The following is a 47367-nucleotide window of genomic DNA, read 5'->3' as shown; positions in this document are numbered from 1 at the left end:
CGGGCATGCTCGATGGAATCCTTGGCGACCTGGACCGGGTCACCGACGCCGTTGCCCGGCTCCGGCGCGTACACCGCCACACCGGCACGGTCCGCGACAACACTGAGCTGGTTGACCGCGTTGGGACGCTGAAGGTCACAGGCGACCAGCAGCGGCGAGTGCCCCTGGCCCTTGAGCCAGAGACCGAGCTTTCCGGCCAGGGTCGTCTTACCGGCACCCTGGAGACCCGCAAGCATGATCACCGTGGGCGCGGTCTTCGCGAACCGCAACCGCCGCGTCTCACCACCCAGAATACCCACGAGCTCGTCATTGACGATCTTGACGACCTGCTGCGCCGGATTCAGCGCCTGGGACACCTCCGCCCCACGCGCCCGCTCCTTGACATTCGCGATGAAGGCACGCACGACCGGCAGCGCGACATCCGCTTCGAGCAGGGCGATACGGATCTCACGAGCCGTGGCATCGATGTCCGCCTCGGACAAGCGGCCCTTGCCCCGAAGGTTCTTGAAAGTCGCGGCAAGGCGGTCGGAGAGAGTATCGAACACGGCGCTCGTCGGTCCTCAGGGTCGGGGGCGGGGCAGGTCGGTCGTCCCCAAGGGTATCCGGCCCCCCGGAAACGCGAAGCCCTCGCCCGCTTCTCATGGGCGGGCGAGGGTCTGTGGGCGCGGCGGCGGTACTCGGTGCGAAGGCCGGTGGGCGCGCGGCGGCGGTGCTCAGCGCCGAGGGCCGGTGGGCGCGGCGGCGGTGCTCAGCGCCGAGGGCCGGTGGGCGCGGCGGCGGTGCTCAGCCCAGCGCCTTCTCGACCTCCCGGGCCACCTCCGCCGCCCTCGCCCCGGGCAGCGGCTCCCCGTCCGGGCCTGTGACGTAGAAGGCATCCACCGCGTTCGCCCCCAGCGTCGACACATGGGCGCTGCGCACCCGTACCTCGCACTGTTCCAGCGCCCGGCCGATCCGGTGCAGCAGCCCCGGGGCGTCCTGGGCCCGTACCTCGATGACCGTCGCCAGCCGTGAGCCGGCCGCCGCGACCGTCACCCTCGGCGGCGGGGCCTTCACCCCGCGCCGCCTCGGGTAGGCCGCTTCGCGTTCGGCGAGGCGGGCGCGGATGTCGAGGGAGCCGTCCAGAGCGCGTACGAGGTCGGCGCGGAGGCGGGTGGCCTGCGGCAGGGAGCCGTACTCGGCCGCGACCCGCCAGCTGAGCAGCAGCAGGTCGGCGGATTCGCCCTCGCCGAGTTCGGCGGGGAGTTCCACGGCGCGCAGATCGGCTGCCCGCACGGTGAGCCGGTGCAGGGCGAGGACACCGGCCGCGGCGGGCAGCACGCCGGGGCGGTCGGGCAGGGCGATGAGGAGCTCGACTCCGACGGGCTCCGGTTCGCCGTTCTCGTTCGGGGTCTCGGCCTGGGTGTGCAGGGCGAGGACAGGGCCGCCGGTCCGCAGGGCCTCGATGGCGAGGCGTTCCTGTTCGGCGCTGGGCGCGGCGGGTTCCGGTTCTCCCGGGACCTGCCCGTCGAACACGGCGGCGACCCGTCCGACGAGGTCGGAGACGAGGGAGGCGCGCCAGGTGGACCACGCGGCGGGCCCGGTGGCGAGTGCGTCGGCCTCGGTGAGGGCGTGCAGCAGCTCCAGCGTGGAGGTGGTGGAGACGGCGGCGGCGACGGAGCGGACGGTCGCCGGGTCGTCGAGGTCGCGGCGGGTGGCGGTCTCGACGAGCAGCAGGTGGTGGCGTACGAGGGTGGCGATGACGCCCACGTCGTGCTGGTCGAAGCCGATCCGGGCGGCTGTGTCGCGGGCGATGACCTCACCGGCGACGGAGTGGTCGCCGGGCCAGCCCTTGCCGATGTCGTGCAGGAGCGCGGCGACGAGGAGGAGGTCGGGGCGGCCGACGCGACGGGTGAGGGAGGAGGCGTGCACGGCCGTTTCGACGAGGTGGCGGTCGACGGTCCAGGTGTGGACGGGGTTGCGCTGGGGGCGGCAGTGGACGCGTTCCCAGTCGGGGAGCAGCCGGGTGATCAGCCCTTCGGCTTCGAGGGCCTCCCAGACGGGGACGGTCGCCTCGCCCGCGCCGAGGAGGGTGACGAGTTCCTCACGGGCCTCGGCGGGCCAGGGCACCGGCAGCGGGCGGGCGGTCGCGGCGAGGTGGCGTACGACGTGGCGGGAGAGCGGGAGTTCGGACTGGGCCGCCGCGGCGGCGGCGCGCAGGACGAGGACGGGGTCGCGTTCGGGGCGGGCGGTACGGGCGAGGACGACTTCGCCCTCGGCCTCGACGACACCCTCGGCGAGCGGGGTGCGTTCCGGGGTCGCTGCCCTGCCGCCGCCCAGCATGGCGCGCAGCCGGGGGCGCACGGACCGGGCGCGGAGCACACGGTTGACTTCGCGCCAGGTGACGTCGGTGGCGTACGAGACGGTGCGGGCGGCCTCGTACACCTGGCGGAGCAGGGCGTCCGCGTCGAGGAGGCCGAGGGCGGCGGCGACCTGGTCCTGGTCCTGGAGGCCGAGGCGGTCGGTGGCGCGGCCGGTGGTGAGGTGGAGGGCGTCGCGGGCGTCGAGGAGGGTGCGGCGGGCTTCGGCGAGGCCCTCGCGGGGGGCGTCGGCGACCCAGGAGGCGGCGACCGCGCGCAGGGCGGTGGCGTCGCGCAGCCCGCCGCGGGCCTCCTTGAGGTCGGGTTCGAGGAGGAACTGGAGCTCGCCCTGCCGGTCGGCGCGTTCGCGGCAGAGTTCGTGGAGGGCGGGGAGGCGTTTGGGGGCCTGGTTGCGCCAGTCGGCGAGGACCGCGGTGCGCAGGGCGGCGACGAGGCCGAGGTCCCCGGCGACGGGGCGGGCGTCGAGCAGCCCGAGGTGGACCTTGAGGTCCTCGACGGCCGTTCTGCGGGCTTCGGCGGCGGTGCGCACGGAGTGGTCGAGGGCGAGACCGAGGTCCCAGACGGGGTACCAGATGCGATCGGCGAGGGAGGCGACGGCACCGGCGTCGATGCTGCCGTCGTGCAGGAGCAGGAGGTCGAGGTCGCTGCGCGGGGAGAGCTCGCCCCGTCCGTAGCCGCCGACGGCGACGAGCGCGGCGCCGCGGACGCCGGTCTGTTCGGTGGCGGTGGTGAACAGCGCGGTGAGCCAGTCGTCGGTGAGCGCTGCGAGGGCCGCGCGGCGCGGCGGCCCGGACCGCGCCTTCTCCTGGAGGAGGCGCAGCCGGGCCGCCGCGTAGCCGCTGGGTTCCGAGTCGTCGGATTCGGTGGTCACTTCGGTGCTCGTCACCCGGCTGCCTTTCGTTTCGGGACCGTCGGTCCTCGGCCGGTGGTCCGCGGGAGCGTCGGCCTTCGGCCGGTGGTCCTCGCGGCCGTCGGTCTTCCGTCGGCGGTCTTCGGGACCGTCGGTCAGAGGGCGTCCGGGCCGCGTTCGCCCGTCCGCACGCGAACCGCGGTGTCGACCGGCACGCTCCAGACCTTGCCGTCACCGATCTTGCCGGTTCGGGCGGCCTTCACGAGTACGTCGATGAGCTGTTCGGAGTCCTCGTCCTCGACGAGGACCTCGATGCGGATCTTGGGGACGAGGTCGACGGTGTATTCGGCACCCCGGTAGACCTCGGTGTGACCGCGCTGGCGCCCGTACCCGCTGGCTTCCGTGACCGTGAGGCCCTGGATGCCGAAGGCCTGGAGGGCTTCCTTGATCTCGTCGAGCCGGTGAGGCTTCACGACTGCGGTGATGAGCTTCATGCGTCCACCTTCTTCGTCTGCGATGCTGCCGTCGCGGAGGCCGTGGTACGCGGGGCCGTGCCGCCGCCCGCTCCGCTGAAGTCGTAGGCGGTCTCCGCGTGTTCGACCTGGTCGATGCCGGAGATCTCGTCGTCCTCGGCGACCCGCATCCCGATCGTCCGGTCGAGGAGGAGGGCGAGGAGCGCGGAGACGACGAGAGAGTACGCGAGGACCGCGAAGACTCCGACGGCCTGCTTGCCGAGCTGGTCGAGGCCACCACCGTAGAAGAGGCCCTTGGCGTCGGACTGGACGCCGCCGGTGGCGAACAGGCCGACGAGGAGGGACCCGGCGACACCGCCGACGAGGTGGACGCCGACGACGTCCAGGGAGTCGTCGTAGCCGAACCTGTACTTCAGGCCGACGGCCAGGGCGCAGAGGACACCGGCGACGGCGCCGACCCCGATGGCGCCGAGCGGGCTGACCGCGCCGCCGGACGGTGTGATGGCGACGAGGCCCGCGACCGCGCCGGAGGCCGCGCCGAGGGTGGTGAAGGAGCCGTGCCGGAGCTTCTCGTAACCGAGCCAGGCGAGCATCGCGGCGGCGGTGGCGACCTGGGTGTTGACGAACATGACCGCGCCGACGCCGTCGTCGTTACCGAGCCACGAGCCGGCGTTGAAGCCGAACCAGCCGAACCAGAGCAGTCCGGCGCCGAGCATCACGAGCGGCAGGCTGTGCGGTCGCATCGGGTCCTTCTTGAAGCCGACACGCTTGCCGATGACGAGGATCACGCCGAGCGCCGCGGCTCCCGCGTTGATGTGGACGGCCGTACCACCGGCGAAGTCGATCACGCCGAGTTCGAAGAGCCAGCCGCCCGCGCCCCAGACCCAGTGGGCCACGGGGAAGTAGACGACGGTGACCCAGAGCGTGATGAACAGGGCCCAGGAGGTGAATTTCACCCGGTCGGCGAGGGCACCGCTGATCAGAGCGGGGGTGATGACGGCGAACATCAGCTGGAAGACGGCGAAGACGTAGACGGGGATCGTGTAGCCGCCCCAGAGCTGGGTGATGCCGATTCCGCTGAGGCCGACGTAGTCCGAGCTCCAGCCGAAGACGGATCCGATGTCGGTGCCGAAGGCGAGGCTGAATCCGTAGAGCACCCACAGGATCGTGACGATCCCGAGGCTGATGAAGCTCATCATCAGCATGTTGAGGGTGCTCTTGACGCGGACCATGCCTCCGTAGAAGAAGGCCAGGGCCGGGGTCATGAGCATCACCAGGGCGGAGCAGATGAGCATGAACCCGGTGTTGGCGGCAGACAGTGTCGGGGCGTCTGCGGCAAGCGTCGTGATGCCTGGGGGCATCGGCGTCTCCTCGTCGTCGGTGCGGCCGCGTGCGGGCGGATGAGCGGCACCACGTGCGGGACCACTGGGGAAAAGGTGCGGGCCGGTTATGCGCCACGAGATTCGCCCAGCACGGTTTCCGCCGATGCCGCACGGTGTTTCGCGGCAGTGACGAAGGGGTCCGGTGTGTTACGACGCCATGAACCGGCGGTGGCGCGCCCGGGGCCGGGTCTACTCTGCGGCCGCGGCCGCATACGGTGCGCTGACGACTCTTCCGTACGGAAGCGGCAATGCGAACCGGCCACGCCGACCACCCGCTGACCTGGCGATGGGGGAGCCGAAGTCGGTCTGTTCGGGGTGATCGTCGTGGCCGGGGCCGGGGGTGCCGTTCAGACCGCTTCGGCGGTTTCGGGCAGCTGCTCGGTGAGGAGATCGGTGAGCCTGGCGACCTCGGGAATGTCCCCGAAGTCGCGGGCGGCGGTGTCGACGGTCTTGCGGAGCCGGGTGTTGACCCGCTCGGAGCGGATCTTCTTGGCGACGCGCAGCGCCTTCTCGGCCAGCACCGTGGACTGTTCGGGCTCGCGCTGGAGGAGGTGGACGGTGGCGAGGCCGATCAGGTTGAGTGCGTAGGACCGCTGGTGCTCGTCGTCCTCGCCGAAGAGCTGGACGGCTTTCGTCATCAGGGGTTCGGCGAGCGTGGCGTATGTGGGGCTGCGGCCCGCGACGTAGGCGAGGTCACGGAACGAGTGGGAGTTCTCGCCGTTGAGCTCGGCCTCCGAGAAGAAACGGATCCAGTCGGGCTCGGGCTCGCTGTCGATCCCGATGTCGTCGAAGGTGTCCTCGGCCATCCGGACGGCTCGTTTGCACTTGCTGGGCTGGCCCATGTTGGCGTACGCGCGGGCCTCCATCGCATACAGCATGGCCTGGGTGCGCGGGGTGGCGCAGTCCCGGCTGCCGTACTGCGCGAGATGGATCAGTTCGAGGGCGTCGTCGGGGCGTCCGAGGTGGATCATCTGGCGGCTCATGCTGGAAAGAACATACGAACCGAGCGGTTTGTCGCCGGCCTCTTTCGACGCGTGGAGCGCCAGAACGAAGTACTTCTGGGCGGTGGGCTGGAGGCCGACGTCGTAGCTCATCCAGCCGGCCAGCTCCGCGAGTTCGGCCGCGCAGCGGAAGAGCCGCTTGGCGGTGGCCGCCGGCTGCGGCTCCTGGAGCAGGTCGGTGACCTCGTGGAGTTGTCCGACGACGGCCTTGCGGCGCAGACCGCCGCCGCACTGCGCGTCCCACTGACGGAACATCGCGGTGGTGGACTCCAGCAGGTCGAGCTCGGGGTCGGAGAGCCGCGAGGGACGGCGGGCCGTGGCAGCCGGTTCCGGTTCCGCCTCTCCGCCGGCGGCGACGGGCACCAGCCAGCGCTGCATGGGCTCGATGAGGGCGGGGCCCGCGGCCAGGGCGAGCGAGGAGCCGAGGAAGCCGCGGCGGGCGAGCATGAGATCGCTGCGGGAGAACTCGCTCAGCAGGGCGACGGTCTGCGGCCCCGCCCAGGGCAGGTCGACGCCGGCCACGGACGGTGACTGGTGCGCGGAACGCAGTCCGAGGTCCTCGACGGCGACGACGGAGCCGAAGCGCTCCGAGAAGAGCTCGGAGAGGATGCGCGGGATCGGCTCGCGCGGCTGCTCGCCGTCGAGCCAGCGCCGCACCCGGGAGGTGTCGGTGCTGATGTGGTGGGCGCCCATCTGGCGCGCCCGGCGGTTCACCTGCCGCGCCAGCTCACCCTTCGACCAGCCGCTGCGCACGAACCACGAGCTCAATTGCCCGTTGGGGCGCTTACCGGCATTCGAATCGCCTGCGCCGCTGCCACTCACTGGAAGGCCCCCATCCCGCTGAATACTGTCGCGCGAACCATTACCAGAATGCCCTGAACCGATGCTGCCCATACGGGGGTTGCGCACGATCGAACAGGAAATCGGGTTGCCTCGGGCATACCCATGGGCGCACATACTTCCACGGTTCGCGTACCGACGGTAATCCTACGATCACCAGCCCGGCGAGGGCGATGACAGAAACGCCACCATTCGCCACCCCTTCGGATGAACACCGTCACCGTCCGGCGCGATTCACTTGACACACGGCGATCAACAGTTGGCGCAGTGATGTGCGACGGGGCGCGTGGACCATCTTGCACAACCCCGAGTGCGCCGGGCGCACCACCGATCGACGACGGCGACGGGCGTCACGGCTCTGCTCCTTGTCGTAACCACCGGTGAGTCGGACCCGTTGGAGGGGGCATGGGCTTCACGATCGGCGGCATCCGCGAGATGCGCACCGGCTCACGGCGCCGCGGCCGCGCGGCCGAGTGCACCGCAGTGGCCGAGTACACGGGACTGTGGGGCTGGGCCGTCGCGCCGGGAGCGCGAACAGCGGCCGGCCGCTGTTCGTGCGGGAAGGCGCGGTGCCCCTCCCCCGGCGCCCATCCGCTGGACTTCGCCCCCGAGGTCCCCGCGGGGGCGAAGCTCGACACGGCGGCGGACGCCTGGGCCCAGGTGCCGGGCGCCTCGATGCTGCTGCCGGTGGGCCGCACCTTCGACATCCTCGATGTCGCCGAGGCGGCCGGGCGCCGGGCCCTGGTGCGCCTGGAGCGGATGGGGCTGCCGCTCGGCCCGGTCGCGGTGACACCGGCCGGGCGGGCGCAGTTCTTCGTCGCCCCGGGGGCCGCCGCCGAGCTCCCACAACTGCTGTACCGCATGGGCTGGGACGACGCGGGCCTGGATCTGCGGGCGCTGGGGCCCGGCTGCCACATCACCGCCCCGCCGTCCGACGAGGGTGGCCTCGGCCCGGTCCGGTGGCTGCGCCCACCGGTGCTGGACACCGCGGCCGCCCCTCCTCAGGCACGTCTGCTGCTGGGCACACTGGCGTACAGCTGCCATCGCGCGCCCCTCTGCAGCTGAGGACTCGCGGCTGAGAAAGCCGAGAGAGCCGATAGAGCCGAGAAAAGAGCCCGACCGCAGTGGCATCGTGCGGTCGGGCTCTTCTGCGTACGCGTGGGGTGGTTCAGTCTCCGATCAGGGCGTCCACGAACGCCTCGGGCTCGAACGGGGCCAGATCGTCGGGGCCCTCCCCCAGGCCGATCAGCTTCACCGGTACGCCCAGTTCGCGCTGGACGGCGACGACGATGCCGCCCTTGGCGGTGCCGTCCAGCTTGGTGAGCACGATGCCGGTGATGTCGACGACCTCGGCGAACACCCGGGCCTGCACCAGGCCGTTCTGTCCGGTCGTGGCGTCGAGGACGAGCAGGATCTCGTCGAGCGGCCCGTGCTTCTCGACGACCCGCTTGACCTTGCCGAGCTCGTCCATGAGCCCGGTCTTGGTGTGCAGCCGTCCCGCGGTGTCGATGAGGACGACATCGGCGCCCTCGGCGATGCCCTCCTTCACCGCGTCGAAGGCGATCGACGCGGGGTCGCCGCCCTCGGGTCCACGCACGGTCCGGGCGCCGACACGCTCGCCCCAGGTCTGGAGCTGGTCGGCGGCGGCGGCCCGGAAGGTGTCGGCCGCGCCGAGCACGACGCTGCGGCCGTCGGCGACGAGCACGCGGGCCAGCTTGCCGGTGGTGGTGGTCTTGCCGGTTCCGTTGACGCCGACGACCATCACGACGCCGGGGGTGTCGACACCGCTCTCCGTCTTGACCGCGCGGTCGAAGTCGGTGCCGAGCAGGGTGAGGAGCTCCTCGCGCAGCAGCGTGCGAAGCCCTTCGGGGGTACGGGTGCCGAGGACGCGGACGCGTTCGCGCAGCCGCTCCACCAGCTCCTGGGTGGGCGCGACGCCGACATCGGCGGTGAGGAGGGTGTCCTCGATCTCCTCCCAGGTGTCCTCGTCGAGGTTGTCGCGGGACAGGAGCGTGAGCAGCCCCTTGCCGAGGGAGTTCTGCGAGCGGGCGAGCCGGGCGCGCAGCCGCACCAGCCGGCCGGCGGTGGGCTCGGGCACTTCGACGGCGGGGGCGGCGGGCGCCTCCGGCTCGACGGCTTCGGGCGCTTCCCCGGCGGGAGCCTCGGCCGAAGGAGCGCCGACCTCCTCGATGGTGCGGCGCGGTTCCTCGCGCGGCGTTTCGGCTTCCTCGCCGACATGGGGCTCGGCGGGAGGAGTGATGGTCGGCGTGCTCGACGGTGCCGGGGGCAGCTGCTTCTTCTTGCGGCTGCTGACCACGAGCCCGCTGATCACGCCGACCGCGACCAGGGCGATGACTACAGCAAGGATGACGAATTCCATAACCCACCCAGTATCAGTCACGGCCGCCCGCGTGGGCCGCCCCGAAGGATCGCCCCCGCATCCCTCGGGTGTTATGCACCCTTTGGAGGTAAAGGTACGATTTCGCCCGTGGAGACCCGCGGTCTGGACCCCGTCCCCGACAACGAGCGCACCGGCCGGGTCCGGACCCTCTTCCCCACCTGGGTCGGCGCGAACCTGACCGTGCTGCTGCTCACCATGGGTGCGGGGCTGATCGCCCTCGACGGACTGAACTTCTGGCAGGTACTGGCCGTCGCGATCGTCGGCCCCGTCGTCAGTTTCGGACTGGTCGGCGCGGTCTCGATCGCGGGCAGCCGGGGCGGGGCTCCCGGCATGGCGCTCTCCCGGGCCGTCTTCGGCCAGCGCGGCAACCTGCTGCCCGGCGCACTGATCTGGATCGCCCGCTGGGGCTGGGAGACGGTGAACGCGGTCACCGGCACCTACGCCGTGCTGGCCGTTCTGGAACTGCTCTTCGGTGTCGCGAGCAGCACCACCCTGATCATGGCGACCCTGCTCGCCTTCGTGGGAAGCAGCTTCCTGGTGTCGGGGCTGGGCGTACGCGCACTGCGGGTGTGCTGCACCTGGTCGACGTACCTCTTCGGGGGCTTCAGCGTCCTCGTACTGATCCACCTGATCGGCGGGACCCCCTGGCACACCGTCCTGAGCAGGCCCGCCGGGCCGACGGCACTGATGATCTCCGGGGTCGGCACCCTGGTGGGCGGCGGGATCAGCTGGGTTCCGGCGGGGCCCGACTTCGCCCGCTATCTGCCGCGCACCGCGTCCGGCCCGGCCATGGTCGGGGCGACCGTGGGCGGCGCCGGGGTCGTCTGCGTCCCGCTCGTACTGATGGGCGCCGTGATGGCGGTCGCCACGCCGGGACTGGCCGTCACGCGTGACCCCGTCTCGTTCATCGGCGCCCTGCTGCCGGGCTGGCTCTCGGTGCCTTATCTGCTGATGACCGTGGTCGGCATGGTGCTGATCAACGCGATGTCGTTGTATTCGGGCGGTTTCACCGCACAGACGCTGGGATTCGCGATTCCCCGCACGTGGGCGGTCGGGGCGAATGCCGCCATCAGCCTGTTCCTGGGCTCGCTGCTGATGATGACGGCGGCGGGCTTCATGGATTCCTTCGTCTCCTTCCTGACGCTGCTCGCGGTGACATTCTCCGCCTGGGCCGGAGTCTTCTGCGTGGATCAATTGCGGGGGCGTACGTACGATCCGGCGGCGCTCCTGGACACCACGCCGTCCAGCGCCTACTGGTACACGGGGGGCTTCGCCGTGCCGGCCGTGGCCGCGTGGGCGACGGGCCTGGTGGTGGGGCTGCTCTTCACCCGCGTGCAATGGCTCTCCGGCCCGTTCGCGGCCACCTGGGTCGGGCGCCACGGGCTGGGCTGGGCGGCCACGGTCGCGGTCTCGGCCGCGCTGTACGCGTCCCTGCCGCGGCCCGCCGGACGGGGTGGCGGCGATGGGCCCGGGGCCGACACCCCCCTACACTTCTGACGCCACGTCAGCTAATGTCCGGCCTCGCCGAGCCCGCCCGACGAAGGGGACAAGTGCCATGGCCTTCACAGTGGTCCGGTTCAATCTCGTCGATCCCGACGCCACCCCCGAGTCGCTCTCGGCCCGTTACCGCGCCGCGCTGGAGATGGCCGCCTACGCCGACGAGCACGGCGTCGACACCGTGCAGACCGAGGAGCACCACGGCGCCGCCGACTCCTGGCTGCCCTCCCCCTTCGTCTTCGCGGGCGCGGTCCTCGGCGCCACCCGCCGGATCGCGGTCACCGTCTCGGCGATCATCGGCCCGCTGCACGACCCGCTGCGGCTGGCCGAGGACATCGCGGTCCTGGATCTGCTGAGCGCGGGCCGGCTGGTCACGGTGGCGGGAATCGGCTACCGGCCCGAGGAGTACGAACGGGCGGGCGTCGAATGGGGCAGGCGCGGCAGGCTCCAGGACGAGCTCCTGGAGACGCTGCTCCAGGCGTGGACCGGGGAGCCTTTCTCGTACCGGGGCCGTACGGTCCGGGTCACGCCGCGCCCGTACACCCGGCCGCATCCGCCGCTGCTGGTGGGCGGCAGTTCGCGGGCGGCGGCGCGGCGTGCGGCCCGGTTGGGGCTGCCGTTCTTCCCGAGCGCGTATCTGCCGGAGCTGGAGGCGTATTACCACGAGCGGCGGGCGGAGTTCGGGACGGACGGCTTCTGCATGATGCCGTCCGCCGCGACGCCCCTGCTGCATGTGTCCGAGGACCCCGGCCGAACGTGGGCGGAGTACGGCGAGCACTTCCTGCACGAGGCGCGCACGTACGCCTCCTGGCAGTCCAAGGACATCCGCTCGGCCGTGCGGTCGGCGGCGGCGACAGTGGCGGAGCTGCGGGCCGAAGGGGTCTACCGGGTCGTCACGCCGAAGGAGTGCGCCCGGGCCGCCGGGGAACTGGACAGCCTGGTCCTGCATCCGCTGTGCGGCGGGCTCCCCGTCGAGGAGGGGTGGCGCAGCCTGCGGCTGTTCTGCGAGGCGGTCGCCCGCTGACCCCGGACACCGCAGCGCCCCGGCTCGCGGGCCGGGGCGCCGGGTGGCCGAGGAGCCGGGGCGGCGGGGATCAGCCCATCTCCTCCAACGCCTTGCCCTTGGTCTCCTTCACGAACTTGAGGACGAAGGGGATCGAGAGCGTGGCGAAGCACGCGTAGATGATGTACGTGCCCGACAGGTTCCAGTCGGACAGGCTCGGGAAGCTCGCGGTGATCGCCCAGTTGGCGATCCACTGCGCGGAGGCGGCGACGCCGAGCGCGGCGGCGCGGATCCTGTTCGGGAACATCTCGCCGAGGAAGACCCAGACCACGACACCCCAGGACAGGGCGAAGAAGAGCACGAACACATGGGCCGCGACGAGCGCCACGGTGCCCTGGGGGTGGGGCAGTCTGCCGTCGACCAGAGGGGCCGAGAAGGCCCACGCCTCGAAGGCCAGGGCGATGGCCATACCGGTGGAGCCGACCAGCGCGAGCGGCTTGCGGCCCACCCGGTCCACCAGCACCATCGCGATGACGGTACCGATGATGTTGATGATCGACGTGGTGAACGAGTACAGGAACGAGGCGGACGGGTCGATGCCGACGGACTGCCAGAGCGTCGCCGAGTAGTAGAACGCCACGTTGATGCCGACGAGTTGCTGAAAGACCGACAGGCCGATGCCGATCCAGACGATCGGCAGAAAACCGAAGCGGCCGCCGAGCAGGTCCTTGAACGTGGACTTGTGCTCACGGTGCATGGCCGTCTCGATCTCGGTCACCCGGGCGTCGAGGTCGATGTTCTTGCCCTCGACCTCCTCCAGGATCCGCCGGGCCCGGTCCTTCTTGCCGACCGAGATCAGGAACCGCGGCGACTCGGGGATCGCGAACGAGAGGAGCCCGTACAGAGCGGCGGGGACGACCATCACGCCGAGCATCCACTGCCATGCCTCGATGCCGCCGATCCTGCCGCGCTGGTCTCCGTCGGCGAGTTGCAGAATGCCGTAGTTGACGAGCTGGGAGATGGCGATGCCGATGACGATCGCGGCCTGCTGGAAGGAGCCGAGCCGGCCGCGGTAGGCGGGTGGCGAGACCTCGGCGATGTACGCCGGGCCGATCACGGAGGCCATGCCGATGGCGAATCCGCCGATGATGCGCCACATCGCGAGGTCCCAGAGCGCGAACGGGAGCGCGGAGCCGACGGCGCTGATGGTGAAGAGCACGGAGGCGATCTGCATGCAGCGGATGCGGCCGATGCGGTCGGCGATGCGCCCCGCCGTCGCCGCGCCGATCGCGCAGCCGATCAGCGCGATGGCGATGACCTGGGCGAGCGTTCCCGAGCCGATGTCGTACCGGCTGCGGATCGCCTCGACGGCGCCGTTGATGACGGAGCTGTCGTAGCCGAACAGGAAGCCGCCCATCGCCGCGGCCGCCGTGATGAAGATGACATGGCCGAGGTGATCCGGGTGGGCCCCTCGGGCTCCGGACGCCGGTCCCTGCGCTGTGCTGGTCAATTGAACTCCTGATGCCTGGCCGCGTCGTCAGGTGTGGGGTGAGCTCCTGTTGAGGGGGGAGAGCTCCTCCAAGTGGCGCATAAGTTCACGCCTGCCACCACTTGAAGATAAAGACGACGCCGCAGAGACTATGCGTTCAACTCCCGAAGTCAATAATGCGCTATTGGGCTATAGCGACCAAAGGACGCCAAAAGGTAAGTCGAAGTATTGAAGATTGAGTAAAGCCTCAGCGCAGCCGCTGGCTGATGACCTTGGAGACCCCGTCGCCCTGCATCGCTACGCCGTACAGCGCGTCCGCGACCTCCATCGTCCGCTTCTGGTGCGTGATCACGATCAGCTGCGAGCTCTCCTGGAGCTCCTCCATGATCCGGATCAGCCGCTGCAGATTGGTGTCGTCGAGCGCCGCCTCGACCTCGTCCATCACATAGAACGGGCTCGGACGGGCCTTGAAGATCGATACCAGCAACGCCACCGCCGTGAGCGAGCGTTCCCCGCCGGACAGCAGGGAGAGCCGCTTGACCTTCTTGCCGGGCGGCCGGGCCTCGACGTCCACACCGGTGGCGAGCATATTGTCCGGGTCGGTCAGGACGAGCCGCCCCTCGCCACCCGGGAAGAGCCGCGAGAAGACACCCTCGAACTCACGGGCGGTGTCCCGGTACGCGTCGGTGAACACCTGCTCGACCCGCTCGTCGACCTCCTTGACGACCTGCATCAGGTCGGCCCGCGTCTTCTTCAGGTCTTCGAGCTGCTCGGAGAGGAACTTGTGCCGCTCCTCCAGTGCCGAGAACTCCTCCAGCGCGAGCGGATTCACCTTTCCGAGTTGCTGATACGCCCGTTCGGCCGACTTCAGCCGCTTCTCCTGTTCGGCTCTGACGAACGGCTTCGGCTGGTTGCGCGGGTGCTCCGGATCCTCCGGCAGCTCCTCGCCCTCGGCGGCCGGTGACGGCGGTACGAGCTGGTCCGGGCCGTACTCCGCGGCCAGACCGGCCGGCTCGACGCCCAGCTCCTCCAGCGCCTTCGCCTCCAGCTGCTCTATCCGCAGCCGCTTCTCGGCACCGAGGACCTCGCCCCGGTGGACGGAATCGGTGAGCTTGTCCAGCTCGCCCTTGAGCTCGCGGCCCTGGTCGCGCTCGGCCGCCAGCTCCCGCTCCCGCTCCGTCTTCGCCGCCTCGGCCGCGACCCGCTCCTGCCCGGCCCGTACGACGGACACCTCGACATGGGCCAGCAGCTGACGGGCGCCGGAGGCCACGGCCGAGGCCACCGCCACCTCGTGCCGCAGTTGGGCGCGGCGCCGCTCGGCGCGGGCGCGGGCCTCGCGTTCGGCACGGGCGCCCCGGTCGAGGGAGTCGGCCCGGCCCGCGAGTGCCTTGACCCGCTCCTCGTGGGTACGTACCTGGAGCCGGGCCTCCATCTCGGTCTGGCGGGCGTTGGCCCCGTCGGCGGCGAGCCGGTCGCGCACGGAGGTGTCCGGTTCCTCCTCGACGGGCATCTCCTCGGCGGCGAGCAGCCGCTCGGCCAGTTCCTCGGCCTCCTCCGTCGCGCGCTCCAGCGCCTCCTGGGCACGGGCGGCGGACGCGGTCGTCCGCTCGGCCTCGCCCGCCGCACCGCGAGCCTGCCCGGCGAGCCGGCCCAATTGCTGGGCCACTGCGGACTTCTCCCGCTCGGCGGCCCGGCGCCGCTCCCCCAGCTCCTCGACCAGCCCGGCACACACGCCGCGCCGCTCCCCGGCGAGCCGCTGGGCCTCGGTCAACTCCGCACACCGCACGCCCAGTTCCTCCAGCTGGACGGCGGCCTCGTCGACCGATGCCTGCACTTCGAGGAGGCTCGGCGCACCGGCGGAACCGCCGTGCGCGAAGTGGGCCGAGAGGATGTCCCCCTCGGCGGTGACGGCGGTCAGCTCCGGGCGTACGGAGACGAGGTCCTCGGCGTCCTCCAGCGTGCCGACGACCACCATGTCCCGCACCAGCCTCCGTACGGCGCGCACCAGTTCGGCCGGCCCGTGGACGAGGCCGGCGACGGCGGGCGGACTTCCGGCGGGCACGGCGGCCACATCGCCCCCATCAACATCAGCGGCACCTGAGGCATCAGAGGCAACAAGGGCAGCTGTGGCACCCACAGCACCCACAGCACCATCGACCTCACCAGCCCCACCGGCATCGGGCACCCCGCCCAGCAGCAGCGCCGCCCGCCCCGCGTCCTGCTTGCGCAGCAGCCGGATCGCTTCCGCCGCCGTGGCCGGGTCCGCCACCGCGACCGCGTCCGCCGCCGCGCCCAGGGCCGCCGCCACCGCCACCTCGTGGCCCGGCTCCACCGTCAGGAGTTCCGCGGCCGGACCGAGCAGTCCCGAAAGGCGGTCCCGCGCGCCGAGCAGGACGCCCGTGCCGTCCTTGCGGCGCAGGCCGAGGGCCAGCGCCTCATGGCGGGCGGCGACCGCCGCCCGCTTCCGTTCGGCGCCGGTGGCGGCCTCCCGGGCCGCGGTGAGCGCCGCTTCCGCCTCCGCGAGTTCCCGCTTGGCGGCGTCGTGCCGCTCGCCCAGTTCCGCGTCGCCCGCGTCCAGGCCCTCGACCTCCGCCTTGAGCTGCTCGTACTCCTCCTGGGCGGCGACCGCCCGCTCCTGCGCCTCGTCTCGGGAAGCGGCCAGCCGGTCGATCTCGGCCTGCGCCGAACCGGCCCGGCTGCGGGCCGCGTTGACCTGCCCGTTCAGCCGGGCGAGCCCTTCGCGACGGTCCGCGATGGCGCGGGCGGCGTCCTTGAGCCTGCGCTCCTCGGCCGCCAACTCCCGTTCCAGATCGGCACGATGGGCGGCGGTGTCCTCCAACGCGTGCTCCGCCGCCTCCAGCGCGGCCGCCAGCTCCGCCTCCTGCTCGCGGATGCGGGCGGCTTCCCGTTCCATGTCCTGCGGGTCACGACCGCGCCGCTCCTCGTCGGGGACGGCGGAAGCGCTCTTCACCCGGGCATCGGCCAGCGAGATCGTGCCACGCACCCGCTCAGCCAGTTGCGACAGCTCGTACCAGGTCTGCTGAGTCCGCTGGAGCCGGGGCGCCAGCCGCCGTACCTCGTCCTCCAGCTCCGCCTCGCGCGCCAGCGCCGCCTTGAGCTCCGCCTCCGCCGCCTCCCGGCGCTGCTTGAGCGCCGCTTCGTCCGCGATCTCGCTGCGCAGCGCGGTCCGCAGCCGCACCAGGTCGTCGGCGAGCAGCCGCAGCCTGGCATCGCGCAGATCGGCCTGGATGACGGCGGCCCGGCGCGCCACGGCCGCCTGCCGGCCCAGCGGTTTCAGCTGTCGCCGCAGCTCGTCGGTCAGGTCCTGGACGCGGGCCAGATTGGCGCCCATCGCGTCCAGTTTCCGCAGGGCCTTCTCTTTCCGCTTGCGATGTTTGAGCACGCCCGCGGCTTCCTCGATGAATGCGCGCCGCCCCATCGGATCGGCGTGGAGTACCGAGTCCAGCTGGCCCTGGCCGACGATGACATGCATCTCCCGGCCGATACCGGAGTCCGAGAGCAGTTCCTGGATGTCCAGGAGCCGGCAGGTGTCGCCATTGATCTGGTATTCGCTGCCGCCGTTGCGGAACATGATCCGAGTGATCGTCACTTCGGCGTACTCGATCGGCAGTGCGCCGTCGGAATTGTCGATGGTCAGCGAAACCTCCGCCCGCCCGAGCGGCGGCCGCCCGGTGGTACCGGCGAAGATCACGTCTTCCATCTTTCCGCCGCGCAGGGATTTGGCACCCTGCTCCCCCATGACCCAGGAGAGCGCGTCCACCACATTGGACTTGCCGGACCCATTGGGACCGACGACGCACGTGATACCGGGTTCGAACCGCAGCGTCGTGGCGGAGGCGAACGATTTGAAACCACGCAGGGTCAGGGCCTTGAGATGCACGCCGCCGGACTCTACCTTTCGCTCTCGGTTTCGCTGATGAAGGTGCAGGGCACATCAGACGGTAAGGGAAGGGGTGTACGTCCGGGGCGGGTCCCGCGCAGGTCCGAGCGGAGAAGTGCGATCGGAAAGAGTGCGGGCACGGAAGAGGGACGCAAAAGAAAAAAGGGACGCCGAAGCGCCCCTTGTAAATCTTGTGCGGTGTTACGTGCCGTGTTGCTGGTGCAGCTGTGCACGACGGATCAAGGACATGTCACAACGGTGACAGATCAAGAGCAGTGATCTTCAATGATCCGGCGACGATCCGGGTGATGATCTCGGACGGCTGACGCGTACGGCCCGACCGGCCTCCAGGGCCATCGGTCAGGTCAGCGCCGGCTCCGCCTGAGGTACGTCGATGTCGATGCTGTCGAGCAGCGACTCTTGGTGCTGGGCGGCGGCGTTGAGCGCGTCGTTCTCGTCCTGAATCCGTACGAGCTCGGATTCGAGGTCCTGGACACGCTGCTGGAGCCGTCGCATCTCGGCGAGGAGTCGCGGGTCGGAACCGCCGACGTAACCGAGAAGCGCCTTTGCCATGATGGATGGTCCTCCACACTGAGTGACCGACCGATGCGGTGTGGGTCGTGAGGGAATCGCACCCGCGGTGCTCGGCAGTGCTCTGTATTCACTGCTGTTCTGCTGCCAAACAGCTCTGCCGAACAGCTGCGGTGCGCGGGGATTTCAGCGTCTCACCAAAAAGTTTGACGGTCAACACGATCACGCCCTGTAGAGGCGGGCAGCCCTGGGGCGCGCGGCCTGGCGATCATGCGGCGCGACTCTCCTGCGGGACCCTCGGGGGCGCGGAGATCATCCTTACTGCCGCAGCCTGGCACGCCAACCGAATCTTGGCAACCACCCGGCCATTCCGCAGGTCATTTCATGTGTACGCGGACGACCGCCCCGCCTCGTCACCCCGTGCCGCCCATCGAACACCGTCCGAACACAACCTCCGGGGCGGCCCGGGACCGGACCCGGATCAGCGGATCGCGAAGCCGTCGTAGCCGCCGCGCGGGGTGTCCCAGATCTCAGTGACTCCGTCAACGCGCCCGGGTGTGTCGTCCGAGCGCAGCCACTCCAGCAGACGGTGGCAATTCTCACGCCGCCCCTCGGCGACGACCTGCACCCTGCCGTCGTCGAGATTGAGGGCGAAGCCGGTGAGGCCACCGATCTCCAGAGCGTTCGCCCTGGTGAACCAGCGAAAACCTACTTGCTGCACTCGGCCGCGCACCCAGGCGGTGAGCCGTACCTCTTCGTTCATGCCCGAACGCTAACCGGCCAATTGCCCTCGGAGCACTTCCCGTCCAGAGGGCATGGCGTACAGTCCCGTCGCAATAACCTCACCCCATCGGGTGAATCATGTCGACGCCGAGAGCGGCGTCCAGACCGTCAGAAGGGCTCAGCAGATGGGACGTCATGGACGCTCCGCCGCAGCTCCTGCCGTTCAGGACCGCGCGGCGGAGAACCCGGGCCGGCACCGGGGGGCGCGCCACGGGAAGCGGTCCGGGGCCCCGGTGCGTACCGGAATGATCGGCGTCTCCGCCGCCCTGGCCGTGGGGGCCGTCGCGGTCGCCTCGGGGCTGCTGCCCGGCGGCTCCACCCACACGGTCGGCGGTGGCGTGGCCGCCGACCAGGTGCGTACCGAGGGAGTCCCGGACCTGCTGAGCCGGGGCGGCTCGGACACCGCATCCGCCGACCGCGGTGCCGGGCGGGCCGGCGGCCCGAAGGGGGCGAAGGCCCCCACCGGTTCCGCGTCGTCCGCCTCCCCGTCGAAGACATCCGAGCCGGCCGGGCGAGCGGGGCAGGCCTCATCGCCGGCATCGTCGAAGGCCGCCGCGGCGGAAGCCGGGGAGAGCGCCGCCCCGGCTGCGGTCGGGAAGTCGTCGGCCGCGCCAAAGGCCCCCGCCTCCTCCGCTCCGGCCGCCCGCAGGTCCGCGGCGTCGGCCCCGGCCGCCTCCGTCCAGGGCGCCGTGCTCGCCCTGGTCAACCAGGAGCGCGCGAAGGCCGGCTGCAGCCCGGTGACGGCCAGTGCCTCACTGGCCTCGCTCGCCCAGGACTTCAGCGACGACATGGCTGCCCGGGGCTTCTTCGACCACACCGACCCCGATGGCCGAACCCCGTGGGACCGCGCCGCCAAGGCCGGTGTGCAGGGGCTCGGCGGCGAGAACATCGCCCGCGGCCAGGCCGACGCGCAGGCCGTGATGGACGCCTGGATGAACAGCGCGGGCCACCGGGCGAACATACTCAACTGCGACTACAAGACGCTCGGCGTCGGCGTGCACTTCGGCGCGGGCGGCCCCTGGTGGACCCAGGACTTCGGCTTCTGAGCGGTGGCCGGCCAACCGCTCACCCGGGGAAAGCGCACCCCCGCAGTGAGCGCTGTGCGGGCGTACGCTGTCGTCATGGACGAGAAGAACCGTCTGGACGCGCTCGCCTTCGATGTGTTCTCCAGGCAGTGCCCCTCACGCGGAACCCTGGAGCATGTCACGGGGCGCTGGGGCAGTCTGACGCTGGGAGCCCTGTACGACGGCAGCTTCCGCTTCAACGAGCTCCGTCGCCGGGTCGACGGGGTGAGCGAGAAGATGCTCTCGCAGACGCTCCACGCCCTGGAGCGGGACGGCCTGGTCCACCGAGAGGCCCAGCCGACCAACCCGCCGCGCGTCGACTACGAGCTGACGCCCCTGGGCCGGCAGGTCGCCGAGCGGCTGCTCGCGCTGATCGGGCTCGTCGAGGGCCGGATGCCGGAGGTGCTCCGGGCCCGTGACCGATACGACGGAGCCCACCCGGGGCCGGAGGTCCGGGCCTAAGGGCTGTCCCGTAATCCCTGGTGGAACAGCGTGCGGCGTCGGGTGCGATGCGTCGCAAGGCGGAGGCCGAATACCTCCAGTATTCGGGCGTTCCAACAACGCGGCGAGGTGCCGCATCCGACTCCGCACGCCCGCCCGGGATTACGGGACAGCCCTCAGGGCGTGCGCGGCGGCCGCTGGCAGCGCGGGCAGAAATAGCTGGACCGGTTCATCCACGCCCGGCGGCGCATCGGCGTACCGCAGCGGTGGCAGGGCTCTCCCTCTCGCCCGTACGCGTCGAGGGAGCGGTCGAAGTAGCCGGACTCGCCGTTCACATTGACGTAGAGGCTGTCGAAGCTGGTGCCGCCCTGGTCGAGGGCGGCGTTCATCACGTCGCGGGCGTGGCCCAGCAGCTCGGCCGACTTGGGGCGGGTCAGCGTCGCGGTCGGGCGGTCGTAGTGCAGCTTGGCGCGCCAGAGCGCCTCGTCCGCGTAGATGTTGCCGACCCCGCTGATCAGCGACTGGTCGAGCAGGGCGCGCTTGATCGTCGTACGGCGCAGTCGCAGGGCCGCGTGGAACGCCGCGTCGTCGAAAGCCGAGTCCAGGGGATCGCGGGCGATGTGCGCGATGGTGTCGGGCAGCCCGTCCGTGCTGTCGGCGGCGCATTCATGGAGCGAGAGCCCGCCGAAGGTCCGCTGGTCGACGAAGCGCAGCTCGGTCCCGAGGGAGTCCTCGAAGCGGATCCGGATGCGCAAGTGCTTCTCGTCGGGGACGTCCTGCGGCTGCACGAGCAGCTGGCCGCTCATGCCGAGATGGCCCAGCAGCGAACTGGACGCGTCGTTCAGCGGCACCCAGAGGTACTTGCCACGGCGCATGGCCGGGCCGAAACGGGCACCGCCGAGCCGGGCCGCGAAGTCCACGCCGCCCGCGAGATGGCGGCGGACCGCACGCGGGTGCAGCACCTCGACGTCCGCGACGGTCCGGCCGGTGACCCAGCGTTCAAGTCCCCGCCGTACGACTTCGACCTCGGGCAGCTCGGGCACGGTGTGGCTCCTCAGGGACTTCCAGGGTATCCGGGCAGAGAAATCCCCCCGGTGCGCAGGGCACCGAGGGGATTCCGGGTCAGGCCGGAGCGACGTCCGTGGACGACGGCGGGTCGGCAGGGGTGTCGGCGGCCCCTCCGTCGGCAGCGGCCTTCGCCGCGGCCACCCGCGCCTCCGCGGCGGCGCTGATCTCGCGCCAGGCGGACTCCGCCGCCTGCTGCTCCGCCTCCTTCTTGCTACGGCCGGTGCCGGTGCCGTACGAGACACCACCGACGCGAGCAGCAGCAGTAAAGGTCTTCTCGTGGTCCGGGCCGGTCTCCGTGACGAGGTACTCGGGGACGCCGAGGCTCTCGCTCGCGGTGAGTTCCTGGAGGCTGGTCTTCCAGTCCAGGCCGGCACCGAGGTTGGAGGACCTGTCGATCAGCGGGTCGAAGAGCCGGTGGATCAGCTCCGAGGCCGCGCCTAGGCCCTGGTCGAGATAGACCGCGCCGATCACCGCTTCAAGGGTGTCGGCGAGGATGGATGCCTTGTCCCTGCCACCCGTGCCCTCTTCACCGCGGCCGAGCCGGATGAAGGAGCCGAGTTCGAGGCCGCGGCCCACTTCCGCAAGCGCACGCGAGTTGACCACCGCGGCCCGCAATTTGGCCAGATGGCCTTCGGGCAGGTCGGGGTGGGTGCGGTACAGCGTGTCCGTGACCACCAGGCCGAGCACCGAATCCCCGAGGAATTCGAGCCGCTCGTTGGTCGGCAGACCGCCGTTCTCGTACGCGTACGAGCGATGGGTCAGCGCACGCACCAGAAGGGCGGACTCGAGGTGATACCCGAGCCGCCCTTCCAGAAGCGTGTGGGACGAGGCTGTGTTGACGTTGTCTGCCTGCTTCTTGGCGCTGGACAACTCAGACATCGGGCCTCTCACCAGCCGCTCAGACCTCGAGAACCTGGCGCTTGTTGTACGTGCCGCAGCTGGGGCACGCGATGTGCTGCAGCTTCGGCTCCTGGCAACGCTCACACGAAACCAGGGTGGGGACCGCAGCCTTCCACTGCGACCGGCGGTGGCGCGTGTTGCTGCGCGACATCTTCCGCTTCGGAACAGCCACGGCTACTTCTCCTGCTTCTCGTCGACGCCCGCTTCGGCGCCGCCCATGTTGTCCTTCTCGCCGTCCTGAACGGTGTCGGCGAGTCCCTGCAATGCCGCCCAACGGATGTCGACGGCATCGTGGTGATGACCGGGATTCTCGTCCAGCCTGATTCCGCATTCGGAACACAGACCGGCGCAGGACTCCCGGCACACCGGCTGCATCGGCAGTGCGAGCACCACCGCATCGCGCAGCACTGGTTCGAGGTCGAACAGGCCGTCCTCGATGAAGAGCCTGTCCTCGTCGTCCTCGGCGTCGTCGGCCGGCTCCGCCTTGTGGCTGCGGCCCCGGTCATCGGCGTCAGGGTACGAGAACATCTCCTGGAAGTCCGCCACGACCTCTTGGCGCAGCGGCTCCAGACACCTTACGCACTCCCCCTCGGCCGACGCACGGGCGGTGCCTGTGACAAGCACCCCTTCCATGACCGACTCAAGACGGAGGTCCAGCTCCACGGGTGCGCCCTCCGGCACACCGATCACCCCGTCGATGCCGAGGACGGACGGCGCACCAGGTGCGTCCACCGAGCGGGTCAGCCGCTGGAGGGCACCGGGACGCCGACCCAGCTCGTGCGTGTCGAACACGAGGGGGTTTCGGTGGTCGAGGTGGCCGTTCAGGGCTTTTCCTGCTTTCGAAATCATGTGCATCGCACATCGTGGGGAGGGTTGCCCGGATTCGGATTCGAAACGGGCAGCCGGGATCGCGGACCTACGCGCGACCGAAGAGCCAGGATACTGGACGCACCGCCCAGCTCCCAATCCGGTCCGCCGCACCCCGGTTCGACTCCGGTCGGGCGCAGGGGCCGGGCCGCCGCCCCGGCCGGTCAGTGCTCCTGCTCGTACCGGCGGAGCTGGTCCAGGTCGATCATGCTGGTGTCGAACAGGCTGGTCTCGTCGAGGGCGCCCTCACCCTGCGGCTGGTGCGCCTGCTGGGGCTGCTGCACGGGCTGCTGCTGCCAGCCGTCGTACCCCTGGACCGGGATCTGGCCCTGTGCCTGGCCCTGGTCGTATCCCTGCTGCTGATAGGCGGCGTAGGGGTCGGGCTGCTGCTGGTACCCGTAGACGTCCTGCTGCGGCTGCTCCTGGTACGCGTAGGTCTCCGCGTAGCTCGGCTGGGCCTGTGCGGGGAAGTGCGGCTGGGCCTGCTGGTGCACCGGCTGCGGCTCCGGGGTGGCGAGCTCGGCGAGGCCGGCCCAGTGGTCCTCGTCGCTCATGTGCCCCTGATTGCCCGCCGCGTCCTGGGCGGCCATGTGCGCACCGAGTTCGTCGGTGGCGACCCGGCCGTGCAGCTTCTGCCGGCCGCGGCCGACCGCCTCCAGGGTCTTGGCGAGCACGGCCTCGAAGGCGCCGAGCTTGGTGTCCACGTACTCGTCGGCCCGGCGCTGGAGCGTGGCCGGGTCGGTGCTGCGCTCGGGGGCCTCGGCGAAGTCCGGGTCCTCGTATCCCTGCTCGTCGAAGGCCTGGCCTCGGCCGAGGAGCTTCTCGCGGCCCCGGTCGACGGAGCCGATGGTCTTGGTGAGGACGACCTCGAAGTTGGCGAGCTTGCTGTCGACGTACTCGTCGGCCTCGGCGCGGACCTCATCGGCCTCCCGGCGGGCCTCGGAGAGGATGCGGTCGGCCTCGCTGCGGGACTGTCTGGCGACCTCGGTCCCGGCGATCAGCGAGGTGCGTTCGGCGTGCGCGGACTCGATGATCCGCTCGGCCTCCTGACGGGCCTGCTCGGCCAGCTGCTCGTGCCCGCCGATGAGCTCCTGGGCGTGGGCGAGCGAGCCGGGCAGGGCCTCGCGCACCTCTTCGAGCATCGCGAGCAGTTCGGCGCGGTTGACCACGCACGAAGCCGACATGGGCATGGACCGGGCGCTCCCGACCGCCTCGACGATCTCGTCGAGCTTCTTCTGCACGTCCACCGTGTGCTCGCCACTCTCTACAGCCGATTGGAGACGGACGGGACGACTGTACGGCCAGTCGGCGCCCGCCCGACACCTGGTGACGGTCCGTCAGGAATTCAGCGCTCGGCGAGACGCTCGGCGAGGGCCCGGTGGACCACCGGGGGCAGCAGGTGGGAGACGTCGCCGCCCCAGGTGGCAACCTCCTTGACCAGGGAGGACGACAGGAAGCTGTAGGTGGGATTGGTCGGCACGAAGAGCGTTTCGACGCCGGAGAGGCCGTTGTTCATCTGAGCCATCTGGAGCTCGTAGTCGAAGTCGCTGACGGCCCGCAGGCCCTTGACGATCGCCGGGATGTCGCGCTGCTTGCAGAAGTCGACCAGAAGACCGTGGAAGGACTCGACCTGGACGTTGCCGAAGTCCGCGGTGACCTGACGGATCAGGTCGATGCGCTCGTCGACCGTGAAGAGGCCCTTCTTGGACTGGTTGATCATCACCGCGACATGTACGACGTCGTACAGCTTCGAGGCGCGGCCAATGATGTCGAGGTGTCCATTGGTGATGGGGTCGAATGACCCCGGACAGACGGCGCGGCGCAACTTCATTCCCTCGCTCTCCGGTCCGGTCATCGTGCGTCTTCGCACGTAGAGGCGGCGCGACCGTACCAAAGCGTTCCCTCGCCGTAGCGACGGGCCCGCAGTGGCTCGAATCCCTCGGGCCAGCTGAATTCTCCGCCTCTGGTGCTGCGTTCCACGGTGACGAGTGCATCGGCTGTGAGCCACCCCTGGGTGCGGAGTGTGAGCAGCATCTCGCCAAGATCGCCGTCGGTCACGGCGTACGGCGGGTCCAGGAACACCACGTCGTACGGCTCCGCGGGCGCCGGTCCTGTCACGATCTGTTCGGCTTTGCCGGTACGGACCTCGGCACCGGGCAGGCCGAGCGTGCGGACGTTGTCCCGGACGGTGCGGACGGCCCCGGGGTCGGTCTCGACGAGCAGGGCGTGGGCGGCACCGCGCGAGAGCGCTTCCAGGCCGACGGCGCCGGAACCCGCGTACAGGTCCGCGACACGGGTGCCGTGGAGGCTGCCCAGGAGGGCTTCCCAGGTGGAGAAGAGGCCCTCGCGCGCACGGTCGGAGGTGGGGCGGGTGCCGGTGCCGGGCGGGACTGCCAGGCGGCGTCCGCCGGCCGAGCCGGCGATCACGCGGGTCATGGGTGTCTGGTCCTCGGTTCGTGGGTGGCCCGCAGGGTGCTGCGGCGCCGTGGCATCCACGATATGGGGTCGCGGCGGATCGGGCCCGTGCACCCGTCCACCCTCGTCATCCCTTGTCCAGATACTGTTCGCGCTCCTTGTCGAGCAACGCGTCCAGGGCGATCCGCAGCTCGGGCAGGTGCTCCAGCTCCGGGTCGGCGGCGACGACCGCCACGGCCTCTTCGCGGGCGGCGGCGATGACCTCCTCGTCGTCGATGACGGTGAGCATCCGCAGCGAGGAGCGGACCCCGGACTGGGCCTGGCCGAGAACATCGCCCTCGCGGCGCTGTTCGAGGTCGATCCGGGACAGCTCGAAGCCGTCGAGGGTGGCGGCGACGGCGGACAGGCGGGCACGGGCCGGACTCGCCTCGTGGGCCTCACTGACCAGCAGGCAGAGTCCGGGGGCGGAGCCGCGCCCGACCCGGCCGCGCAGCTGGTGCAGCTGGGAGACGCCGAAGCGGTCGGCGTCCATGATCACCATGGCGGTGGCGTTGGGGACGTTGACCCCGACCTCGATGACGGTGGTGGCGACGAGGACGTCGACACCGCCCGCGGCGAAGCGGCGCATCACGTCGTCCTTGTCGTCGGGATTCATCCTGCCGTGCAGCACCTCGATGCGCAGGCCGGAGAGCGGGCCCTTGGCGAGCTGTTCGGCGATCTCCAGGACGGCGAGCGGCGGGCGCTTCTCGCCGTCGTCCTCGGGCGCCTTCTTCTTCTCCTTCCGGCCCGCCGCCTCGTCCTCGGCGTCGTCGCCGATGCGGGGGCAGACCACATACGCCTGGTGCCCGCTCTCCACTTCTTCCCGGACCCGTTCCCAGGCACGGGCGAGGAAGTGCGGTTTGTCCTTGGCGGGTACGACATGGCTGGCGATCGGCGAGCGGCCGGCCGGGAGCTGGTCCAGTACGGAGGTCTCCAGATCGCCGAAGACGGTCATGGCGACCGTACGGGGAATGGGCGTCGCGGTCATGACCAGCAGATGCGGCGGCTGCTTCCCCTTGGAGCGCAGGGCGTCGCGCTGCTCCACACCGAAGCGGTGCTGTTCGTCGACGACGACCAGGCCCAGGTCGTGGAACTGCACCTTGTCCTCGATCAGCGCGTGCGTGCCGATCACGATTCCGGCCTCACCGGTGACGAGGTCGAGCAGCGCCTGCCGGCGGGCCGCGACGCCCATGGAGCCGGTGAGCAGCACCACCTTCGTGCCCTGCTCAGAACCGCCCAGCATGCCTCCCTCGGCCAGCTCGCCCATCATCTCGGTGATGGAGCGGTGGTGCTGCTGGGCGAGCACTTCGGTGGGCGCGAGCATGGCGGCCTGACCGCCCGCGTCGACGACGCCGAGCATCGCGCGCAGCGCGACCATCGTCTTCCCGGAACCGACCTCGCCCTGGAGGAGCCGGTGCATGGGGTGCTCGGTCGCCAGGTCGTCGAAGATCTCCTTGGAGACCTTCCGCTGCCCTTCGGTGAGGGTGAACGGCAGCTTGGCGTCGAAGGCGTCGAGCAGTCCGCCGGGCCGGGGGCGGCGGGCCACCGCCGGGAGCTGGGTGTCCGCGTACCTGCGGCGGGCCAGGGCGACCTGGAGGACGAAGGCCTCGTCCCATTTCAGCCGGTCCCTGGCCTGGGCGATGTCCGCCTTGGTCTGCGGGCGGTGGACCTTCAGCAGCGCCTCCGGGAGCGGGGTGAACCCGCGGCCCTCGCGCAGACTCGGCGGCAACGGGTCGACGGCCTCCCGCGCGCTGGGCAGCACGGTGTCGACGGCCTTGGCGATCCGCCACGAGTCCAGCTGCTTGCAGGCCGGGTAGATCGGCAGCAGCCGCCCGGCGAAGGCGTCCACCGCTTCCGTGGCCTCTGCCCCGTCGATGGACTCGGCGTCCAGCAGCTGGTACGTGGGGTGGGCCAGCTGCATCTTCCGGTTGAAGACGGAGACCTTGCCCGCGAACATCGCCCGCCGGCCCGGCAGCAGCTCCTTGTGCGGCTTGTGGACGCCATGGCCGAAGAAGACGAGCTGGAGCCGGCCGCTGCCGTCGGTGAGGGTCACTTCGAGGCGCTTGCCGCGGCCGTTGTTGAACATCATGATGCGGGCGTCGGCGACCTGGGCGACCACCGTCACGTGCTCGTCCAGCGGGAGGTCGGTCAACGCCGTCAGCCGGCCGCGCTCCTCGTACCGCCGCGGGTAGTGGTGGAGCAGATCACCGACCGTGTGCAGGTCGAGGTGGTCGGCCATCACCTTCGCGGTGGCTCCGCCGAGCAGCTTCTTGAGTGGTTCGTCGAACGCAGACACGCGATCCATTGCACACCACACCACTGACAGATGTCCGGCGGGCACCACCCGGAACACCGGAATCCCCCGGTCGGAACCGTCGCCGCGCGCGCGTACCGAGTTCCTCGGCCGGTTCGGTAACGGGCGGCCGGCGTGCTTCGCCGTCGCGGCCGGGATCCGGGGGGCGGCCGGTCGGCGCGTACGCCCGGTGCGCCGCCCGTGGAGTGGTGCGCCCGTGACTTCGGCTCGCTCCCGCCGTACGACGTGCGGGTGCGGCCGTGCCGCCCTACTCCACCCCGATGAGCAGCGGAGCACGCTGGTGGCCGCCCCGGTACACCACTGTGTCGACCGCCAGATAGCCCTCGCGTACGTGCTCCTCCAGCGCGTCCGCGAGGCTGTCGGGGATGTCCTCGCCGAGGACCAGGGTGACCAGTTCGCCGCCCGCCGCGAGCATGCGGTCCAGCACGTTGCGGGCCGTTCCCGGCACGTCCTCGCCGATGACCGCGACGTCGCCGTCGATCAGGCCGAGGATGTCGCCGGCCTGGCAGATGCCCGCCATGGTCCAGGACTGCCGCTCGGCGACGGCCAGTTCGGCGTAGCGGGTGGCGCCGGCCGCCGCGGTCATCGCCACCACGTCCTCGTCGAAGCTGCGGTCGGGTTCGTGGACGGCGAGGGCCGCGATGCCCTGGACCGCGGCCCGGGTCGGGATCAGCGCGACCCTGACCCCCTCCGCGCGGGCCTGTTCGGCAGCGGCGGCCGCGGTGTGGCGCAACTCGGCGTCGTTGGGCAGCAGTACCACCTCGCGGGCGTGTGCCCGGCGGATCGCGTCGACGAGTTCGCCGCTGGCGGGCGGCTCCCCGGGACGTGCCAGCACCGTTGTCGCACCGGCCTCCTTGCACAGGCCGCGGAGCCCGTCGCCGGGGACCACCACGACGACCGCACGCTGCACGGGCTCGGTGGGGGGGTGCACCCGGTCGGCGCCGAAGTGGGTGATTCGGATGCGGTACGGCCGTCCCGCCTCGACACCGGCCTCCACCGCCGCACCCGCGTCGTCGACATGCACGTGGATGTTCCACAGCCCGTCGCCGCCCACCACCACCAGGGAGTCGCCGAGTCCGTCGAGCCGGGTCCGCAGCCGGTCCACGGCGTCGTCCGCTGCCTCCAGCAGGTAGATGACCTCGAAGGCCGGTCCGCCCGCCGCGCAGTCCTCCGGCGCAGGGACCAGGAACGCGGGCGCGGGCCCGGCCGCGTACACATGCTCGGGGGCCCGCCCGGAGACCGCTTCGACGAGCGCCCCGAGCACCGTGACCAGGCCCCGTCCCCCGGCGTCCACGACGCCCGCCCGCCCGAGGACGGCGAGTTGTCCGGGGGTCGCTTCCAGGGCCGTCCGCGCCCCCTCGTACGCCGCCTGTGCGACCGCCGCGGTTCCGGCCGAGGCCGCCGTGCGCCCGGCGGCCTCGGCGGCCGCGGCGGCCACCGTGAGGACGGTGCCCTCGACAGGGTGGGCCACGGCCTGCCGGGCAACCACGGCGGCTCGGGTGAGCGCCCGGCGCAGGTGGTCCGCGTCGTGCCCGTCGGCCAGTACCCCGGCCATTCCGCGCAGCAACTGGGCCAGGATCGTGCCGGAGTTCCCGCGGGCACCGATCAGCGCGCCATGCGCCATGGCCCGCACCGCGTCGGCGGCGACGGGCACGGTCGTGCCGGTCTCATGGGCGGCGAAGACGGCTTCGACGGCCTGGGTCGCGGACTCGACGGTCAGGTAGAGGTTCGTACCGGTATCCCCGTCGGCGACGGGGTACACGTTGATCGCGTCGATCGCCTCGCGCTCCCGGCCCAGTGCCTCCAGGGCCAGTGAGCACCAGGTACGCACCGCGACGGCGTCCATCTCGTCGGCGGTCTGCGGCACCTGTCGGTCCTCCTCGAAATCGGCCGTGGCCGGCCGGCTGCACCGCAGAGTAGTCCCCGCGCGCCGGGTCCGGCGGGGACAGGGGCGGGACGGGGGGCGGCGGAACCCATGGTAGTTTCGTTCCACCGACGCGGTCGTTGTATGCTGCTTCGGTTGCCCGATGAGAATCGGGCCATTCCTCCGGTGCCGCCACTTCAGTCACATGATTCCGGCGCGCCGGAATTCACTGTAAGTGCACCTGAAGTCTTTGGAGTGACCCGTGGCTGCCAACTGCGACGTCTGCGGCAAGGGGCCGGGCTTCGGCAACAACATTTCGCACTCGCACCGCCGTACGTCCCGTCGCTGGAATCCCAACATCCAGCGCGTGCGTGCCGTGGTCGGTCGGACGCCGAAGCGGCTCAACGTCTGCACCTCGTGCATCAAGGCCGGCAAGGTCGCGCGCTGACGTTCCCGTCGTAGCGCAGCCTTCCGGTTGCCCAAAAAGCCGGTCCATCTCGGTGGACCGGCTTTTTGCTGCGCTCCGGGGCCCTCAGCCGGTGCGCGTCCGCCAGCCGTGGTCGACGGGGCCGATCCCGGCGCCCAGCGGGAATCCCGCCGTGATCGCCCCGGTGACGTACGTCTTCGCGCCCCGTACCGCCGTTGGTACGTCCTGGCCCAGGGCCAGTCCGCAGGCGATCGCCGAGGCGAGCGTGCAACCGGTGCCGTGGGTGTGCCGGTTGCCGTGCCTCGGGGCGCGCAGCCAGTGCTCCTCGGTGCCGTCCGTCAGCAGATCGACGGGCTCGCCCGGCAGGTGCCCGCCCTTGACGACGACCCAACGCGGTCCGAAGGCCAGTACCTCGGTGGCGGCGTGCCGCATTCCGGTCTCGTCCGTGACGCTCACGCCGGTGAGCTGCGTCACCTCGTCCAGGTTCGGGGTGGCGACCGTGGCGACCGGGAGGAGTTTCGTCCGTACGGAATCGAGCGCCTCGGCGGCCAGCAGCGGATCACCGTGCTTGGAGATCCCGACCGGGTCCACGACGACCGGGGCCGCGGTGCCCGCAAGGAGTTCGGCCACGGTCTCCACGAGGGCGGCCGACGCCAGCATGCCGGTCTTGACCGCCTGCACACCGATGTCGTCCACCACGCTGCGGTACTGGGCGCGTACGGCCTCGACGGGCAGTTCCCAGGCGTCCTGCACGCCCAGCGAGTTCTGGGCGGTGACGGCGGTCAGCACGCTCATTCCGTGCACGCCGAGCGCCAGCATCGTCTTCAGATCGGCCTGGATGCCCGCACCGCCGCCGGAGTCGGATCCGGCGACGGTGAGCACACGGGCGGGTACGGCAGCAGACAGGGGCATACCCGAAATCTACTGGGCGTCCTCGATGTCCCCGAAGTGGTCCCAGCCGCTCTTCCTGGTCCAGGGCGCCCCGTCGACCGTCACCTGCGGCAGCGCCGAGGGGTTGAGGACTTCGCCGATCACCCTCCAGCGGGCGGGCAGCTTCACGTCCGGCGGGAAGGTGGCGACGATCGCGTGGTCCTCTCCGCCGGTCAGCACCCACTGCAGCGGGTCGACGCCCACGGCCTGACCGATGTCGGACATCTGCGAGGGGATGTCGATGAGTCCGGAGCGGAGATCGATCCGTACCTTGCTGGCCTCGGCGATGTGCCCGAGGTCGGCGACGAGTCCGTCGCTCACATCCGTCATCGCGGTGGCGCCGAGTCCGGCGGCGGCGGGGCCCGCGTGATAGGGCGGTTCGGGGCGCCGGTGGGCCTCGACGAAGGCGCGGGGCGAGCGGAAACCGCGGGAGAGCACGGCGTAACCGGCGGCGGACCAGCCGAGCCAGCCGGTGACGGCGACGACGTCGCCGGGCTGGGCGCCGGACCGGGTGACCGGTTCATGGTTGCGCAGATCCCCGAGCGCGGTGATCGAGACGGTGATCGTCTCACCGCCCACGACATCGCCGCCGACTACGGCCGCTCCGGCGACCTGGCACTCGTCACGGATGCCGTCCATCAGCTCGCCGGCCCAGGTGACCGGGAGTTCGGCGGGGACGACCAGGCCGAGCAGCAGCGCGGTGGGCACGGCGCCCATGGCGGCGATGTCGGCGAGGTTCTGGGCGGCGGCCTTGCGGCCGACGTCGTACGCGGTCGACCAGTCGCGGCGGAAGTGCCGTCCCTCCAGCAGGATGTCCGTACTGGCCACGACCCTGCGGTCGGGAGCGGACACGACCGCGGCGTCGTCGCCGGGGCCGAGCCGTACCGCCGGAGTGGTGGTGAGCCGGGAAGTCAGCTCCTTGATGAGCCCGAACTCCCCCAACTCGCCCACGGTTCCCTTCACCGAGTCTCACCTCTCATCTATCGCGCCGGACATGCGTCCGGGCTGCTTCAGCGGCCGGGGGTCCGGATCATGGACCGGCCGCCGCCGCAGGGAGCAGTCTGCACCGGTTCCCCTCGCCATGGGCGTCCCCCTTTCGCTCCGCTGCGCTCGCGGTCGCGGGCCGTCGCTGCTGTCGGTACTGTCAAGAGATACGTCAACCTGTGCTGTGCGCGCGCCACGCTGTGGACGGCAACCACCCCGTAGGTCTCCCCGCGGCCCGCGGCAACGCGATACCGTGGCGTCCCTTTCCCATCCCCCACATGATCCTCGTGGCCGCCCTGGAGGTTCCGTGGTACAGGCGTACATCCTTATTCAGACCGAGGTGGGCAAGGCGTCGACCGTCGCCGAGACCATCGCCAGAGTTGCGGGAGTGATCCAGGCAGAGGACGTCACAGGCCCCTACGACGTGATCGTGCGTGCCCAGGCCGACACGGTGGACGAACTCGGCCGCATGGTGGTCGCCAAGGTCCAGCAAGTGGAAGGCATCACCCGAACCCTGACCTGCCCGGTCGTTCATCTGTAGTCCCCGTCTACGCTGGGCCGGTGACATCATCGCGCCGCCGGTTCGGCCATCCCCTGCTTCTCGGTACGTCTGCCGCCGCGCTGCTGCTGGCCGCGGCGGGATGCTCCTCGACGGACGCCGCGGTGTCGGTCACGGTTCCCGCGCCGTCCGGGGAAGCCGCAGCCTACTGCCGCGCGCTGCACGAGGAGCTGCCGAAGACCGTTGCCGGACTCGACCGCGGTGACACCGGGCCGAAGTCCGAGCTGACCGCCCAGTGGGGGGACGGAGCGATCGTACTGCGCTGCGGTGTCCCCCGGCCCGCCAAGATGGACGACCCCATGGCGAAGGGGATCGAGGCGGACGGCGTCGACTGGATGCTGGACCAGCCGGAAGACGCCGGTCCGCGCTTTACGACGACCTACCGCAAGGCGTACGTCGAGGTGAGGCTCTCCACGGCGTACGCGCACGACGCCAGCCTGTTGGCCGCGTTCGGTCCGGTGATCGCGAAGACGGTGCCCAGCAGCCTGTAGGGCGTGCACTCCGGTCGCGGAGTGCACGCCCTACGGCGCGGGACTCGGCTCAGCGCAGGCCGGTCGGCCGGTTCAGCGCGGCCTGGATCAGCCGGTCCACCAGCTCCTGGTAGCTGACGCCGCTCTCCTGCCACATCCGCGGGTACATGGAGATCGGGGTGAAGCCGGGCAGGGTGTTGATCTCGTTGATCACGAAGTCGCCGTCCTCGGTGAGGAAGAAGTCGGCCCGCACCAGGCCCTCGCAGGACACGGCCTCGAAGGCGTCGACCGCCAGCCGCTGGACCTCGGCCGTCTGCTCGCCGGTGAGCGGGGCGGGCACGATCCCGGAGGCCGAGTCGATGTACTTGGCCTCGAAGTCGTAGAAGTCGTGCGAGGTCACCGGCGGGATCTCGGCGGGCACGCTGGCGCGCGGGCCGTCCTCGAACTCCAGCACCCCGCACTCGATCTCGCGGCCCCGCAGCAGCGACTCGACCAGGAACTTGGGGTCGTGGCGGCGGGCCTCCTCGATCGCCTCGTCGAGACCGGAGAGGCCGTCGACCTTGGTGATGCCGATGGACGAGCCGGCCCGGGCGGGCTTGACGAAGAGCGGCCAGCCGTGGTCGCCGGCGAAGTCCACGACGCGCTTGCGGACGGCGGAGGGGTCCGCCTCCCACTCGCGGGGGCGCACCACGACGTACGGGCCGACCGGCAGCCCGAACGAGGTGAAGACCCGCTTCATGTACTCCTTGTCCTGGCCGACCGCCGAGGCGAGCACCCCCGCGCCGACGTACGGCACACCGGAGAGCTCCAGGAGCCCCTGCAGGGTACCGTCCTCGCCGTACGGGCCGTGCAGCACCGGGAAGACGACGTCGACGTCGCCGAGCGCCTTGGGTACCGAGCCGGGCTCGCTGTACACCACTTCACGGCTGCCGGGGTCGACGGAGAGCACCACGCCGCCCTCGGTGGACTCGGCCAGCTGGGCCACGTCCGGCATCTTCCGGTCCGTGATGCCCATGCGTTCGGGCTCGTCGGCGGTGAGCGCCCAGCGGCCGTCCTTCGTGATGCCGATCGGCAGGACGTCGTACTTCGTCCGGTCGATGGCATTCAGGACGGCGCCCGCCGTGACGACCGAAATGCCGTGTTCGGAGCTGCGGCCGCCGAACACGACGGCCACACGCGGCTTGCGGAGCTGCTGCTCCGGGCTCTGGGGGAGGTTCTCGCTGCTCATATCGCGTTGAGCGTACCTGCTGGTACCCCTCGCGTCAGCGCGGCCGGGGCCGGTGGAGCGGCGACCGTGAACGATCACCGCCCTGCGCGCTCCCCGGGCCTGTCGTCAGCGCCGCTCGGGCTTCGCGCTGCGCGACATCAGCTCGCCCAGCGCGACCATCGGCGGCTTGCCCTCGTGGACGATGCCGACGACCGTCTCGGTGATCGGCATGTCGACGCCGTGCCTGCGTGCCAGATCGAGCACCGATTCACAGGACTTGACGCCCTCGGCGGTCTGCTTGGTGACCGCGATCGTCTCCTGGAGCGTCATTCCGCGGCCGAGGTTGGTGCCGAAGGTGTGGTTGCGCGAGAGCGGCGAGGAGCAGGTCGCCACCAGGTCGCCGAGGCCCGCGAGTCCGGAGAAGGTCAGCGGGTCGGCGCCCATGGCGAGGCCGAGCCGGGTCGTCTCGGCGAGGCCCCGGGTGATGAGCGAGCCCTTCGCGTTGTCGCCGAGGCCCATGCCGTCGGCGATGCCGACGGCGAGACCGATGACGTTCTTGACCGCGCCGCCGAGTTCGCAGCCGACGACGTCGGTGTTGGTGTACGGGCGGAAGTACGAGGTGTGGCAGGCGGTCTGGAGGCGCCGGGCCACGGACTCGTCCTGGCAGGCGACCACGGCCGCGGCGGGGCGGCGTTCGGCGATCTCCTTGGCCAGGTTGGGGCCGGTGATGACGGCGACGCGGTCCGGGGAGACCTTGGTCACGTCCTCGATGACCTCGCTCATCCGCTTCGCGGTGCCGAGTTCGACCCCCTTCATCAGCGAGACGAGGACGGTGTCGGAGCCGAGGTGCGGGGCCCAGTCGGCGAGATTGGCGCGCAGTGTCTGCGAGGGCACCACGAATACGGCGTAGTCGGCGCCGTGCAGCGCCTCGGCGGCATCGGTGGTGGCCCGGATCGACGCGGGGAGTTCAATTCCCGGCAGATAGTCCGGGTTGGTACGGGTCGTGTTGACGGCCTCGGCGACTTCGGCGCGGCGGCCCCAGAGGGTGACCTCGCAGCCGGCGTCGGCGAGAACCACGCCGAAGGCCGTACCCCATGAGCCGGTTCCGAAGACCGCTGCCTTCGCGGGGTGCGTCACTTGGGTCCCTTTCCTTCGGCCTTACGCCGCTGTTCTGCACGGGCCTTGCGGTGGTCGTACGGCTCCGCGGGGGCCTTCTCGCCCCGTACGATCTCCAGCTGCGCGGTCACGGCGGCCATGATGACCTCGGTCGCCTCGCGCAGGACGTCGGGCGTCGGCTCCCTGTCGTAGAACCCGGAGAGGTCGACGGGCGGTCCGGCCTGCACCTGGAGGGTCTTGCGGGGGAAGAGCCGGAGCTTGTTCTCCTTGGCGTACGGCGGCATCGCGAGGTTGGCGCCCCACTGGGCGACCGGGATGACCGGGGCCTTCGTCATCAACGCGACGCGGGCGGCACCGGTCTTGCCGGCCATCGGCCACATGTCGGGGTCGCGGGTGAGAGTGCCCTCCGGGTAGAAGGCGACGCATTCACCGCGCTCGATGGCGTCGACGGCGGCCCGGAAGGCGTCCAGCGCGTTGGTCGTCTCGCGGTACACGGGGATCTGCCCGGTGCCGCGCAGCATCATTCCGACAAAGGGGGTCTTGAAGAGGCCGGCTTTCGCGAGGAGCCGCGGCACGCGTCCGGTGTTGTACTGGAAGTGTCCGTAGGAAAGCGGGTCCAGATACGAGTTGTGATTGACCGCAGTGATGAATCCGCCGTCGTCCGGGATGTTTTCCATTCCCCGCCAGTCACGCTTGAACAGAACCACCAGCGGCGGTTTTGCGATCACCGCCGCCAGGCGGTACCAGAAGCCGATTCTGCGGCGGGACACTCGGACACCTTCCTCTAAAGACCTGACTGCTGCCTGGCTACCGACGGTCAAGTCTCGCCCCAGGCCCCTGCTCTGTCGAGAACACCGTACGCCCCGCTTTCGGGACCGTACCTCCGGGTTCTCGCACCGGCAGGCGAGAATAAGCGGCGACGCGCATCGAGGGGGAGATCGCCACGAACACCGACCCGACGGGTCCTTGGACCCTGGTCGTCCCGTTGAAGCCCTTGGCGCGGGCCAAGAGCAGGCTCACGCCCACGACGGGCGCCGCGCTGCGCCCGCGGCTCGCCCTCGCGTTCGCCCGGGACACCGTGGCCGCCGCCCTGTCCTGCCGGGCGGTCCGGGATGTGGTGGTCGTCACGGACGACACGGAGGCCGGGGCCGTTCTCGCCGCCCTCGGGGCGCGCATCGTGCCCGACGAACCGGATCGCGGCCTCAACGCCGCCCTGGCACACGGCGAGCGGACCGTTAGGGCCGGGCGGCCCGGGGCGGCCCTCGCCGCGCTCAACGCGGATCTGCCCGCGCTGCGCCCCGCGGAATTGGCCCGGGTACTCGATTTTTCCGCCGAATTTCCCCGGGCATTTGTCACCGATGCGGCAGGAATCGGAACAACATTTCTGTCGGCCGCACCGGGAGTGGAATTGCGCCCGGCTTTCGGCGGCCCTTCCCGGGCCCGGCATCTGGACTCCGGCGCCGTGGAAATCACGCTGACCGGCATCGATTCGGTCCGCCAGGACGTGGACACCGGCGACGACCTGCGAGCGGCGCTGGCCCTGGGCACCGGCCCGCACACGTCGGGGCAATGGGCGGCGGACGCCCCGGCACGCCCCGGGACGGACCGATAGGCTGCCGCACATGCAGGCGACCTCGTACACGTACGACCCCGAGACCCGCACCGGCAGTGTGCTGCTCGACGACGGGACCCCGGTGGAATTCGACGCCCGGGCCTTCGACGCGGGCGGGCTGCGGCTGCTGCGCCCGGGGCAGCGGGTGCGGATCGAGGGCGTCGGCGAGGGTGCGGATCTGCGGATCACCCTGGTGACCCTGCAGACGTTCTGAACGGCCGCGCGTCCCCGGCCCACAACAGCCCGCGGGCCGGGCTCCCCGAGGGGAGCCCGGCCCGGCGCGTGTGAGTAGCCCTGCGCTGCTCGGCCTCACTTCTTCCGTGCAGTGGCCTTCTTCGCCGTGGTCTTGCGCGCCGTGGTCTTCTTCGCGGGCGCCTTCTTCGCCGTGGTCTTCTTGGCGGGCGCGGTCTTCTTGGCGGCCGTCGTCTTCTTCGCCGCCGCCGCGGTGGTCTTCTTCGCCGCCGCCGTGGTCTTCTTGGCCGCCGGAGCGGCCTTCTTGGCGGTGGTCTTCTTGGCCGCGGTGGTCTTCGCCGCGGTCGTGGCCTTCCTGGCGGTGGCCTTCTTCGCCACGGCCTTCTTCGCGGTGGCCTTCTTGGCGGCCGCCTTGGTCGTCGTACGGGTGGAAGCACCGCCCGAGAGGCTGCCCTTGGGCGCCTTCTTCACGGCCACCTCGCCCTTGGGGAGCTTCTTCGAGCCGCTCACCAGGTCCTTGAAGCCCTGTCCCGCACGGAAACGGGGAACCGAGGTCTTCTTGACCCGCACCCGCTCGCCCGTCTGCGGGTTGCGGGCGTAGCGGGCGGGGCGGTCGACCTTCTCGAACGAGCCGAAGCCGGTGACCGAGACACGGTCCCCCGCGACAACCGCACGGACGATCGCGTCGAGCACCGCGTCAACGGCGTCTGCGGCCTGCTGACGGCCGCCGACCTTGTCGGCAATCGCTTCTACGAGCTGCGCCTTGTTCACGTCTTCCCCTTCGGAGACATTGCCAGAACGAAAGTGTTCAAGCGTTTTCGCACGTTAGGCAGATATATACCGCAAATCAAACACGAAACGGGCTAATCACCCTAGTGCCGCAACGAAGTCGACCGCTGCGCAGTTCCGCAGAGTCAGTCACCTTCGGGGAATCGGCCCTCATCGAGGTCCTTCATCAACCGGTCCAGACGCCTTGCCGCATCCGGAAGATCGTGCTTAGCCGCGGCCGTGATGACCAACAGCTTCCGGGACAGCGCCATCCTTACGCTCTCCGGGACTTGCAGTGCGCGCACTCTTGTGTGCGCTTCCTTCAAACGGTCGGCGACTTGGCCGTAAAGCTTGAGTTGGCTGTCGCGTTCCATGCACCGATTGTGCCATCTGGGGCGAGTTGTCGCCCGACGGGGTCTCAACAAGCGACTGCGCCCCCTACCAGAAGGTAGGGGGCGCAGTCCTGGAAACGCGCTGCTCAGGCGTTAATTGTACGCGGCTTGAAGCTCGGCCTCGCGGCCTCGTAAGTCGCGATGTCCGCTTCGTTCTGAAGGGTGAGGCTGATGTCGTCCAGCCCGTTCAGCAGCCGCCAGCGGGCGTTCTCGTCGAGCTCGAAGTCGGCCGTGATGCCCTCGGCGCGGACCTGGCGGGTCTCCAGGTCGACGGTGATCTCGGCCGTCGGGTCGGCCTCGGTCAGCTCCCAGAGCGCGTCGACGACCTTCTGGTCGAGCACGACGGTCAACAGCCCGTTCTTCAGCGAGTTGCCGCGGAAGATGTCGGCGAACCGGGAGGAGACGACGGCCTTGAAGCCGTAGTTCTGCAGCGCCCACACGGCATGTTCGCGGGACGATCCGGTGCCGAAGTCGGGACCGGCGACCAGCACCGTGGCGCCGCTGCGCTCGGGGCGGTTGAGGACGAAGTTCTCGTCCTTGCGCCAGGCCTCGAAGAGGCCGTCCTCGAAGCCGTCGCGGGTGACCTTCTTCAGCCAGTGGGCGGGAATGATCTGGTCGGTGTCGACGTTGCTGCGGCGCAGCGGGACGGCCCGGCCGGTGTGTGTGGTGAAAGCTTCCATGATTCTCAGACTCCGGCGGGCGTACGGGCGTCGGACAGGTCGGCCGGCGAGGCCAGGTGGCCCAGCACTGCGGTGGCGGCGGCGACCTGCGGGGAGACCAGGTGCGTGCGGCCGCCCTTGCCCTGCCGGCCCTCGAAGTTGCGGTTCGAGGTGGAGGCGGAGCGCTCGCCGGGGGCCAGCTGGTCGGGGTTCATGCCGAGGCACATCGAGCAGCCCGCGTGCCGCCATTCGGCGCCCGCGGCGGTGAAGACCTTGTCCAGGCCCTCCTCGACTGCCTGCAGAGCGACCCGGACCGAGCCCGGGACGACCAGCATCCGTACGCCGTCGGCGACTTTGCGGCCGTCCAGGATCGCGGCCGCGTTCCGCAGGTCCTCGATCCGGCCGTTGGTGCAGGAGCCTACGAAGACGGTGTCCACGTCGATGTCGCGCAGCGGCTGGCCGGCGGTCAACCCCATGTACTCCAGCGCCTTTTCGGCGGCGTTCCGCTCCGAGGCGTCCTCGTACGAAGCCGGGTCGGGGACGCTGGCCGACAGGGGAGCGCCCTGGCCGGGGTTGGTGCCCCAGGTGACGAACGGCGCCAGCTCGGCGGCTTCGATGACGACCTCGGCGTCGAAGACCGCGTCGTCGTCGGTGCGCAGCGTCTTCCAGTACGCGACGGCGGCGTCCCAGTCCTCGCCCTGCGGGGCGTGGTCGCGGCCCCTCAGGTACTCGAAGGTGGTCTCGTCCGGGGCGATCATGCCCGCTCGGGCACCGGCCTCGATCGACATGTTGCAGATGGTCATCCGGGCTTCCATCGAGAGCTTCTCGATGGCCGGACCGCGGTATTCGAGGATGTAGCCCTGGCCGCCGCCGGTGCCGATCCGGGCGATGATCGCGAGGATCAGGTCCTTGGCCGTGACGCCGTCGGGCAGTTCGCCGTCGATGGTGATCGCCATGGTCTTCGGGCGGGCCAGCGGCAGCGTCTGGGTGGCCAGGACGTGCTCGACCTGGCTGGTGCCGATGCCGAACGCCAGCGCGCCGAAGGCGCCGTGCGTGGACGTGTGGGAGTCGCCGCAGACGACCGTGGTGCCGGGCTGGGTCAGCCCCAGCTGCGGGCCGACCACGTGCACGACGCCCTGCTCGACGTCGCCCAGCGGGTGCAGCCGTACGCCGAACTCCGCGCAGTTCTTGCGCAGGGTCTCCAACTGGGCTCGGGAGACCGGGTCGGCGATCGGCTTGTCGATGTCGAGGGTCGGGGTGTTGTGATCCTCGGTGGCGATGGTGAGGTCGAGGCGCCGCACCCGGCGTCCGGCCTGCCGGAGGCCGTCGAAGGCCTGGGGGCTGGTCACCTCGTGCAGCAGGTGCAGATCGATGAAGAGGAGGTCGGGCTCACCTTCGGCGCGCCGGACGACATGGTCGTCCCAGACCTTCTCCGCGAGTGTCCTACCCATCGCTTTCCCTCCGGCCGGCGTCTTCGCCGGCCCAACTAGAGATTGGTGCGCCGCCGTCCGGACCCCCGTGCGGGGCGGTGGCTGCGGGCCGTTGTGTGGCCGCCCGTACAGGTTCGCAACTTCCGCCGAAAATTGAACTTGCGTTTCACAGAGTGAGACGGGAGTATCGTCGTATGGACAACTCTAGCGGCGTCGGCGTTCTCGACAAGGCGGCTCTGGTATTGAGCGCCCTGGAGTCCGGTCCGGCCACCCTCGCCGGGCTGGTCGCGGCGACCGGGCTCGCACGACCCACGGCCCATCGACTGGCCGTGGCACTGGAACACCACCGCATGGTGGCGAGGGACATGCAGGGCCGCTTCATCCTCGGCCCCCGGCTCGCCGAACTCGCGGCGGCGGCCGGCGAGGACCGCCTGCTGGCCACGGCGGGACCGGTGCTCACGCACCTTCGCGACATCACCGGCGAGAGCGCGCAGCTCTACCGGCGCCAGGGCGACATGCGGATCTGCGTGGCGGCGGCGGAGCGGCTGTCCGGCCTGCGGGACACCGTGCCGGTCGGCTCCACGCTCACCATGAAGGCCGGCTCGTCGGCGCAGATCCTGATGGCCTGGGAGGAGCCGGAGCGCCTGCACCGCGGCCTCCAGGGCGCCCGTTTCACGGCGACGGCGCTCTCGGGCGTACGGCGCAGGGGCTGGGCCCAGTCGATCGGCGAGCGCGAGCCGGGCGTGGCCTCGGTCTCGGCCCCGGTGCGCGGACCCTCGAACCGAGTGGTCGCCGCCGTCTCGGTCTCCGGACCGATCGAGCGGCTGACCCGGCACCCGGGCCGGATGCACGCCCAGGCGGTCATCGACTCGGCGGCGCGGCTGAGCGAGGCCCTGCGGCGCAACGGCTGACCGGCCCCGCCCCCTTTCCGGCCGCCCCAGCGTCGTGGCGGCCCCCTCTCAGAACCGCACTCCCCGCAGCGTCACGCCCCGGAACCCCGCCCCGCGGACGAGCGGTGCGCCAGACGGTCCGCGGCCCGGCGGCCCCGCCCCTCGATCGGCAGTACGCCGGTCACCGCGGCCAGCCCGTAGGGCGGCATGTCGGCGTAGATCGATTCGTAACCGCCCTCGGGCACCATGTATGTCTCGTGCCACAGCCCCACGTGCTGCCGGGACTTCTTCTCCTTGCGGTTGATCATCGCCCACGCCTTGCGGTGGAACATGTCGGGAGCGCTCGCGTACGCGTACAGCTTCTCCCTCGACTCCCAGTACTGGACGACGTAGTACGTCCGCGGCGAGCCGGACAGCAGGGTGTAGCCGAGCAGCCCGCGGCTTCTGTCCCTGCTCAACTCCCGCAGCATGCGCGGCATCGCGGCGAGCACGGGCAGCCAGTGGTGCACGCCCCGGAAGTGGTTGATGCGCATCCCGATCAGGAGAACGACCACCTCCCCCTCGGCCCCGGCGGTCGTCCGCCCCGGAATCGGCTTCGCGAACATGCCCATAGCCCGTTCCCTTCTTGGAGAGTGCCGCTATCCAATGATGGGATAGTGGCACTGCCCAAGGGGTGGTGCAAGGGAAGGCACGGAACATGCGACTCTCGGAACTGAGCGAGAAGAGCGGCGTCAAGACCGCGACGATCAAGTACTACCTGCGCGAAGGGCTGCTGCGGCCGGGCCACCGGGTCAGCGCGACGCAGGCCGAGTACGACGAGGGCCATCTGCGCCGGCTGCGCCTGGTGCGGGCGCTGATCCAGGTCGGCCGCCTCCCCGTGGCCACGGCACGCGAGGTCCTCTCCCAGGTCGACGACGAGTCCCTGGGGCGGACGATCCGCCTGGGCGCCGCACTGTGGGCGCTCCCGCACGGCCCGGACCCGGACGAGGAGGCCCCGGAGACGGCGGCCGCCCGCGAGGAGGTCGAGCGGCTCCTGGACCGGCTCGGCTGGGCGACCTCGCAGGAACTCGGCTCCCTGTCCCCCTCCCATCGCGCACTGGTGTCGTCGGTGGCGACCCTCATCCGCCTCGGCTGTCCCTGCGACGCCGAGTACCTGACCGAACAGGCCCGCCTCATGCTTCAAGTCGCCGTCCAGGACCTGGACATGATGGAGTCGTACCCCACGGAGGCGGAGCAGGTGGAGGCGGCGGTCGCGTCGGCCGTGCTCTACGAGCCGCTGCTGATGTCGCTGCGCAGGATGGCCCAGGAGGAGGAGTCGGCCCGGCGGTACGGACTCTGACGGGCACACAGAAAGGCCCTTCACCGAGGTGAAGGGCCTTTGCCTGCCGTGCTGTTGTACCCCCGACCGGATTCGAACCGGCGCTACTGCCGTGAGAGGGCAGCGTGCTAGGCCGCTACACAACGGGGGCTTGTTACTACAGTGCATCTCTGCGCTGGGCTACCAGGACTCGAACCTAGAATGACGGTACCAGAAACCGTAGTGTTGCCAATTACACCATAGCCCATGGTGTTACAAGTACCCCCGACCGGATTCGAACCGGCGCTACTGCCGTGAGAGGGCAGCGTGCTAGGCCGCTACACAACGGGGGCCCTAGCGATCCTGCATCGAGAGCGTGGGTGCGACCCAGATGATCTCGCGGGAAGGATCTGTACCCCCGACCGGATTCGAACCGGCGCTACTGCCGTGAGAGGGCAGCGTGCTAGGCCGCTACACAACGGGGGCTTGTTACTACAGTGCATCTCTGCGCTGGGCTACCAGGACTCGAACCTAGAATGACGGTACCAGAAACCGTAGTGTTGCCAATTACACCATAGCCCACCAAAACTCAACCCCCAGAAGGGGTTTTGTTCGGCTTGCGCTTCCCGGTCGGATCTTTCGTTCCGCTCGGGCGGCGCAGGAAGAACATTACCCGAAGGTGTCCGGCGCTCCAAAACGGGTATGGCCCGCGGGGCCTGTCCGGCGGATCAGGGTCGGGCGGGCCCCAGCAGGCCGGGCAGCTGATCGAGCCCGCTGATACGGACGAGCTCGGGCCGTCCGCCGCGGCCGCTCCGGTCCAGCCAGATCCCCGCCAGCCCCGCGGCCACGGCTCCGGCCGCGTCGATGTCCGGCTCGTCCCCCACGTACGCGACCTCCCGCGGATCCAGCGCCAACGCCTCGCAGGCGGCGTGGAAGGCGCCGGCCTCGGGTTTGGAGACGCCCAGTTCCACGGCGCACACCACGGCCTCGAACCGGTCCCGCACACCGAGCATGCGCAGCTTCCGGTCCTGGTTGTGGATGCTGGAGTTCGACAGCACCGCGTGGCGGAACCCGTCGGCCAGCAGGTCCAGAGCGGGCAGCACATCGGGAAAGAGCGACCAGGCGGTCTCGTAGTGGGCCGCGTGCCGGGCGAACCAGTCGTCGGCCTCGGTGTCGTCCAGCGCCCGTGCGACGAACTCCCGCACCCGGTCCCGGCGCTGACCCCAAAAGTCCGTCTCCCCGTCGGCGAACCGCGCCCAGTGCACATCGGTGAGCGCCCGCCACGCGACGAGGGCCTGCTCGACGGAGTCGTACCCGTCGGGCAGGCCCTCCTGTTCGAGGTGCTTGCTCATGCCGGCGCGGTCGGCGCCCGTGTAGTCGAAGATCGTGTCGTCGATGTCCCAGAGGACCGCGCGGATCGTCATGCGACCCAGCGTAGATACCTACGCGGCGGGTTCGCCGGGTTTCGCGGTGCTCCGCAGGCCGGTGAAGACGGTCCTCAGGTCGCGGATCTCCTCAGGGGTGAACAGGTCGTCCGGGCCACCGGGCGCCCGGTCGTGGAAGGGGCTGCCGACTTCGTACAGGTCGCCGAGGTCGAGCAGACCACGCTTCGTGACCACGTCGACGATCAGTGTGACGAAGTCCAGCCGGCCGGCGCTCAGCTGCCTGTCCGCGGTGAAGCTCTCGAACGCCTGCTGGGCCGCCTGCCTGTCCAGTCCGCACAGGCTGCGGACGAAGACACCGAGACCACCGGTCGCACGGACCGCTTCGAGGTCTTCGGGCGAGGCGACCGCCTCGGCGAGAAAGATCTCTTCGAGGCCGGCCAGGTCCTCACCGGTGATCTGCTGGTTGCGGCGCAGCTTGTGGACGGCCGGCTGGTCATCGTGGCGCAGCAGGTAGGCGCGGGCCTTCTGCCGGAAGCGCTGTTCGTCGGTTCCGGTCGGGACACCGCGGATCTCCGCCTCGGTGATCTCACCGAACTCGTCCTCGAAGTCGGTGAAGACGACCTTGCGCTTGGCCGGGTTGTCGACGAGCCGCGCCAGGGCGCGCAGCCTGCGGCGCATCTCCTCCAGCATCGGCAGGGTGGCGTCCTGCCACCACGCGTCCCCCGCGACGGCTTCGAGCAGCTCGGCCTGTTCCGCCACGGCGCGGATGTTCCGCTTGGTCAGCAGGGACTCGCCGATTGCCTGGACCCGGCCCCGCAGCAGTGCGAACTCCCTGCGGCCTTCGAGGGCCGCGAGCTGGAGGCCGTACACGAGGAGGTCGAACCGTCTGGCCTCCTCGCCGTTCTCGGTCTCGTCCGGCCGTTGGGCGCTGGGCAGGGGGAGCAGACGCTCGCGGATCACGGCCTCCGCGTCGTCGTCGATGCGGTGCCAGTTCGTGAAGTCGCTGTATGTCTCCACCTCGCGGCGGTGGGGCCGGACCAGGAAGTTGTCCGGGTTCATCGCGGTGACGTTCTCGTGCAGTCGGTGGGCGAACGCCCACCGGGCCTCGGCCTCGGTGGCGATCGCGTCCGGCCCGGCGTCCCGGTTCGGGTCGGGCTGCCGGCGGCGGTCGAGAGCACGGATCAGGTCGAGCTGCCGTTGCAGAAGCCTCTCGGCGAGGGGTGTGCTCCTGCGGCCCTCGGCCCGGTCCAGCTCGCTGTTGAAGAAGTCGATGTTGCCGCAGAAGTCGAAGACGTGGAAGTTCTGCTTGTTGTGGTCCGGGGCGGTCGCGTCGGGACCGTACAGCTTCTCGCGCAGGCGGGTGCCGCGGCCGATCATCTGCCAGAACTTGGTCTTGGAGAAGACCGGCTTGGCGAAGACGAGGTTCACGACCTCGGGCACATCGATGCCGGTGTCGAGCATGTCGACCGAGAGGGCGATGTCGGGTGCGTCCGGCGGGTTCTTCGGGTTGGAGAATGCGTCGATCAGGGACTGGGCGTACGTCTCCTGGCAAGTGATGACGCGCGCGGTGCGGCCAGCTCCCTGCGGGTAGTTCGCGTTGTAGCGCTCTTCGATGAAGCGGGCGTGTTCGTTGTTCTTGGCGAAGATGATCGTCTTGCCGAGCCGGTCGCCGCCCTCGACCCGGTGGCCCCGGGTGACGAGGACCTCCAGCATCTTGTCGACGGTGTCCGCGTTGAACAGGTACGTGTCCAGTTCGTGGCGGCTGACGGCGTCGGGAACCTGGCCGTCCTCCGTCCATTCCTTGGCGTCCCACTCGGCCTTCTCGTCCTCGGAGAGGTCCGCGTACCTGATCCCGCGCTCCATGAACTTCAGCGGCACCTTGACCGCCTTGGGCGGCACCAGGTACCCCTCCCCCACCGCCTCGTCGAGGCCGTAGGAGTCGGTGGGGACGCCGTCCTCCAGCTGGAAGAGCTTGTAGGTGTTGCGGTCGATGTCGTCCTTGGGGGTCGCCGTCAGGCCCAGCAGGAGCGCGTCGAAGTAGCGGAAGATCTCGCCGTACTTGTCGTAGACCGAGCGGTGCGCCTCGTCGATGACGATCAGGTCGAAGTAGCCGGGGCCGAAGCGGCGGCGGCCTGCGGCGTCGGTGACGTCGATCTGCTTCATCATCGTCTGGTAGGTGGAGACGAAGACGTGTGCCGCGGCGTCCTTGTCGTCGAGCAGGCTCGCCACCGGGGTCTGCGGCAAGTGCTCCCGGAACGCCTTCCTGGCCTGGGTGACCAGGGCCTGGCGGTCGGCGAGGAACAGCACGCGCTGCACCCACCCGGCCTTCTTCAGCTGGTCGACGAGGGCCACGGTGGTACGGGTCTTGCCCGTACCGGTCGCCATGACGAGGAGCGCCTGACGCCGGCGGTCGCGCTCGTAGGCCTCCCCCACGCGCGCTATCGCCCGCAGCTGGTACGGGCGGCCCGCGATCTTCTCGTTGACCGGGGTCGTGGTGAGGGAGAGGCGGCAGGCGCGCTGCCTGATGTGCCAGTGGAGCTGGTCGTGGGTGAGGAAGCCCTGGACCGGGCGGGGCGGGTAGCCGAGCCCGTCGTCCCACAGGTATGTCTCGTAGCCGTTGGTGTAGAAGATCACCGGGCGGCGGTCGAACTCCGCCTCCAGCGCGTCGGCGTACAGCTTGGCCTGCTGGTGGCCGTCGCGCGCGTCGCGGCGGGTGCGCTTGGCCTCGACCACGGCGAGGGGCTTGCCGTCGGCGCCCCACAGCACGTAGTCGGCGTACCCCTTGCCGGAGGCGGTCGGCATGCCGGTGACCGGGTGCTCGGCGGTGAGCTTGCGCGCGGTCTCGCCGTCCGGCGCGGCCGGATCCCAGCCGGCCTCCCTGAGGAGGAGGTCTATGAACGTGTCGCGGGTCGCGGCCTCGTCGTAGTCGTGGGTGTCGCGGACCCGCTGGTTGGCGGCCTTGGCGGCGGCGACCTGCGCCTGGAGCTCGGTGAGCCGCTGGGCGAGGGCGTCGCTCCGCTCGCGGGCGGCCCTGAGCTCGTCGGCCTGCCGCTGGTACCGCCTCTGGTCGTCCTCGGCCTGCTTGCGCAGCTCGGCCTGGTTCGTGGGACGGGCCTCGGGCGAGAGGGGCCGCGGGATGGCGGCGGTGTCGAACGCCATGCCCGCGGCGGGCAGCTCGTGGTTCTCGCCGGTATAGGTGCGGGCGAACCAGTAGAGGGAGTGGAACAGCTCGCGCAGGCCGGCGACGGCGGTCTGCGCGGGCACGGGCGCCTGCTTGTGGACGGCGTGGTTCCCCTGGCGCCGGACGATGTCCATCTTGGCGCCCACGGTGGGCCCGACGAGCGTCTGGAACGACGGCTCGTGCAGCATCGCGTTCAGGTCCCTCTTGTCCGGCGCCCGGAGCGAGCTGTCCCGGTCGTACATCCAGTGCGCGGCGAGCTCGATCGCGCGACGGGCGTAGAAGCAGGCGGCGCGGGGGTCGCTGTACGTGAACCGCTCGGCGCGGGTGGCCTCCTCGTGGAGGGCGGGCCACTCGGCCAGCAGGAAGCCGAAGTTCCCGGCGGGGCGGG

At 70.5% G+C, this 47367-nt stretch carries 43 protein-coding genes and 5 tRNA genes (1 of these 48 running past the window's edge); 12 read left to right on the top strand and 36 right to left on the bottom strand.

Features of this window, described 5'->3' with window-relative positions; translation table 11 throughout:
* The 5 genes from ACIOMQ_RS30935 to ACIOMQ_RS30915 form a co-directional block, all read right to left on the bottom strand.
* Positions 1–545: signal recognition particle receptor subunit alpha (locus tag ACIOMQ_RS30935; RefSeq protein WP_401754082.1), on the bottom strand; the 545-nt coding region annotated here is incomplete at its 3' end.
* A gap of 238 nt (positions 546–783) precedes the next feature.
* Positions 784–3243, bottom strand: a complete 2460-nt coding sequence (locus ACIOMQ_RS30930; protein ID WP_401758129.1) for a [protein-PII] uridylyltransferase — start codon at positions 3241–3243, stop codon at positions 784–786.
* Positions 3244–3362: 119 nt separating this feature from the next.
* On the bottom strand, positions 3363–3701 hold the full coding sequence (locus ACIOMQ_RS30925; RefSeq protein WP_362204099.1) for a P-II family nitrogen regulator: 339 nt from the start codon (positions 3699–3701) through the stop codon (positions 3363–3365).
* Positions 3698–5041, bottom strand: coding sequence for an ammonium transporter (locus ACIOMQ_RS30920; protein ID WP_401269038.1), 1344 nt, complete (start codon positions 5039–5041; stop codon positions 3698–3700). Before ACIOMQ_RS30920 ends, ACIOMQ_RS30925 begins: the two co-directional genes overlap by 4 nt.
* 368 nt (positions 5042–5409) lie before the next feature.
* Positions 5410–6885 (bottom strand): hypothetical protein, encoded by a 1476-nt coding sequence (locus ACIOMQ_RS30915; protein WP_362204093.1) that lies wholly within the window; start codon positions 6883–6885, stop codon positions 5410–5412.
* Positions 6886–7308: 423 nt separating this feature from the next.
* Here ACIOMQ_RS30915 and ACIOMQ_RS30910 point away from each other — a divergent pair, with 423 nt between their 5' ends.
* Positions 7309–7968, top strand: a complete 660-nt coding sequence (locus tag ACIOMQ_RS30910; RefSeq protein ID WP_401942218.1) for a bifunctional DNA primase/polymerase — start codon at positions 7309–7311, stop codon at positions 7966–7968.
* Between the two features lie 103 nt (positions 7969–8071).
* Here the strand turns inward: ACIOMQ_RS30910 and ftsY are convergent, their stop codons facing one another.
* Entirely contained in the window at positions 8072–9283 is a 1212-nt protein-coding gene (gene ftsY / locus ACIOMQ_RS30905) for a signal recognition particle-docking protein FtsY (protein WP_401269041.1), read from the bottom strand.
* A gap of 108 nt (positions 9284–9391) precedes the next feature.
* Here ftsY and ACIOMQ_RS30900 point away from each other — a divergent pair, with 108 nt between their 5' ends.
* Together ACIOMQ_RS30900 and ACIOMQ_RS30895 are read left to right on the top strand one after the other, a co-directional pair.
* The gene (locus ACIOMQ_RS30900) at positions 9392–10801 is read left to right on the top strand and encodes a purine-cytosine permease family protein (protein ID WP_402191239.1); all 1410 of its coding nucleotides are present in this window, start codon (positions 9392–9394) and stop codon (positions 10799–10801) included.
* A 58-nt stretch (positions 10802–10859) separates the two neighbouring features.
* Positions 10860–11825 (top strand): LLM class flavin-dependent oxidoreductase, encoded by a 966-nt coding sequence (locus tag ACIOMQ_RS30895; protein ID WP_402191237.1) that lies wholly within the window; start codon positions 10860–10862, stop codon positions 11823–11825.
* 70 nt (positions 11826–11895) lie between these two features.
* Here the strand turns inward: ACIOMQ_RS30895 and ACIOMQ_RS30890 are convergent, their stop codons facing one another.
* The 4 genes from ACIOMQ_RS30890 to ACIOMQ_RS30875 all read right to left on the bottom strand — a co-directional run bounded on the left by ACIOMQ_RS30890 (position 11896) and on the right by ACIOMQ_RS30875 (position 18488).
* Positions 11896–13314, bottom strand: coding sequence for a sugar porter family MFS transporter (locus ACIOMQ_RS30890; protein ID WP_362204078.1), 1419 nt, complete (start codon positions 13312–13314; stop codon positions 11896–11898).
* Between the two features lie 226 nt (positions 13315–13540).
* Complete coding sequence (gene smc / locus ACIOMQ_RS30885) at positions 13541–17194, bottom strand: chromosome segregation protein SMC (protein ID WP_402191234.1); 3654 nt, start codon at positions 17192–17194, stop codon at positions 13541–13543.
* Between the two features lie 360 nt (positions 17195–17554).
* Complete coding sequence (locus ACIOMQ_RS30880; RefSeq protein ID WP_018551753.1) at positions 17555–17767, bottom strand: hypothetical protein; 213 nt, start codon at positions 17765–17767, stop codon at positions 17555–17557.
* A gap of 439 nt (positions 17768–18206) precedes the next feature.
* Entirely contained in the window at positions 18207–18488 is a 282-nt protein-coding gene (locus tag ACIOMQ_RS30875; protein ID WP_362204072.1) for an acylphosphatase, read from the bottom strand.
* A 145-nt stretch (positions 18489–18633) separates the two neighbouring features.
* On the opposite strand from ACIOMQ_RS30875, the gene ACIOMQ_RS30870 reads away from it, so the two are divergent.
* On the top strand, positions 18634–19554 hold the full coding sequence (locus tag ACIOMQ_RS30870; protein WP_402191232.1) for a CAP domain-containing protein: 921 nt from the start codon (positions 18634–18636) through the stop codon (positions 19552–19554).
* Between the two features lie 75 nt (positions 19555–19629).
* A complete protein-coding gene (locus ACIOMQ_RS30865; RefSeq protein WP_362204066.1) occupies positions 19630–20034 on the top strand; it encodes a helix-turn-helix domain-containing protein in 405 nt (134 codons plus the stop codon).
* Between the two features lie 155 nt (positions 20035–20189).
* Here ACIOMQ_RS30865 and mutM read toward each other — a convergent pair whose 3' ends face one another.
* The 9 genes from mutM to ACIOMQ_RS30820 form a co-directional block, all read right to left on the bottom strand.
* On the bottom strand, positions 20190–21056 hold the full coding sequence (gene mutM / locus ACIOMQ_RS30860; RefSeq protein ID WP_402191230.1) for a bifunctional DNA-formamidopyrimidine glycosylase/DNA-(apurinic or apyrimidinic site) lyase: 867 nt from the start codon (positions 21054–21056) through the stop codon (positions 20190–20192).
* A gap of 79 nt (positions 21057–21135) precedes the next feature.
* Positions 21136–21960 (bottom strand): ribonuclease III, encoded by an 825-nt coding sequence (gene rnc, locus ACIOMQ_RS30855; protein WP_362204060.1) that lies wholly within the window; start codon positions 21958–21960, stop codon positions 21136–21138.
* A 19-nt stretch (positions 21961–21979) separates the two neighbouring features.
* Positions 21980–22153 carry a 50S ribosomal protein L32 gene (gene rpmF / locus ACIOMQ_RS30850; protein WP_003965982.1) on the bottom strand — a complete coding sequence of 58 codons (174 nt, stop codon included), beginning with the start codon at positions 22151–22153 and terminating at the stop codon, positions 21980–21982.
* A 2-nt stretch (positions 22154–22155) separates the two neighbouring features.
* A complete protein-coding gene (locus tag ACIOMQ_RS30845; protein ID WP_362204057.1) occupies positions 22156–22830 on the bottom strand; it encodes a DUF177 domain-containing protein in 675 nt (224 codons plus the stop codon).
* A 182-nt stretch (positions 22831–23012) separates the two neighbouring features.
* Entirely contained in the window at positions 23013–24095 is a 1083-nt protein-coding gene (locus ACIOMQ_RS30840; RefSeq protein ID WP_401758143.1) for a cell division initiation protein, read from the bottom strand.
* A gap of 98 nt (positions 24096–24193) precedes the next feature.
* Positions 24194–24673: a pantetheine-phosphate adenylyltransferase gene (coaD, locus tag ACIOMQ_RS30835; protein ID WP_362204129.1), complete on the bottom strand. Its 480-nt coding sequence runs from the start codon at positions 24671–24673 to the stop codon at positions 24194–24196.
* A 26-nt stretch (positions 24674–24699) separates the two neighbouring features.
* Positions 24700–25284, bottom strand: a complete 585-nt coding sequence (gene rsmD, locus ACIOMQ_RS30830; RefSeq protein WP_362204051.1) for a 16S rRNA (guanine(966)-N(2))-methyltransferase RsmD — start codon at positions 25282–25284, stop codon at positions 24700–24702.
* Positions 25285–25390: 106 nt separating this feature from the next.
* The gene (recG, locus tag ACIOMQ_RS30825) at positions 25391–27607 is read right to left on the bottom strand and encodes an ATP-dependent DNA helicase RecG (RefSeq protein WP_401269064.1); all 2217 of its coding nucleotides are present in this window, start codon (positions 27605–27607) and stop codon (positions 25391–25393) included.
* Positions 27608–27863: 256 nt separating this feature from the next.
* Positions 27864–29483: a DAK2 domain-containing protein gene (locus tag ACIOMQ_RS30820; protein WP_402191228.1), complete on the bottom strand. Its 1620-nt coding sequence runs from the start codon at positions 29481–29483 to the stop codon at positions 27864–27866.
* Between the two features lie 259 nt (positions 29484–29742).
* Between ACIOMQ_RS30820 and rpmB the strand changes: the two genes are divergently transcribed.
* A complete protein-coding gene (rpmB, locus tag ACIOMQ_RS30815; protein ID WP_030928661.1) occupies positions 29743–29928 on the top strand; it encodes a 50S ribosomal protein L28 in 186 nt (61 codons plus the stop codon).
* 84 nt (positions 29929–30012) lie between these two features.
* Here the strand turns inward: rpmB and thiD are convergent, their stop codons facing one another.
* Both thiD and ACIOMQ_RS30805 read right to left on the bottom strand, forming a co-directional pair.
* Positions 30013–30819 carry a bifunctional hydroxymethylpyrimidine kinase/phosphomethylpyrimidine kinase gene (thiD, locus tag ACIOMQ_RS30810; protein WP_362204042.1) on the bottom strand — a complete coding sequence of 269 codons (807 nt, stop codon included), beginning with the start codon at positions 30817–30819 and terminating at the stop codon, positions 30013–30015.
* 9 nt (positions 30820–30828) lie between these two features.
* The gene (locus tag ACIOMQ_RS30805; protein ID WP_362204039.1) at positions 30829–31800 is read right to left on the bottom strand and encodes a thiamine-phosphate kinase; all 972 of its coding nucleotides are present in this window, start codon (positions 31798–31800) and stop codon (positions 30829–30831) included.
* Between the two features lie 328 nt (positions 31801–32128).
* Between ACIOMQ_RS30805 and ACIOMQ_RS30800 the strand changes: the two genes are divergently transcribed.
* Together ACIOMQ_RS30800 and ACIOMQ_RS30795 are read left to right on the top strand one after the other, a co-directional pair.
* Positions 32129–32362 carry an Lrp/AsnC ligand binding domain-containing protein gene (locus ACIOMQ_RS30800; RefSeq protein ID WP_362204036.1) on the top strand — a complete coding sequence of 78 codons (234 nt, stop codon included), beginning with the start codon at positions 32129–32131 and terminating at the stop codon, positions 32360–32362.
* 20 nt (positions 32363–32382) lie between these two features.
* Entirely contained in the window at positions 32383–32871 is a 489-nt protein-coding gene (locus ACIOMQ_RS30795) for a DUF3515 domain-containing protein (RefSeq protein ID WP_402191226.1), read from the top strand.
* Between the two features lie 49 nt (positions 32872–32920).
* On the opposite strand, the gene ACIOMQ_RS30790 is transcribed toward ACIOMQ_RS30795, so the two are convergent.
* The 3 genes from ACIOMQ_RS30790 to ACIOMQ_RS30780 form a co-directional block, all read right to left on the bottom strand.
* Positions 32921–34078 (bottom strand): D-alanine--D-alanine ligase family protein, encoded by a 1158-nt coding sequence (locus ACIOMQ_RS30790; protein WP_402191224.1) that lies wholly within the window; start codon positions 34076–34078, stop codon positions 32921–32923.
* Positions 34079–34183: 105 nt separating this feature from the next.
* Positions 34184–35194 carry an NAD(P)H-dependent glycerol-3-phosphate dehydrogenase gene (locus tag ACIOMQ_RS30785; protein WP_362204027.1) on the bottom strand — a complete coding sequence of 337 codons (1011 nt, stop codon included), beginning with the start codon at positions 35192–35194 and terminating at the stop codon, positions 34184–34186.
* Positions 35191–35943 (bottom strand): lysophospholipid acyltransferase family protein, encoded by a 753-nt coding sequence (locus ACIOMQ_RS30780; protein WP_362204024.1) that lies wholly within the window; start codon positions 35941–35943, stop codon positions 35191–35193. The genes ACIOMQ_RS30785 and ACIOMQ_RS30780 overlap by 4 nt, the downstream gene beginning before the upstream one ends.
* Before the next feature lie 155 nt (positions 35944–36098).
* Between ACIOMQ_RS30780 and cofC the strand changes: the two genes are divergently transcribed.
* Positions 36099–36785: a 2-phospho-L-lactate guanylyltransferase gene (gene cofC, locus ACIOMQ_RS30775; RefSeq protein ID WP_401269105.1), complete on the top strand. Its 687-nt coding sequence runs from the start codon at positions 36099–36101 to the stop codon at positions 36783–36785.
* A 10-nt stretch (positions 36786–36795) separates the two neighbouring features.
* Positions 36796–36999 carry a hypothetical protein gene (locus ACIOMQ_RS30770; RefSeq protein ID WP_351074089.1) on the top strand — a complete coding sequence of 68 codons (204 nt, stop codon included), beginning with the start codon at positions 36796–36798 and terminating at the stop codon, positions 36997–36999.
* Between the two features lie 95 nt (positions 37000–37094).
* Here the strand turns inward: ACIOMQ_RS30770 and ACIOMQ_RS30765 are convergent, their stop codons facing one another.
* The 4 genes from ACIOMQ_RS30765 to leuC form a co-directional block, all read right to left on the bottom strand.
* A complete protein-coding gene (locus ACIOMQ_RS30765) occupies positions 37095–37748 on the bottom strand; it encodes an HU family DNA-binding protein (RefSeq protein WP_401269075.1) in 654 nt (217 codons plus the stop codon).
* A gap of 143 nt (positions 37749–37891) precedes the next feature.
* A complete protein-coding gene (locus ACIOMQ_RS30760; protein WP_362204017.1) occupies positions 37892–38119 on the bottom strand; it encodes a hypothetical protein in 228 nt (75 codons plus the stop codon).
* Positions 38120–38223: 104 nt separating this feature from the next.
* Positions 38224–38817, bottom strand: a complete 594-nt coding sequence (gene leuD, locus ACIOMQ_RS30755) for a 3-isopropylmalate dehydratase small subunit (protein WP_362204014.1) — start codon at positions 38815–38817, stop codon at positions 38224–38226.
* A gap of 5 nt (positions 38818–38822) precedes the next feature.
* Complete coding sequence (leuC, locus tag ACIOMQ_RS30750; RefSeq protein ID WP_362204011.1) at positions 38823–40247, bottom strand: 3-isopropylmalate dehydratase large subunit; 1425 nt, start codon at positions 40245–40247, stop codon at positions 38823–38825.
* Positions 40248–40420: 173 nt separating this feature from the next.
* On the opposite strand from leuC, the gene ndgR reads away from it, so the two are divergent.
* Positions 40421–41137, top strand: coding sequence for an IclR family transcriptional regulator NdgR (gene ndgR / locus ACIOMQ_RS30745; RefSeq protein WP_030928691.1), 717 nt, complete (start codon positions 40421–40423; stop codon positions 41135–41137).
* A gap of 71 nt (positions 41138–41208) precedes the next feature.
* Here the strand turns inward: ndgR and ACIOMQ_RS30740 are convergent, their stop codons facing one another.
* Positions 41209–41721: a DUF4188 domain-containing protein gene (locus tag ACIOMQ_RS30740; protein ID WP_362204123.1), complete on the bottom strand. Its 513-nt coding sequence runs from the start codon at positions 41719–41721 to the stop codon at positions 41209–41211.
* Positions 41722–41813: 92 nt separating this feature from the next.
* Here ACIOMQ_RS30740 and ACIOMQ_RS30735 point away from each other — a divergent pair, with 92 nt between their 5' ends.
* Positions 41814–42455 (top strand): MerR family transcriptional regulator, encoded by a 642-nt coding sequence (locus ACIOMQ_RS30735; protein ID WP_401942192.1) that lies wholly within the window; start codon positions 41814–41816, stop codon positions 42453–42455.
* A gap of 57 nt (positions 42456–42512) precedes the next feature.
* On the opposite strand, the gene ACIOMQ_RS30730 is transcribed toward ACIOMQ_RS30735, so the two are convergent.
* The 7 genes from ACIOMQ_RS30730 to ACIOMQ_RS30700 all read right to left on the bottom strand — a co-directional run.
* Positions 42513–42585, bottom strand: a tRNA-Glu gene (locus ACIOMQ_RS30730).
* A gap of 24 nt (positions 42586–42609) precedes the next feature.
* A tRNA-Gln gene (locus ACIOMQ_RS30725) sits at positions 42610–42681 on the bottom strand.
* Positions 42682–42693: 12 nt separating this feature from the next.
* A tRNA-Glu gene (locus tag ACIOMQ_RS30720) sits at positions 42694–42766 on the bottom strand.
* Positions 42767–42826: 60 nt separating this feature from the next.
* Positions 42827–42899 (bottom strand) — tRNA-Glu (locus tag ACIOMQ_RS30715).
* Between the two features lie 24 nt (positions 42900–42923).
* Positions 42924–42995 (bottom strand) — tRNA-Gln (locus ACIOMQ_RS30710).
* Positions 42996–43141: 146 nt separating this feature from the next.
* Positions 43142–43837: an HAD family hydrolase gene (locus ACIOMQ_RS30705; protein WP_362204004.1), complete on the bottom strand. Its 696-nt coding sequence runs from the start codon at positions 43835–43837 to the stop codon at positions 43142–43144.
* Positions 43838–43855: 18 nt separating this feature from the next.
* Positions 43856–47367, bottom strand: the 3' portion of a protein-coding gene (locus ACIOMQ_RS30700) for a DEAD/DEAH box helicase family protein (protein WP_402191222.1). 145 nt of this gene lie beyond the right edge of the window; only the last 3512 of its 3657 coding nucleotides appear in the window; its start codon lies beyond the right edge, outside the window; its stop codon occupies positions 43856–43858.

It is taken from the genome of Streptomyces sp. NPDC087845, from assembly GCF_044742755.1.
Taxonomy (GTDB): Bacteria; Actinomycetota; Actinomycetes; order Streptomycetales; family Streptomycetaceae; genus Streptomyces.
The sequence above is the reverse complement of the archived record's forward strand: the minus strand, read 5'-3'. Positions and strand labels throughout refer to the sequence as shown.

Coding starts and splice junctions, on each gene's coding strand:
- ACIOMQ_RS30925 (WP_362204099.1), bottom strand. CDS start 3,701: ATGAAGCTCATCACCGCAGTCGTGAAGCCTCACCGGCTCGACGAGATC.
- ACIOMQ_RS30920 (WP_401269038.1), bottom strand. CDS start 5,041: ATGCCCCCAGGCATCACGACGCTTGCCGCAGACGCCCCGACACTGTCT.
- ACIOMQ_RS30910 (WP_401942218.1), top strand. CDS start 7,309: ATGGGCTTCACGATCGGCGGCATCCGCGAGATGCGCACCGGCTCACGG.
- ftsY (WP_401269041.1), bottom strand. CDS start 9,283: ATGGAATTCGTCATCCTTGCTGTAGTCATCGCCCTGGTCGCGGTCGGC.
- ACIOMQ_RS30895 (WP_402191237.1), top strand. CDS start 10,860: ATGGCCTTCACAGTGGTCCGGTTCAATCTCGTCGATCCCGACGCCACC.
- ACIOMQ_RS30880 (WP_018551753.1), bottom strand. CDS start 17,767: ATGGCAAAGGCGCTTCTCGGTTACGTCGGCGGTTCCGACCCGCGACTC.
- ACIOMQ_RS30875 (WP_362204072.1), bottom strand. CDS start 18,488: ATGAACGAAGAGGTACGGCTCACCGCCTGGGTGCGCGGCCGAGTGCAG.
- ACIOMQ_RS30870 (WP_402191232.1), top strand. CDS start 18,634: ATGGGACGTCATGGACGCTCCGCCGCAGCTCCTGCCGTTCAGGACCGC.
- ACIOMQ_RS30865 (WP_362204066.1), top strand. CDS start 19,630: ATGGACGAGAAGAACCGTCTGGACGCGCTCGCCTTCGATGTGTTCTCC.
- rnc (WP_362204060.1), bottom strand. CDS start 21,960: ATGTCTGAGTTGTCCAGCGCCAAGAAGCAGGCAGACAACGTCAACACA.
- ACIOMQ_RS30845 (WP_362204057.1), bottom strand. CDS start 22,830: ATGATTTCGAAAGCAGGAAAAGCCCTGAACGGCCACCTCGACCACCGA.
- rsmD (WP_362204051.1), bottom strand. CDS start 25,284: ATGACCCGCGTGATCGCCGGCTCGGCCGGCGGACGCCGCCTGGCAGTC.
- recG (WP_401269064.1), bottom strand. CDS start 27,607: ATGGATCGCGTGTCTGCGTTCGACGAACCACTCAAGAAGCTGCTCGGC.
- thiD (WP_362204042.1), bottom strand. CDS start 30,819: ATGCCCCTGTCTGCTGCCGTACCCGCCCGTGTGCTCACCGTCGCCGGA.
- ACIOMQ_RS30790 (WP_402191224.1), bottom strand. CDS start 34,078: ATGAGCAGCGAGAACCTCCCCCAGAGCCCGGAGCAGCAGCTCCGCAAG.
- ACIOMQ_RS30770 (WP_351074089.1), top strand. CDS start 36,796: ATGCAGGCGACCTCGTACACGTACGACCCCGAGACCCGCACCGGCAGT.
- ACIOMQ_RS30760 (WP_362204017.1), bottom strand. CDS start 38,119: ATGGAACGCGACAGCCAACTCAAGCTTTACGGCCAAGTCGCCGACCGT.
- leuD (WP_362204014.1), bottom strand. CDS start 38,817: ATGGAAGCTTTCACCACACACACCGGCCGGGCCGTCCCGCTGCGCCGC.
- leuC (WP_362204011.1), bottom strand. CDS start 40,247: ATGGGTAGGACACTCGCGGAGAAGGTCTGGGACGACCATGTCGTCCGG.
- ndgR (WP_030928691.1), top strand. CDS start 40,421: ATGGACAACTCTAGCGGCGTCGGCGTTCTCGACAAGGCGGCTCTGGTA.
- ACIOMQ_RS30740 (WP_362204123.1), bottom strand. CDS start 41,721: ATGTTCGCGAAGCCGATTCCGGGGCGGACGACCGCCGGGGCCGAGGGG.
- ACIOMQ_RS30735 (WP_401942192.1), top strand. CDS start 41,814: ATGCGACTCTCGGAACTGAGCGAGAAGAGCGGCGTCAAGACCGCGACG.
- ACIOMQ_RS30705 (WP_362204004.1), bottom strand. CDS start 43,837: ATGACGATCCGCGCGGTCCTCTGGGACATCGACGACACGATCTTCGAC.